Annotated in this window: 49 protein-coding genes, 2 pseudogenes and 1 riboswitch (1 of these 52 running past the window's edge); of the genes and pseudogenes, 21 read left to right on the forward strand and 30 right to left on the reverse strand. The window is 63.0% G+C overall.

The features are described from left to right. The coding region (locus ACYPXD_RS21455; protein WP_459715594.1) for a LacI family DNA-binding transcriptional regulator at window positions 1-949 on the reverse strand (949 nt) is incomplete at its 3' end. A gap of 276 nt (window positions 950-1225) precedes the next feature. On the opposite strand from ACYPXD_RS21455, the gene ACYPXD_RS21460 reads away from it, so the two are divergent. The 6 genes from ACYPXD_RS21460 to ACYPXD_RS21485 all read left to right on the forward strand — a co-directional run bounded on the left by ACYPXD_RS21460 (window position 1226) and on the right by ACYPXD_RS21485 (window position 9000). Then, on the forward strand, window positions 1226-2467 hold the full coding sequence (locus ACYPXD_RS21460) for an ABC transporter substrate-binding protein (protein WP_459715597.1): 1242 nt from the start codon (window positions 1226-1228) through the stop codon (window positions 2465-2467). Between the two features lie 149 nt (window positions 2468-2616). Next, the gene (locus ACYPXD_RS21465) at window positions 2617-3531 is read left to right on the forward strand and encodes a carbohydrate ABC transporter permease (protein WP_459715599.1); all 915 of its coding nucleotides are present in this window, start codon (window positions 2617-2619) and stop codon (window positions 3529-3531) included. Window positions 3532-3540: 9 nt separating this feature from the next. Beyond that, complete coding sequence (locus ACYPXD_RS21470) at window positions 3541-4392, forward strand: carbohydrate ABC transporter permease (protein WP_459715602.1); 852 nt, start codon at window positions 3541-3543, stop codon at window positions 4390-4392. 119 nt (window positions 4393-4511) lie between these two features. Next, on the forward strand, window positions 4512-6482 hold the full coding sequence (locus tag ACYPXD_RS21475) for a beta-galactosidase (RefSeq protein WP_459715605.1): 1971 nt from the start codon (window positions 4512-4514) through the stop codon (window positions 6480-6482). A gap of 153 nt (window positions 6483-6635) precedes the next feature. Then, on the forward strand, window positions 6636-7925 hold the full coding sequence (locus tag ACYPXD_RS21480) for a sugar efflux transporter (protein WP_459715609.1): 1290 nt from the start codon (window positions 6636-6638) through the stop codon (window positions 7923-7925). A 196-nt stretch (window positions 7926-8121) separates the two neighbouring features. Next, window positions 8122-9000 carry an MBL fold metallo-hydrolase gene (locus ACYPXD_RS21485; protein ID WP_459715612.1) on the forward strand — a complete coding sequence of 293 codons (879 nt, stop codon included), beginning with the start codon at window positions 8122-8124 and terminating at the stop codon, window positions 8998-9000. Window positions 9001-9050: 50 nt separating this feature from the next. Here ACYPXD_RS21485 and ACYPXD_RS21490 read toward each other — a convergent pair whose 3' ends face one another. Continuing rightward, on the reverse strand, window positions 9051-9971 hold the full coding sequence (locus ACYPXD_RS21490) for a LysR family transcriptional regulator (protein ID WP_459715614.1): 921 nt from the start codon (window positions 9969-9971) through the stop codon (window positions 9051-9053). A gap of 273 nt (window positions 9972-10244) precedes the next feature. Between ACYPXD_RS21490 and ACYPXD_RS21495 the strand changes: the two are divergent. Both ACYPXD_RS21495 and ACYPXD_RS21500 read left to right on the forward strand, forming a co-directional pair. After that, window positions 10245-10572 (forward strand): annotated as a pseudogene (locus ACYPXD_RS21495) (TIGR03118 family protein); the annotation flags it as partial. 435 nt (window positions 10573-11007) lie between these two features. Continuing rightward, window positions 11008-11577 carry a VOC family protein gene (locus ACYPXD_RS21500; RefSeq protein WP_459715617.1) on the forward strand — a complete coding sequence of 190 codons (570 nt, stop codon included), beginning with the start codon at window positions 11008-11010 and terminating at the stop codon, window positions 11575-11577. Window positions 11578-12026: 449 nt separating this feature from the next. Here the strand turns inward: ACYPXD_RS21500 and ACYPXD_RS21505 are convergent, their stop codons facing one another. From ACYPXD_RS21505 to ACYPXD_RS21535, 7 genes are all read right to left on the reverse strand, one after another. Next, on the reverse strand, window positions 12027-13004 hold the full coding sequence (locus tag ACYPXD_RS21505; protein ID WP_459715620.1) for an anti-sigma factor: 978 nt from the start codon (window positions 13002-13004) through the stop codon (window positions 12027-12029). An 11-nt stretch (window positions 13005-13015) separates the two neighbouring features. Continuing rightward, window positions 13016-13549 carry an RNA polymerase sigma factor gene (locus ACYPXD_RS21510; protein ID WP_075160886.1) on the reverse strand — a complete coding sequence of 178 codons (534 nt, stop codon included), beginning with the start codon at window positions 13547-13549 and terminating at the stop codon, window positions 13016-13018. Window positions 13550-14396: 847 nt separating this feature from the next. Next, entirely contained in the window at window positions 14397-15095 is a 699-nt protein-coding gene (locus ACYPXD_RS21515) for a response regulator transcription factor (RefSeq protein ID WP_459715623.1), read from the reverse strand. 97 nt (window positions 15096-15192) lie between these two features. Next, entirely contained in the window at window positions 15193-16209 is a 1017-nt protein-coding gene (gene ilvC, locus ACYPXD_RS21520; RefSeq protein ID WP_459715625.1) for a ketol-acid reductoisomerase, read from the reverse strand. 38 nt (window positions 16210-16247) lie between these two features. After that, window positions 16248-16730 carry a cupin domain-containing protein gene (locus ACYPXD_RS21525; RefSeq protein WP_459715628.1) on the reverse strand — a complete coding sequence of 161 codons (483 nt, stop codon included), beginning with the start codon at window positions 16728-16730 and terminating at the stop codon, window positions 16248-16250. 270 nt (window positions 16731-17000) lie between these two features. Next, complete coding sequence (locus tag ACYPXD_RS21530) at window positions 17001-17444, reverse strand: universal stress protein (protein WP_459715630.1); 444 nt, start codon at window positions 17442-17444, stop codon at window positions 17001-17003. A gap of 605 nt (window positions 17445-18049) precedes the next feature. Continuing rightward, on the reverse strand, window positions 18050-19525 hold the full coding sequence (locus ACYPXD_RS21535) for an RNA polymerase factor sigma-54 (protein WP_459715633.1): 1476 nt from the start codon (window positions 19523-19525) through the stop codon (window positions 18050-18052). 394 nt (window positions 19526-19919) lie between these two features. Between ACYPXD_RS21535 and ACYPXD_RS21540 the strand changes: the two genes are divergently transcribed. Then, the gene (locus ACYPXD_RS21540) at window positions 19920-20258 is read left to right on the forward strand and encodes a BON domain-containing protein (RefSeq protein ID WP_459715636.1); all 339 of its coding nucleotides are present in this window, start codon (window positions 19920-19922) and stop codon (window positions 20256-20258) included. Between the two features lie 238 nt (window positions 20259-20496). Here ACYPXD_RS21540 and ACYPXD_RS21545 read toward each other — a convergent pair whose 3' ends face one another. Next, window positions 20497-20949, reverse strand: a complete 453-nt coding sequence (locus ACYPXD_RS21545) for a PA2169 family four-helix-bundle protein (protein WP_459715640.1) — start codon at window positions 20947-20949, stop codon at window positions 20497-20499. A gap of 186 nt (window positions 20950-21135) precedes the next feature. Here ACYPXD_RS21545 and ACYPXD_RS21550 point away from each other — a divergent pair, with 186 nt between their 5' ends. Continuing rightward, complete coding sequence (locus ACYPXD_RS21550; RefSeq protein ID WP_459715642.1) at window positions 21136-21423, forward strand: hypothetical protein; 288 nt, start codon at window positions 21136-21138, stop codon at window positions 21421-21423. A 135-nt stretch (window positions 21424-21558) separates the two neighbouring features. Here ACYPXD_RS21550 and ACYPXD_RS21555 read toward each other — a convergent pair whose 3' ends face one another. The 5 genes and pseudogenes from ACYPXD_RS21555 to ACYPXD_RS21575 form a co-directional block, all read right to left on the reverse strand. After that, window positions 21559-21837, reverse strand: coding sequence for a DUF1488 family protein (locus ACYPXD_RS21555; protein ID WP_459715644.1), 279 nt, complete (start codon window positions 21835-21837; stop codon window positions 21559-21561). Window positions 21838-21850: 13 nt separating this feature from the next. Next, window positions 21851-22417 (reverse strand): type 1 glutamine amidotransferase domain-containing protein, encoded by a 567-nt coding sequence (locus ACYPXD_RS21560; protein WP_459715647.1) that lies wholly within the window; start codon window positions 22415-22417, stop codon window positions 21851-21853. 21 nt (window positions 22418-22438) lie between these two features. Beyond that, window positions 22439-22731, reverse strand: a pseudogene (locus ACYPXD_RS21565) (hypothetical protein). A gap of 189 nt (window positions 22732-22920) precedes the next feature. Further along, the gene (locus tag ACYPXD_RS21570; protein ID WP_459715650.1) at window positions 22921-23136 is read right to left on the reverse strand and encodes a hypothetical protein; all 216 of its coding nucleotides are present in this window, start codon (window positions 23134-23136) and stop codon (window positions 22921-22923) included. A gap of 70 nt (window positions 23137-23206) precedes the next feature. Beyond that, window positions 23207-23506 carry a hypothetical protein gene (locus ACYPXD_RS21575; protein WP_459715652.1) on the reverse strand — a complete coding sequence of 100 codons (300 nt, stop codon included), beginning with the start codon at window positions 23504-23506 and terminating at the stop codon, window positions 23207-23209. A 299-nt stretch (window positions 23507-23805) separates the two neighbouring features. Here ACYPXD_RS21575 and ACYPXD_RS21580 point away from each other — a divergent pair, with 299 nt between their 5' ends. From ACYPXD_RS21580 to pdeR, 5 genes are all read left to right on the forward strand, one after another. Then, entirely contained in the window at window positions 23806-24480 is a 675-nt protein-coding gene (locus ACYPXD_RS21580) for an HAD family hydrolase (protein ID WP_459715655.1), read from the forward strand. Window positions 24481-24552: 72 nt separating this feature from the next. Further along, a complete protein-coding gene (locus ACYPXD_RS21585; protein ID WP_459715658.1) occupies window positions 24553-25116 on the forward strand; it encodes a PRC-barrel domain-containing protein in 564 nt (187 codons plus the stop codon). Window positions 25117-25130: 14 nt separating this feature from the next. Further along, window positions 25131-25547 (forward strand): DUF3175 domain-containing protein, encoded by a 417-nt coding sequence (locus tag ACYPXD_RS21590; protein WP_459715661.1) that lies wholly within the window; start codon window positions 25131-25133, stop codon window positions 25545-25547. A gap of 112 nt (window positions 25548-25659) precedes the next feature. Continuing rightward, a complete protein-coding gene (locus ACYPXD_RS21595) occupies window positions 25660-30231 on the forward strand; it encodes a DEAD/DEAH box helicase (RefSeq protein WP_459715664.1) in 4572 nt (1523 codons plus the stop codon). A 343-nt stretch (window positions 30232-30574) separates the two neighbouring features. Continuing rightward, complete coding sequence (pdeR, locus tag ACYPXD_RS21600) at window positions 30575-32587, forward strand: cyclic di-GMP phosphodiesterase (protein ID WP_459715667.1); 2013 nt, start codon at window positions 30575-30577, stop codon at window positions 32585-32587. A 177-nt stretch (window positions 32588-32764) separates the two neighbouring features. Here pdeR and ACYPXD_RS21605 read toward each other — a convergent pair whose 3' ends face one another. Beyond that, entirely contained in the window at window positions 32765-33643 is an 879-nt protein-coding gene (locus ACYPXD_RS21605; protein ID WP_459715672.1) for a crotonase/enoyl-CoA hydratase family protein, read from the reverse strand. Between the two features lie 488 nt (window positions 33644-34131). Then, entirely contained in the window at window positions 34132-35589 is a 1458-nt protein-coding gene (locus ACYPXD_RS21610; RefSeq protein WP_459715675.1) for a M20 family metallopeptidase, read from the reverse strand. Between the two features lie 176 nt (window positions 35590-35765). On the opposite strand from ACYPXD_RS21610, the gene ACYPXD_RS21615 reads away from it, so the two are divergent. Both ACYPXD_RS21615 and ACYPXD_RS21620 read left to right on the forward strand, forming a co-directional pair. Continuing rightward, complete coding sequence (locus tag ACYPXD_RS21615; RefSeq protein WP_459715678.1) at window positions 35766-36083, forward strand: superinfection immunity protein; 318 nt, start codon at window positions 35766-35768, stop codon at window positions 36081-36083. Between the two features lie 129 nt (window positions 36084-36212). After that, window positions 36213-36318: riboswitch (ZMP/ZTP riboswitch) on the forward strand. Between the two features lie 23 nt (window positions 36319-36341). After that, window positions 36342-36974, forward strand: coding sequence for a LysE family translocator (locus ACYPXD_RS21620; protein ID WP_459715680.1), 633 nt, complete (start codon window positions 36342-36344; stop codon window positions 36972-36974). A 97-nt stretch (window positions 36975-37071) separates the two neighbouring features. Here the strand turns inward: ACYPXD_RS21620 and ACYPXD_RS21625 are convergent, their stop codons facing one another. From ACYPXD_RS21625 to ACYPXD_RS21640, 4 genes are all read right to left on the reverse strand, one after another. Then, entirely contained in the window at window positions 37072-37350 is a 279-nt protein-coding gene (locus tag ACYPXD_RS21625) for a YodC family protein (protein WP_459715682.1), read from the reverse strand. Between the two features lie 547 nt (window positions 37351-37897). Then, a complete protein-coding gene (locus tag ACYPXD_RS21630; RefSeq protein ID WP_459715685.1) occupies window positions 37898-39463 on the reverse strand; it encodes an MFS transporter in 1566 nt (521 codons plus the stop codon). A gap of 36 nt (window positions 39464-39499) precedes the next feature. Continuing rightward, window positions 39500-40153, reverse strand: coding sequence for a TetR/AcrR family transcriptional regulator (locus tag ACYPXD_RS21635; RefSeq protein WP_459715688.1), 654 nt, complete (start codon window positions 40151-40153; stop codon window positions 39500-39502). A 148-nt stretch (window positions 40154-40301) separates the two neighbouring features. After that, the gene (locus ACYPXD_RS21640; protein ID WP_459715691.1) at window positions 40302-40727 is read right to left on the reverse strand and encodes an OsmC family protein; all 426 of its coding nucleotides are present in this window, start codon (window positions 40725-40727) and stop codon (window positions 40302-40304) included. A 606-nt stretch (window positions 40728-41333) separates the two neighbouring features. On the opposite strand from ACYPXD_RS21640, the gene ACYPXD_RS21645 reads away from it, so the two are divergent. Continuing rightward, complete coding sequence (locus ACYPXD_RS21645) at window positions 41334-42197, forward strand: enoyl-CoA hydratase/isomerase family protein (protein WP_459715807.1); 864 nt, start codon at window positions 41334-41336, stop codon at window positions 42195-42197. A gap of 88 nt (window positions 42198-42285) precedes the next feature. On the opposite strand, the gene ACYPXD_RS21650 is transcribed toward ACYPXD_RS21645, so the two are convergent. From ACYPXD_RS21650 to gltA, 4 genes are all read right to left on the reverse strand, one after another. Continuing rightward, on the reverse strand, window positions 42286-43272 hold the full coding sequence (locus tag ACYPXD_RS21650; RefSeq protein WP_459715693.1) for a hypothetical protein: 987 nt from the start codon (window positions 43270-43272) through the stop codon (window positions 42286-42288). Window positions 43273-43515: 243 nt separating this feature from the next. Beyond that, a complete protein-coding gene (locus tag ACYPXD_RS21655) occupies window positions 43516-44667 on the reverse strand; it encodes a porin (protein WP_459715696.1) in 1152 nt (383 codons plus the stop codon). A 595-nt stretch (window positions 44668-45262) separates the two neighbouring features. Next, on the reverse strand, window positions 45263-47539 hold the full coding sequence (locus tag ACYPXD_RS21660) for an amylo-alpha-1,6-glucosidase (protein ID WP_459715698.1): 2277 nt from the start codon (window positions 47537-47539) through the stop codon (window positions 45263-45265). A gap of 337 nt (window positions 47540-47876) precedes the next feature. Next, on the reverse strand, window positions 47877-49178 hold the full coding sequence (gene gltA, locus ACYPXD_RS21665; RefSeq protein ID WP_459715700.1) for a citrate synthase: 1302 nt from the start codon (window positions 49176-49178) through the stop codon (window positions 47877-47879). 315 nt (window positions 49179-49493) lie between these two features. Between gltA and ACYPXD_RS21670 the strand changes: the two genes are divergently transcribed. Beyond that, window positions 49494-49913, forward strand: coding sequence for a hypothetical protein (locus ACYPXD_RS21670; protein ID WP_459715702.1), 420 nt, complete (start codon window positions 49494-49496; stop codon window positions 49911-49913). Here ACYPXD_RS21670 and ACYPXD_RS21675 read toward each other — a convergent pair. The 3 genes from ACYPXD_RS21675 to ACYPXD_RS21685 all read right to left on the reverse strand — a co-directional run bounded on the left by ACYPXD_RS21675 (window position 49910) and on the right by ACYPXD_RS21685 (window position 53147). Continuing rightward, window positions 49910-50749 carry an alpha/beta fold hydrolase gene (locus ACYPXD_RS21675; protein ID WP_459715705.1) on the reverse strand — a complete coding sequence of 280 codons (840 nt, stop codon included), beginning with the start codon at window positions 50747-50749 and terminating at the stop codon, window positions 49910-49912. The two genes, ACYPXD_RS21670 and ACYPXD_RS21675, sit on opposite strands and share 4 nt — an antisense overlap. A 248-nt stretch (window positions 50750-50997) precedes the next feature. Then, complete coding sequence (mreB, locus tag ACYPXD_RS21680; RefSeq protein ID WP_459715708.1) at window positions 50998-52068, reverse strand: rod shape-determining protein MreB; 1071 nt, start codon at window positions 52066-52068, stop codon at window positions 50998-51000. 329 nt (window positions 52069-52397) lie between these two features. Further along, window positions 52398-53147 (reverse strand): AraC family transcriptional regulator, encoded by a 750-nt coding sequence (locus ACYPXD_RS21685; protein ID WP_459715711.1) that lies wholly within the window; start codon window positions 53145-53147, stop codon window positions 52398-52400. A gap of 252 nt (window positions 53148-53399) precedes the next feature. On the opposite strand from ACYPXD_RS21685, the gene ACYPXD_RS21690 reads away from it, so the two are divergent. Both ACYPXD_RS21690 and ACYPXD_RS21695 read left to right on the forward strand, forming a co-directional pair. Further along, a complete protein-coding gene (locus tag ACYPXD_RS21690) occupies window positions 53400-54152 on the forward strand; it encodes a PadR family transcriptional regulator (protein WP_459715713.1) in 753 nt (250 codons plus the stop codon). 55 nt (window positions 54153-54207) lie between these two features. Beyond that, on the forward strand, window positions 54208-55023 hold the full coding sequence (locus tag ACYPXD_RS21695) for a siderophore-interacting protein (RefSeq protein WP_459715717.1): 816 nt from the start codon (window positions 54208-54210) through the stop codon (window positions 55021-55023). 36 nt (window positions 55024-55059) lie between these two features. On the opposite strand, the gene mmsB is transcribed toward ACYPXD_RS21695, so the two are convergent. Further along, window positions 55060-55956, reverse strand: a complete 897-nt coding sequence (gene mmsB / locus ACYPXD_RS21700; RefSeq protein WP_459715723.1) for a 3-hydroxyisobutyrate dehydrogenase — start codon at window positions 55954-55956, stop codon at window positions 55060-55062. 55 nt (window positions 55957-56011) lie between these two features. Further along, window positions 56012-57671, reverse strand: partial view of an AMP-binding protein gene (locus tag ACYPXD_RS21705; RefSeq protein WP_459715725.1) — the 3' portion only. 26 nt of this gene lie beyond the right edge of the window; the window shows 1660 of its 1686 coding nt (coding positions 27-1686); its start codon lies beyond the right edge, outside the window; its stop codon occupies window positions 56012-56014.

Raw genomic sequence — 57671 nt, forward strand, 5'->3', positions numbered from 1 at the left:
CGCGCTTCGCCTTGCGGCCTTCGATGCGGTCGATCGTCAGCGCGACCGCAATCGATGCGATAGACGCGGTCGGAAAGCCGACCGTTGTCAGCGCGGGCCGGAATTGATGGGCCAGGTGAATATTGGTCAGGCCGATCACGGACAGATCGTGCGGCACTTGCCGGCCGCTGTCGGCCGCCGCCTGAATCGCGCCGATCGCCATCAGGTCGTTCGTCGCGAACAAGGCAGTGAGTTGCGGATGCGCGGCGAGCAATGTGCGTGCCGCCTCATAGCCGCCTTCGATCGAATCGCGGCATGACGCAGCACGCAATGCGGCCGTATCGACACCGTGCGCGGCCAGCGTATCGACAAAGCCCTTTAACCGCAGCGACTGCGGGCCACCCGATCCTTCGCCGAGCAGCGTGCCGATACGGCGATGCCCAAGCCCCGCGAGATGATCGGCGGCCAGCGCGCCCGCATACGCGTAGTCGACCGTGACGCACGGCAGCGCACGCGATGTCTTTGCACCTTCCCACATGCATAGCGCGAGCGTCGAACCGCGCGCGGCGATGCCCGCGAGTTCGTCCGCGCTGACGTCGGTGTTCATCACGATCACACCGGCGGCAAGCGTGCCGGCGATCTTGTCGAGATACGCGCGCGCGATCGAAGGGTTATCGTCAGTATTGCAAACGAGCAGGAAATAGCCGTGGCGACGCGCCGCGGCTTCTGCTTCGAGCACGAACTCGGGGTAGAACGGGTTCGAGATATTCGACAGCATCAGCGCGAGCGTCGAGGTGCGGCCTTCCGCGAGCGCGCGTGCGGTCAGGTTCGGCCGGTAGCCGAGTTCACGCACCGCCGCCATGACGCGGTCGACGGTGGCGGGCCGCACTTTCTGCGGATTGCGCAGCACGTTCGAAACGGTGGCCGCCGTCACCTGCGCGTGACGCGCGACTTCGGCGAGCGTCACCATCGGCGGCGTGCGCGCATGCGGGTATACGCGCGATCACCGCTCGCGCGCGGCATTTCGAGACGTGCCATGGTGCGTGCTGTGTCCATATATTAAGACGACATTCCAAAGGTTGCGTAGGCGGAACGGCTCGGCTACTTTTAGCGGAACGGAGGAAGACGCGGCACATGGTAAAGCAAATGCAGGCATTGCCGGCAAAAATTTAAGCGCTTAAATTTTGCGTCTCCGCCGCCATAAAACGAGACATACGACCATCCTGAGATGGGACTGGAGACAACGATGAAATTCAAGGCAAGCCGCCTGCTGCTCGCGGGCATTGCATGCTTCGCACTCGGCACCGCCGCGTATGTCGACGCAGCGACGCTGAAGGTCAACGTATCGGCGCGCGGCAATCAGCGCGCGGTCTGGCAAAACGCTTTCGACCAGTTTCAGAAAGCGAACCCCGACGTCGATCTGAAAGTGACCTACGTCGGCGAAGAAGCGTACAAGGTGCAGATTTCCGGCTGGCTCGCGACCGATCCGCCCGACGTGCTGAGCTGGCACAACGGCGAACGGATGGCGTACTTCGCCAAGCGCGGCCTGCTCGACGACCTCAGCGCGGACTGGCAGAAGAACGGCTGGAACCAGACCTATGCATCGGTCAAGCCGCCTTCCACCTATGCGGGCAAGCAGTACGCGGCGCCGCTCGGCTACGACTCGTACGGCTTCTTTTATCGCAAGGACCTGTTCCAGAAGGCCGGCATTACGTCGGAGCCCAAAACATGGAATGAATTCCTCGAGGACTGCAAGAAGCTGAAGGCGGCCGGGATCGCGCCGATCGCCGTACCGGCGAAAGATTCGTGGACGCTTGCCGCATGGTTCGATTATCTGGATCTGCGCATCAACGGTTATCAGTTCCACGAACAGCTGATGGCCGGCGACATTCCCTATACCGATCCGCGCGTGAAGAAGGTCTACACCACGTGGAAAACGCTGATCGACGACCAGTACTTTGTCGATAACGCGCTGTCGTACGACGTCGATTCGGTGAGCCCGCTGCTCGTGAACGGCAAGGCGGCGATGATGCTGATGGGCACGTTCTTCTCGGCAGCCCTGCCCGATGCCACGCGCGAACAGATGAGCTACTTCCGCTTTCCCGCGATCGACTCCGCCGTGCCGATGGCCGAAGACGGTCCGGTGAACATCCTGATGATTCCGGCCAAGGCAGCGAACAAGAAGGACGCGCACCGGTTGCTCGCGTTCATGTCCACGCCCGAAATCAACGGCGAGCTTGCCAAGGGCTGGGGACAGCTGCCGTCGAACAACAAGGCGCCGGAGCCGCAGGACGCGATCTCGAAGATCGGCTTTCAGATTCTTTCGAACACGCCAGGCGGCGTCGCGCAGTTCTACGATCGCGACATGACGAAGGAAATGGCCGACGAAGGCATGAAGGGCATGCAGCAGTTTTTCAACGATCCGAGCCAGATCGACTCGATCCTCGCGCGGCTGGAACAGACCCGCAAGCGCATCTACCATAAGTAGCGCAAGCAGCGGCTCGCACGTCGAGCCCCTGTTGTACGGCCGGGCTGCTGCGCCCGGCCTGAATCCGGTTCTGATGCCGACGCTGGTGCTGATTCTGCTTCAACGGGCGGCGAGCCCAGCCCACGCCGTACCCCGCGCGAGGAAACCGTATGTCCACGACTCTCTCCGATCACACTGCGAGCGCAAACCGCGTTCGCCGCAAAAGCCAGTCGCCGCTGAACCGGCGGCGCAATCGCGCGGCGCTGATGTTTTTGCTGCCCGGCGCGTTGATTTTCGCGATCTACGTGGTTTACCCGGTGCTGAACAGCATCATGCTGAGCTTCTACAACTGGGATGGCATGACGCCGCGCACGTTTATCGGCCTCGCGAACTACGCGGAACTGATCCAGACCGATACGTTTTACGTCGCGCTAAAGAACAATGTGCTGTGGCTCGTGCTATTTCTGCTGGCACCGCCGATCGGTCTTGCGTTCGCGCTGTATCTGAACCAGAACGTGCGCGGCATACGGCTGGTGAAGTCGCTGTTTTTCGCGCCGTTCGTGCTGCCGGGTGTGGTGGTCGGTCTGGTGTTCAGCTGGTTCTACGACCCGACGTTCGGCCTGCTGAAGCTGATTATCGGCCACGGCATACCGGTGCTCGGCGACCCGCGCTATGTGACCTATGGCATCATTTTCGCCGCCCTGTGGCCGCAAATTCCGTTCTGCATGATTCTCTATCTGACCGGGCTGACCGGCATCAATAGCGAAATCGTCGAGGCCGCGCGCATGGAAGGCGCACAGGGTTTCAAGCTGCTGTGGCACATCATCCTGCCGCAACTGCGCCCCGCCACGTTTATGGCGTTCGTGCTGACCGTGATCGGCGCGCTGCGCAGCTTCGATCTGATTTCGGTGATGAGCGGCGGCGGTCCGTTCGACAGTTCGACCGTGCTCGCCTATTACATGTACGACCAGGCGATCAAGTACTACCGCGAAGGCTACTCGGCCGCGATCGCCGTCGTGCTGTTCCTGATCATGCTTGCCTTTATCGTCTGGCAGCTGCGCCGCCTCGTGCGCAGCGAATCGTGAGGACCCGCCATGTATCCGATGCCCGTTTCGCGCTGGCGCCCCGCTAACCGTCTGCTGTACAAGATCTCGCTGCCGTTCGCACTGCTGTTATGGCTGCTGCCGCTGATCGCGGTGCTGACCACGTCGATCCGCTCGAGCGACGAGCTTTCCGCCGGCAATTACTGGGGCTGGCCGCAGCATTTCGCGCTCGTCGAGAACTACCAGATCGCGCTCACGCAGACGCCGATGCTGCATTACTTCATGAACAGCGTGCTGATCACGCTGCCGGCGGTGGTGGTGTCGATTTTTCTCGCGTCGATGGCCGGCCACGCGCTTGCGAACTATCGCTTCCGCGGTAACATGCTGCTGCTCGCGATTTTCGTCGCGGGCAACTTCGTGCCGATCCAGATCCTGATGATTCCGGTGCGGCAACTCACGCTGGACCTCGGGCTCTATAACACCGTCTGGGGGCTGATGCTGTTTCATATCGCATTCCAGACCGGCTTTTGCACGCTGTTTCTGCGCAATTTCATTCGCGAGCTGCCGTATGAGCTGATCGAAGCGGCGCGCGTCGAAGGCGCGAGCGAATGGGCGATCTACGCGCGCATCGTGTTGCCGCTCGTGCGTCCGGCGCTTGCCGCGCTCGGCATTCTGGTTTTCACGTTTATCTGGAACGACTACTTCTGGGCGCTGTGCCTCACGCAAGGCGACGACGCCGCGCCGATCACGGTCGGTGTCGCTGCCTTGCGGGGCCAGTGGACCACTGCGTGGAACCTCGTCTCCGCAGGCTCGGTGCTCGCCGCGCTGCCGTCGGTGCTGATGTTCTTCGCCATGCAGAAACACTTCGTCGCGGGCCTGACGTTCGGTGCGACGAAAGGTTAAGCAAACCGTAAAAGCCCCGCCGCGCTGATTCATCCTTCGCACGCCGATGCGCGTGCGCGGTTCGGCGCGCGCGTGCCTATCGACATTCAACGCTTCATCTATTCGAAAGCGAGACACTCATGCGTTTAGGAGTCTGCTACTACCCCGAACAATGGCCGCGCGAGAAATGGGAGAGCGACGCGCGACGCATGGCCGGACTCGGCATTCGCCGCGTGCGCATCGCCGAATTCGCGTGGAGCCGGATGGAGCCGGAAGCGGGCCGTTACGAATGGGAATGGCTCGATACCGTGATCGACGTGCTCGCGCGGCACGGTCTCGAAGTCGTGCTCGGCACGCCGACCGCGGCGCCGCCGATGTGGCTCGTGCATCGGCACCCTGACATTCTGCCGGTCGCGCAGAACGGCATGACGTACAACTTCGGTTCGCGCCGTCACTACGACATTTCGAGCGACATCTATCGCCAGCATTGCGCGCGCATCGTCGAACAGATGGTGCGGCGCTACGGCAAGCACCCTGCGGTCGTCGCCTGGCAAACCGATAACGAACTCGGCTGCCACGATACGGTGCCGACCTACACCGAGGCCGCGCGCGTGCGCTTCACGCAATGGCTCACGAAGCGCCATGGCGACATCGGCGCGCTCAACGATGCATGGGGCAACGTGTTCTGGAGCATGGAGTACCGCAATTTCGACGAAATCGGCCTGCCGAACCGCACGCCGACCGATGCGAACCCGAGCCACTGGCTCGATTTCCGGCGCTTCATGTCCGCCGAAACCGCGAGTTTTCACGCGCTGCAAGGCGAGCTGATCCGCGAGCATGCGCCGGGACGCGACCTGCTGCATAACTTCATGGGCTGTTTCACCGCCTTCGATCACTACGAGTTCGCGAAGAGCGGCCTCGATGTCGCCGCGTGGGACAGCTACCCGATTCCGCGCACCGAAGTGCTGTGGTTTGACGACGACGTCAAACATCGTTGGGCGAGAAGCGGCCATCCGGACATTCCATCGTTCAATCACGATCTGTATCGCGGCGTCGGCCGCGGCCGCATGTGGGTGATGGAACAACAGGTCGGGCCGGTCAACTGGGCGCCTTATAACCCAATCCCAAAAGCCGGGATGACGCGGCTCTGGACATGGGAGGCGTTCGCGCACGGCGCCGAGCTCGTGTCATATTTCCGCTGGCGGCAGGCACCGTTTGCGCAGGAACAGATGCATTCGGGCATCCACGCACCCGATGACACGCTGACGGCCGGCGGTCATGAGATCGCGCAGGTCGCGCGCGAGATCGCCGCGTTCGAGGCCGAATTCGTTGCGAACGCCAGCAACGCGCGCCAGCAGCGCGCGCCGGTCGCCCTGCTGTTCGATTACGAAGCCGACTGGATCGTGCAGATCCAGCGGCACGGCGCCGATTTCGACTATCAGCGCGTTGTGTTCGAGTGGTACAGCGTATTCCGGTCGATGGGCATCGACGTCGATATGCTCTCCCCTCACGCCGATGTATCGGGCTACGCGCTCGTCGTCGCGCCGTCGCTGCCGATCATGCCGGACAGTCTTGTCGCGCAGATCGCACGCGGCCATGCGCAATGGCTATTCGGTCCGCGCACCGGTTCGCGAACGCGCGACTTCACGATTCCGGCCACGCTGCCGCCGGGCCCGTTGCAGGCCGCGTTGAGCGTGCGCGTGCTGCAAAGCGAATCGCTGCGACCCACGTTGCGCCCGGCCGTGACGATCGACGGCGTCGCAGGGCATGGGTTGCGCTGGCGCGATCACGTCGAACCCGGCGCAGGCGTCACGGTCGCCGCGGCATTCGACGACGGCCTGCCCGCGGTCGTGCAGGCCGGGCGCGTGCGCATGGCCACCGCCTGCTTCGACGACGCATCGCTGCGCGCGCTGCTCGCACGCGCTTCGCGCGATGCTGGGATTGTCGTGACGGCACTGCCCGAAGGCGTACGTTTGCAGCGCTTGGGCAGCCTGCAATTTGTTTTCAATTACGGCGAGGTTGCATGGCGAGCCAACGCGCCGGACAATGCGCGTTTCGTGCTGGGCAATCGCGAGGTCGGACCGGCGGATGTCGCGGCGTGGGTCGTGTGAATCGGAGGCTGTGCTGATTCGACGGCGACGCTGCGAGCGGATCGGCGCGCGATGCAACCTGCATTGAGCGCGTAGCGCGGCGCCGTTGTGCGTGCCGCGTTGCTCGCTCGCATGGTGCGCGGCCCACGCAGCGCAGTGATCCTCTCAGCAGCAATGAACGCCCGACTCGTCGAACTCGCCCGAATTCCGCATTTCCTGCCTCTCGCAGCCGCGACGCTGATGCTCGGTGTCGCGATGTCGTTTACCGCGCCGTATCTGTCGCTGTTCGGCGTCGAACAGGCCCAGATGACGCCGCTCATGCTCGGCGTCTTTATGACACTGATCGCCGCGAGCGGTGTCGCGATCAGCGCATGGGCGGGCAAGTGGTCGGACCGGCGCGGTCACCATCGCCCGCTGCTGCTCGCGGCGCTGTTGCTCTCGGCGCTCGGCTATCTGCTGATCTGTTTCGTGCGCAACTATCATGCGCTGCTCGTCGTCGGCATCGTGTTTCTCGGTGCGGGCGGCTCCGCGCTTTCCCTCGTGTTTTCGTTCGGCCGCGCCGCGCTGCCGGTGCGCGACGAAGCCGAGCGCGCGTTTGCAACGGCGACGCTGCGCACGCTGCTGTCGGTTGCATGGGTATTCGGTCCGTCGCTCGGCGCGCTGGTGCTGGCAGCGGCGAATTTTCACGGGCTCTTTCTGTTCGCGGCCGCAAGCTTTGCCGGCTGCGCGGCGATTATCTGGCGCATGCACGAGGTACCCGGCGCCGAACTGCATCGCGCGCCCGAACATGTTCCCGGCGATCCGGCATCGTCGCTCGAAGTCACCACGCCGGAGCCGGAACAGCCCGTGCAGCCCGATTACACGCACCCGAGCGCGCCGGCGCGCCAGATCTGGCGTTCGGTCATCGCCCTGACGTTGATCGGCCTCGCCGCCAACGCGACGATGATCGTGCTGCCGCTTTACATCGTGCATGGCATGCATGGCGCGCGCATCGACGTATCGATCATGCTCGGCCTCGGCGCGTTCCTCGAGATCCCGATGATGCTCGCGCTCGGCGCGCGCGGCGCGACGCTGAACAAGATGCGCTGGCTGGCCGCCTGCTGCATCGTGCATGTGATCTATTTCATCGCGATGGCGGCGGCCGGCTCGATCGATATGCTGATTCCGATGCAGGGGCTCAATGCGTTTGTCGTCGCGGTCACGTCGTGTCTCGGCATGACGTATATCCAGGATCTGATGCCGAGCAAGCCGGGCGCGGCCACCGCGTTATTCTTCAACGCGTCGCGCGTCGGCTCGATTCTCTCGGGCGTATTGTCCGGCCTGCTCGTGGCCGGCATCGGTTATCGCGGCACCTTCCTTGCATGCGGGTGTCTCGCGGCCGGCGCGTTCGTGCTGTTCGCCGATCCGCCGTGGGCGCGCGCCATGCGCTATGTGCGCGACTGGTGGCGTACTCGCCGCAGTTAGGACGTGAAAATTTCCGATATCCCGTCATCCGCTCCGCTATCCGCGATCACGGCGTATCGAACAAACGCTGTGCAAATTGGCAAGACGTACACGGTCCGAACACCAACAATGAGTCTTTTTCACGGCAACGGCATGCGATGCCTTGCGCACACGATTGCGCGAGCCGCACGCCGAGGCTCGATGTCTCGAGGCAAAATTGGCATTCAGTACCGTTACTCATCAGATCGGTGACGTATCGATCACCCGCGTCACTGAAACCGCGTTTGCGCTGCCGCTTTCATTCCTCTATCCGAACTGGCGCACGATCTGCTGCGCCGAACTGGGGCGGCTGCTGTCGCCGGCCACGCTCGACGTGCAGCAGGAGGAAGCGATGCTGAACGTGCATACGTGGGTGGTCCGCACCGGTGGACACACGCTGCTGATCGATACCGGCATCGGCAACGGCAAGTACCGTCCGTTCAACGCGCGCTTCGACCAGTTGCAGACGTCGTTTATCGAGCGCCTTGCGCATGCGGGCGTGCAGCCCGACGACGTCGACTATGTGCTGCTCACGCATCTGCACGCGGACCATGTCGGCTGGAACACGCATCTCGTCGACGGCCGCTGGGTGCCGACATTCGGCCGCGCAAAGTACGTGTTTCCGCGGGCGGAAAAGGATTTCTTCGCGACGCGCGCGGGCGCCAGCCGCCGGATGGTGTTCGAGGACAGCGTATTGCCCGTGCTCGAGTCGAATCAGGCCGTCATGATTCCCGAGACCGGCGGCGAGTTTCTCGACGGCATCGTGTTTCATCCGACACCAGGGCACAGCATTGCGCATATGGCGATCTCGATCCGCTCGAACGGCTATGAGGCGCTTTTTTGCGGCGATGTGATGCACAACCCGCTGCAGGTGTATCGGCCCGAATGGTGCTCGACGTTTGCGCTCGACGAGAATCGTGCGCGCAGTTCGCGGCGCTGGCTGCTCGATTACGCGGTCAAGCGCGACGCGCTGCTGTTTACCGCGCATTTTCCGGAAACGTCGATCGGCCGCGTGATGCGTAAAGGCGATGGGTACGCGTGGCGATATGGCGCGTGATGCGGTGCCGGTAGTGGTGGCCGTGCTTGTGCCCGTGCTTGTGCCGCTAGTCATGCCGGCGCCGAAGTCTCCGCGCTATCGGCGCAGTCCGCGCCGAGCGCCTCCTCGATAAATGCCGTAAACGCACGCGCTTTCGCACTTGCCATGCGCCCCGTCGGGAACACGGCCCAAAGCTCGACCGGCGGCAGCGTCCATTCAGTCAACACCGCCCGCACCTCGCCGCTGGCGAGTTCCGGCGCAAACATCCACTCCGAAGCCACCGCGACGCCCATATCCGCGAGCACCGCGGCTCGGACGCCTTCCGCGGCGGTCACGCGCATCCTGCCGCCTACCGCCACCGCGGTTTCGGAACTGCCGCGCCTGAACGACCAGGCGGTGCCGCCGCCGCGCGGCTCGTAGACGATCGCCTGATGCGACGCCAGGTCGGCCGGTGCTGCCGGCACGCCGGCCTCGTCGAAATACGCGGGCGTGCCGATCACGAAGCGCGGACTCTGCGCGATCTTGCGCGCGGTCATGCTCGAGTCGTCGAGCGCGCCCATGCGGAACGCGACATCGACGCCCTGTTCCAGCAGATCGATATTGCGGTCGTCGAGCACCACGTCGACGTTCAGTTCCGGATGCCGCGCGAGAAACGTCTTCATCTTCGGCACGATATGAAGCCGCGCGAACGTGACCGCGGCGCACACGCGCAAGCGGCCCGAGAGGCCCGCGCCCGCGCCGCGCGCAACGAGCTCGGCCTCGTCGATCTCTTCGATCGCGCGCTTTGCCCGCTGGTAGTACTGCTGCCCCGCTTCGGTCGGCGTGAGACCGCGCGTCGAGCGCATCACGAGCCGCACGCCCAGCCGCTCCTCCAGTTGCGCAATCGACTTCGACACGGCCGGCTGCCCGACATTGAGGCGGCGCGCGCCGCCCGAAAACGATCCGGCCTCGATCACGCTGACGAAAGTTTCCATCGCCGTCAAACGATCCATGGGTCGCTCCTTCTTTCCCGCTCTTTTTTGGAGCATCGATCATAGCGCACGCGTCCGCGCACGATGCGCCGCGAACGGTCTCGTTACCGCAGGAATAAAGCGCGCAGGCATTTCGTTCCGTGTCCGTAGCAAATCCCCGGTGATCCGAGGAGGACGGCCGTGAAGTCCGTGCTTAAGGCGTTAGGCACCATCGTCGGCGGTGCGTCTTTGTCGATGCGTGTGGCGTGCGGCGGAGGCGGCAGTTCCAGTTCCGTCAACACCACGATGCAAACGTCCGCCGGTCCGCTCAACGCGCCGTGGAGCATCGCGCAGGCGCCGTCGGATTTCGGGCCGTTCAGCAATGCGGTACTGACCGGCAACTTCGGCGACGGGACGATTCATGCGTTCGATCAGTCGAGCGGCGTTCTCATGGGTACGCCAACACCGCAAACGGCACGGCATTCGTTCAACCGGGCTTAGGGGGAGTCGCATCTGGCAACGGCCTCGACAATCAGCCGACCAATACGCTCTTTTTCGCTGCAGGGCTAACGATGAGGCGAACGGCGCTTATGGACGAATCGACGCTCGAACCACCCCTACGTATTCAATGCCAATGATGTAGCGCGAGACCTCCTGGGTGCGCAGTCGCAACGGATGGTTGCGTTCACTACGATTCCGGCTGTTTACGCCCAGTTTTGTTGCCTTGCTGTAATGCTCGCGCGATCAGCCTGCAGTCGATGACATCCGTATGAAGCCCTTCGATTCCGCATTGGAAACTCATGTACTACTTCGTGGTTACATTTCGATATTCCCAATCGGATACGTCGCGTGCGCGTGCGGCGAAGCGCCGTTTCCCATGAGCCGATATTCACGGCAAGCGCGAGCGAATGCCCAGGAATAATCGCCTGCCCCAGTTGTTTTAGCTGAGCAGCATGCGTATTGACGCAGAGCAGAATCGGAGCGTCGCGGGTGGTGCGGCCATTTGCGTGCCGGCACGGCTGCAAGGCGCAAGGGGCGCCACCTCGTGTTTACATCCAGCAGCAAAGGAGTTGAAGCAATGATGAATCAGTCGGTGTTTGAGAAGGCCGTGCGGCCGTTGAAGAAGCTTCCAATGCGGTTGCATCACCATGCCTTTACAACGGACGACCACCAGCAAACGCGCCACTTCTACGAAAAGGTTCTGGGCCTGCCGCTGGTCGCCTATGAAGTCGAATGCGAGCAGATCGGCGAAACATGCGTCGACCTCGGCTACGCGTTTTACGAACTCGGCGACGGCAGCACGCTCGCGTTCTTCACGTTCGACGATCCTGAAAAGCAGTCCGCGTGGAAGGAAAAGGAGCAATCGCTCTTCGTGCATATTTCACTGCTCGTCGAAGCCGCCACGCAAGACGAAATCGAACAGCGTCTCACGAAGGCCGGCTACGAGCCCCTGATGCTCCAGCATGGCTTCTGCACGTCGCTGTACATCAAGGACCCGAATGGGCTGATGCTCGAGTTCAGCGTCGACCATGAAGATACATTCGGCGTCGTCGAGGAAATGACGACTTCGGTGCGTGAATGGATGCAAGGCGGCCGTAGGCCGGGCAGAAGCCCGCACTTCAACATCATCGCGGGCAATGTCGCCTGATGTCCGACCGATCGAAGCCAGCTTGCCGCGCAAACGTTAAACAGGAATCTGATGTGCGCTGCCTTGTGGCCTTGGACCAGCCACCGGCCGCGTTCGATGCGCTGTTCGATGCGCTGTTGGATGCGCTTTTCCGAAGTGCGCCTTTCTGACGCGACTTTCGCCGCGCGCGAAAACACCTGCGAGAATAGCGAATCTTCGCGAACGCTAATCCGTTAAACTTTACTGGGTAAGTTGAAGGCCGCTGAAGTTGTAGGCCGCTAGTTTGTAGGCCGCTTCAGCAACGCAGATCTCGCTCTCGGAGCGTTCATAGGCCGTCGTAACGTGAACGTGCGAGTACATGGCGGGTAGATGAATCAGCGCGCACGAATTCATTAGCGCGAGCCCACCATACGGTCGCGCCATCACGTCGGCGCGACACCATCGCGGCGCATGCGGCACGGCGTGCCGTATCAGGTCATGCTGGCAAGCAGCGAGTCAAAGGATGCCTTGCCGAATAACTGGCTGCTGCGACTATCGGCCAGCATCTTGCCCAAGTCGGGCAATGCAACACCATCGCGTTTGCCGATCAGCGCGTAGCCGAGTTGCCCGCGCCTCCACGTCACCACGCTCATATCGTCGATACGTTGTTCGGCGATCGCCCGATCGGGCTTCGCTTCTTTCGTCACGCACAGCGCCACCGGCGAACCGGACGCCGGCAGATAAACGATCTGCACAAGCGGCCTGCCGTGAAAGCGCAAGCGCTGCACACGCTTGAACGTGAGACCGGATGCGCTCAGGTCGGGCACATGCACGTCGAGCCCATCTTCCTGGCGGATCTCGTCGACGATATGCGCGGACTGCACCATGTCGGGCTGCACCTCGGCAAGGGTTTCGTGCGCATAGAGTTGCTGATAGCCCGCGGCGGCCACCACCCACGGCGATGCGGCGCTGCCCGATAGCGATGCGAGCGGCGTGCCGTCGAACATGCCCGAGCCCGTGCGCGAATCCGCGGCAAGCCGGAACACCGCGCCCCAGCAGAACGCACCCGCAACGAACGCGACCGCAAGCCAGGCAGGCGCCACGCGAAACGTCGGGCGACGCGACAATTGCCAGGCCGGCGGTACGCCAGCTGGAGGCGGCTCCGCGGGATTCGCGGGCGCGCGTATTTCATCAGCCTTCGCAGTGGGTGCGTCGTCGTACGGTTCGTCGTATTGCGCATGGACATCACCGCGCGCAATGCGACTCACCAGTTCCACCAGACGCTCGGGCACCTCAGGCAACTTCTGATGCGCGAACGCGTGCTGATAAGGTAGCCGAGACGCGCGTAGCAACGCCACACGTTCCGCGAGTTCAGCCGACGACCCGATCCCCTCTTCAACCTGTTGCTTCTGATCGGCCGGCAGCACGCCGTCGACGTACGACAACAACAGGATGTCGTCAATCTTCATTCCCCGTCTCCTTACCCTTTGATGCTGTCTTTCACTTTTTGGTCTTGTCGCGTGCCGAACTGACTCCCAACGGCCTGCCGCGCGCGCGACAGACGGCTCATGATGGTGCCTACCGGTACTCCGAGTACCTGGGCCGCCTCCTGATAACTAAGCCCTTCGACAACTACCAACAGCATAACGGTGCGTTGCGCATCCGGCAATCGCTCGACTGCTCGAACGATCTGCCGGTTGAGCGCGTCGGCTTCAGGATCCGGCGCGGAAGGGTCGGCGACAGTTTCCAGGTAGCTGTCGTCCCATTCCGCACTCGTACGGCTGCGCACGCTGCGCGCGCGCAATTCGTTGATCCACGTGGTGTGTACGATCGAATACATCCAGCTCAACGGAGAGGTATCCGGCTTTAACTGATGCGCCCGCTCGAGCGCGCGCAAGCATGCACGTTGCACCAGATCTTCCGCATCGTGCTGATCTCGAGAGATGCGTAGCGCGAACGCCCACAACCTCGGCAGCAATTCTGGAAGGATGCTGGGAAAATCTGCGACGCTCATCGGCGTAATTCCTCGCGTGACGTTTCTGTTCTGTCGATGATTCTGCGTTATTCCGCAGACACCGGCGGCAGACGAAGTTTAGCGTCGATCGCAAACGTTTGCTGGCGCATCCTTTATCAACCCGGCTAACGCAATTAGAAAAAGAAACGAAGGCAGTCATCGTTGATCACCACTCGAATTGCAGGCCAATTGCCAGGTAGTCAAGTCGGAAACCATTACTCTCCTTTTGGACGCAAGTAGCACAAGCCACCCGCGCGACGGCGCCGTCCCGATACGACGGCAGACCATCGCAAGCACCACCCCGGCGGGGTCGCGCGATACGTGCGGTTTGCCTAATATCATTCGTTTTTGCACCGTCAGAATCCTGGTTTCATGTGCTCGCGCAGATCTCATTTCGATATCCTTGCGATGCATTTTTTTGCCCATTACACAGCGCCCTGCCGTCTGTCGGCCCAGCCACCGCTTTGCTTCGACGCACCCGAGAGGAAACGCGGCATACCGGCGCATTCCCTTTCATACGTGACCTTAACCAAAGCACATCGTTACGGCAACCGAACAGCATTCGTTTAGGAAGAACCATCTTTTCTCCCTAACGAATCGCTCTGCAACGCAATTATGCAAAGCGCGACATATGTCAGGTTCTTGCAAAACACCCTTAAAAAATACCTTCCGGATCTCTGGTCTTTTGTGAACCAATAATATGTTGGTTCGTTCAAGGCGACTAAAGACCGCCGATTGGCGGTTCTTACATTTTCAACGTGACGCTAAAACTCAATTGCCTGAAAACGGCCATGCGCGAACTCAAACGCCGGATTCATGTGCCAGATTCACACTCGATTGAAACCGGTTATACCGACAGCACATATCCCGCGCCGCGCACGGTCTTCAGAAACGATTCTTTATCAGGCATGTCAATCTTCTTGCGCAGCTTGCTCATGTGAACTTCGATGAGGTTTGTACCCGGATCGAAGTGATAGCTCCAGACTGCTTCGAACAGCATCATCCGCGTCACCGTTTGTCCCACGCGGCGCATCATGAATTCGAGCACGCGGCATTCGGTCGGCAGCAACGGGATGTCGACGCCATCGCGCGTCAACCTGCGCGCAGCAAGATCGAGCGCGAGCGGGCCGGCGCGCAGCAGCGTATCCGCGCGCGCGGTGCTGCCGGTGCCAGGCTCCTGGCTGCGGCGAATCAGACCTTCGAGGCGCGCCATCAGCTCGCCCGAGTTGTACGGACGCGTCAGATAGTCATCGCCACGTGCGCGCAAGCTGCGGATGCGTTCGTCGACGTCGTCGGGAACATTCAACATCAGCACCGGTGTTTGCACGCCGACGGTGCGCATGGCAGCCAGAATGCTCATGCCGTCGATACCGGGCAGCATGCGTTCCAGCGTAATCGCGTCGTAACCGCCGCCGATCGCGCGTGCGAGCGCTTCGCGCCCGTCGCCGACCCAGTCGACGGAAAATCCGTAGTTCTTCAGTTCCGCGACGATTTCCACGCCCGTTTTCGGGTCGTCATCGATCGTCAGTACTCGAGATCTCGTCATCGTTTTACCATCCCGAATCTGCTTATCTGTTGAGCCGATCATCCGTCACCCTCGCTGGCTGCGCCGCTGCCCCGCACGTTGCCTGTTTGTTCCATGCCTAGTTTTTCGACTGGTCGACGAGCTTGTTCCTGGCGATCCACGGCATCATTGCGCGCAGCTTCGCACCGACCTGCTCGATCGGGTGATCGGCCGTCAGACGGCGGCGCGATTGCAGCGTCGGCGCACCGGCGCGGTTTTCGATGATGAAGCTCTTCGCGTACTCGCCCGTCTGAATGTCGTTCAGCACGCTTTTCATCACCTTTTTCGTCTCTTCCGTGATGATGCGCGGGCCCGTCACGTACTCGCCGTACTCGGCGTTGTTCGAGATCGAGTAGTTCATGTTCGCGATGCCGCCTTCGTAGATCAGGTCGACGATCAGCTTCAGTTCATGCAGGCACTCGAAATAGGCCATTTCCGGCGCGTAGCCCGCTTCGACGAGCGTCTCGAAACCGGCCTTGATCAGATCGATCGTGCCGCCGCACAGCACGGCCTGTTCGCCGAACAGGTCGGTTTCGGTTTCTTCGCGGAAGTTCGTTTCGATGATGCCGGCACGGCCGCCGCCGATGGCCGCCGCGTATGAGAGCGCGACTTCACGCGCCGCACCCGACTTATCCTGAGCAATCGCGACCAGCATCGGCACGCCGCCGCCTTGCGAGTACGTGCTGCGCACGGTGTGACCCGGCGCTTTCGGCGCGATCATGATCACGTCGAGGTCCGCGCGCGGAATCACCTGGCCGTAGTGCACGTTGAAACCGTGCGCGAACGAAAGTGCCGCGCCCTGCTTCGCATTGGCGTGCACTTCGCTCTTGTACACCTCGGCGATCTGCTCGTCGGGCAGCAGCATCATGACGACGTCGGCGCCCTTTACCGCCTCGGCCACTTCCTTCACAGCGAGACCTGCGTTTTCAGCCTTGCTCCACGAAGCGCCGCCTTTACGAAGACCAACCGTCACTTTCACGCCGCTTTCCTTCAGGTTCAAAGCGTGCGCATGGCCCTGCGAGCCATAGCCAATGATCGTGACCTGCTTGCCTTTGATGAGTGAGAGGTCGGCGTCTTTATCGTAGAAAACTTTCATTTGTCTTCCTGCTGGATATCGCAGGCCTCGCTGATCCATCAGCGCTCGCCTGACGTTTCTTTGTTTGTCCGCGGAAGCCTGTAAGCTCCGGCCGGATCGGGGAACAGCCTGTCGAGGTCGTCGAGCAACACCACGCTTTCCTCTTCATGCGGGTCCGTGCGTGCAACCACCGCGACACAGGCCTCTTCTTCGCTCGGGTTGTAAGGCAGATGCGGCATGTTCGCCGGCGTGTAGAAGAATTCGCCCGCACCGACAAACAGATGCTGCTCGAGCTCCTCGCCGAACCAGACGCCGCACTTGCCGCTCAGAATGTAGATGGCGGTCTCGTGCCCTACATGCTTGTGCGCTTTCGCGCGCGCAAGCGGAGGAATCGTCGCGATCTGCATGTGAATGCCCTTCGCGCCGACGGTGTCCGCCGAAATACCGGCCGCGTGCTGCAGCTGCTGCTTCGCATTCGCGTGCTGGCCCGGCCGCACAACACGGCAGGTCGGCGGTGATTCGGTAACCGGTATATCAGCCATTGACGTTCTCCAGCGGCCGCCTCATCACGGGTTGCGCTCCTTACAAATGCCTGAAACCGCCGCTTTTCGCGCTAAAGCTGCCCAGCGCGCCTCGGCTACGTGGCAGGTATCGGCAACCTGCAACCGTCATAACACCTGACGCGCGGCGTTATTCCATTGTCAGAATCCGCATGTCTGCCGGGGCAGGCGCACCGACGGTGCGCGGTCGGCCTTGGCGCCCCCGCGCTGCGGCGGAGGGCCGCGCGAGGCATCGGCTCGATAGGCGGGGGCTCAGTTACACGGAATTGTCACGACCAGCCGGCCGTTGCATCGCGCCATCAGATCGTCATGCGCGAGGCCCCGGTTCCACCAGCGCGAAAGACCGCTGCGCGGACGGTGGCCGACCACCAGAATGTCCGAATTCAGCAGCCCGGCATGCGTCGAGATACTGTCGACGACGTCGCCGCAGGCCATATGGCCACGCACAGGCACGCCGTTACCTTCCATATGATCGAGCGCCTCACGCAGCGTGATCATTGCCGCATCCTGCACGCACGCGCAGGCAAGATCTGACAGGTACCAGCCGGTCGCGGCTATGGTCGAAGTCGTATCGACGACCGCGAGCACGTCGGTGTGTGCCTCCAGCGCTAGCGCAAGCTCGGCTGCGTGGCGCAGCGCCGTTTTCGCTTCGCGGGTGCCGTCGTAGTAGAGCAGGATCTTTGAAGGTTTGGACATGGAAAACTCGCTGCAAAGGTGAGAGAGCCCGGTAAGGCTTCGTACGCTGTCTGACCTTTCGTCCCTTGGTCACCTCGTAAAACACCCGGCCGGGCAGGCGTATTCCACCCCGAACGCGCCGCGCCCGCGCATCCGCGGTGTGCATGCATGGCCGGCGAGTTTCGATGAACGTCATACGCGACGGCCGCGCGCCATCCGCGCACCATCTTTAGGGGTGCCGTTCAAACGCCTGTCGGCCGCTTTCACTTCCATGCGCTTTTTTCGCGAGTTCGAGCATACGAATCTCCGCAACCCCCGTTCGCCATGCGCGAGGCCTTATTTCGCGGCCGGCAAGCAAAGCTGTTTCAGACGCGTAACCAGCGATGCGCATCGCGTTCGGTTTGGAAACACCGCCATGCACAAAGCCAATGCGCCGTGGCGTTCGCCGGCATTGCATGAATGCCGGCGATCGTTATCGGCGCAATCATTTGCAGGAGCCATGACGCGTGGTCATTCGCCGCCGTCATCCATCACGGCCGTCGGGCGTGCGCACAAAAAAACACAGCGCCTGAAAAGGCGCTGTGCATGCGATGCCGATCACGTTTATGAGGCGCGGCAGACCCCGCTCATACCTGCCTGCGCATCTCCGCGGGCGGCACTTTCATGAGCCGCCGATACTTCGCGACCGTGCGCCGTGCAACGAGCACGCCCTGATCCGCCAGCATCTTCGCAAGCGTCACGTCCGAGAGCGGATCGCGCACGTTCTCCGCGGCGATCATTTCCTTGAGCAGCGCACGCACGGCTGCTGCCGAACAGGTGCCGCCGCTTTCGGTGCCGAGCTCGCGCGGGAAGAAGTGCTTGAACTCGAAGATGCCGCGCGGCGTGGCCATGTACTTGTTGCCCGTCGCGCGCGAGATCGTCGATTCGTGCAGGCCCAGCTCGTCGGCGACATCGCGCAGCACGAGCGGCTTCAAGGCGATCTCGCCGTACTGGAAGAACGCCTTCTGATGCGTGACGATGCATTCGGCCACGCGCTGGATCGTATCGAAGCGCTGCTGCGCGTTGCGGATCAGCCAGCGCGCTTCCTGCAACTGCTGCGCCAGCGGCGAACGGCTCGCACCTGCCGACTGCGCGAACAGTTCGGCGTACATGCGATGGATGCGCGCCCGCGGCAAGACGGCCGGGTTGATCGTCACGACCCACTTGTTGCGCACCTGGCGCACGAGCACGTCCGGCACGACGTAGTTCTCGTCGCTGCGGCCATACGAGTTGCCGGGTTTCGGGTCGAGCTTGCGCACAAGTGCGCAAGCAATGCGCAGCGCCTCGGCGTCGCAGCCGACCTGCTTTTGCAGTTCCGCATGCTCGCGCCGCGCGAGACGGTCGAGATGCTGCTCGACGATCTTGCGGGCGACGTCGCGGCCAGGCGTATCGGACGGCAACGCATCGATCTGCAGTACCAGACATTCGGATAGCGAACGGGCTGCGAGACCGGGACGATCGAGCGTCTGCACGAGCCGCAGCGCCACGTTGAGCTCATCTTCGGCGAGCGGCGGGTCGAACTCGACGACGTCGGTCAGATCGGCGAGGTCCTGGCGCAAGTAACCGTCGTCGTCGAGCGCCTCGATCACGACGCGTGCCGCCTCGCGGTCGCGTTCGTCGAGCCGGTACAGGCGCAGCGCATCATGCAACTGCTCGTGGAGCGTCGGCTGCACGCGCGCCCATTCCGCCGGGTCGCTGCCTTCCCCGTCGCCGTTGTAGCGCGACGACCCGCGGCTGTACGAGTCGCCGGAATAATCGCCGCCGACATCGTCCGCTACGATACTTTCGCCGTGCGTTTCCGCGGTCGAGCCGTCGAGCGCCGGGTCGCGCTCCGCGGCCGGCAGTGTTTCGGCGGCCGCCTGGCCATCCGCCGCGGCGACGTCGGTCATACCGCCATCCTCGGGGGCCGACGGATCGTATTCCAGAAACGGATTCGTATCGAGCGCAGTGCGCAGTTCCTGCTGGAATTCCAGCGACGACAGCTGCAATAGCCGCACGGACTGTTGCAGACGCGGAGTAAGCGCGAATGACTGCCTCGCTCGTAGTTCAATTGAAGGCGGCATTGTAGGCATGGTCCTGTTGGTGATCGAAAGCGGTTCTTCCCCGGTTAGAGCAACTGCCGTACCAGCTTCGCCAATCGCCTGTTTTTTCTCACATTTATGCTTTTGCACGGCGCTTGCTGGGGATCCGCGCCGCGTGCTTTTTACAAGTGTCCGGCAAAGGCGGGCGCCCTACGCCATGCGCCGCGCCAGGCGCCGGCGGCGCGCACCGGCACGCCCGGCCCCGCAGCCGGAACGCCCGATCCAGCGGTATCCGGGCGATGCGCGCCGGTCATCCCGAACGCAACATGCGATGCCGGGCACGCGGCTTGCGGTTGGGAAGGTGCGGCTATCTGCGCCCAGCGCGGCGCAACCGCGTTCCGATGATTCAAGCGAAATTCACGCAAAAGGAGAACCCATGAAAACGATCCAGCTCCTCAAGACCGCAGGCAGCATCGCGTGCGTCGCGTTCGCCCTGAACGCCACCGCACAGACGAGTGCATCGGCACCGCCCGCGTCGTCCGAGACCCTGGGACAACATTTCGACGACGGCACGGTCACGACGAAGGTCAAGGCGGAATTGCTCAGTGCGAAAAACGTCAAGTCGACGCATATCCATGTGAAGACTCGCAAGGGCATCGTGTGGCTGACGGGCTCGGTGCCATCGGCCGACGACAAGTCGGCTGCGCAGGATGTCGTGCAGAACGTCGACGGCGTGCGCGGTGTGAAGAATCACCTGAAGATCGCGTCCGAATAACGATGAATGACCGATTCGCGGCTGAAATGCCCTTGGGGGATCGGCTGATGTAGCGGCTTAGGATTGACGCAACAGAGCGGTCGCAACACTGACCGCCGCAGTTGAAAGACAAAGAGCGCCGGCGCTGGGAAAGCGTCGGCGCTCTTTTTTGATAGGCCGGATGCGAGCGGCCCTTGCCGCGCGCGCCCGCTTCTCCGCCTTGATTACCTGCCTTGATTACCTGCCTTGGTTGCCTGACTTAGGACTTTGTGGCCGCATACTGGTCGCGCAGATCCCGGATGCGATCATGATTCTGCAACACGCCCTGGAATTGCCGTTCGACGACGGCCCGCACATCGGCCGGCAGATCCTTTTCGAGTGCTTCCTGATAGCGCTTCTTCGCGACGTCCTCGCCCTTTTCACAGTCGGCCAGTATCGCGTGGTCGCTGCGGCTGCCGACCGCCGACTTCAAATCGACCCACCCGCGGTGCAGAGCGCCCGACATCGAGCCGCCGCTCTCGGGCTTGCCGCCCAGTTGCATCACCACATCCTGCAGTTCGCGCGCGGCGCGCGTGCAGGCATCGGCGCGCGAGCGCAGCAATTCCTTCAGTTGCGCATCGTGTGCGTCTTCCGCGGCCTTCAGAAAGCCTTGCTCGCCATCCTTCGATGTTTCAATCAGGTCGTTGATCGCCGAAATCACGTTCGTAGCCATTCGACACCTCCATGGTTTCAGGTTGAGCGCGCACACACATTGGTCCATCCGTTTTCAAGTGGTCGCGACGCGCCGGTTTGCGCATTGAAAGCGTCGCACCCGGCGTGCCCGGTACTGGCGGGTACGCCGTTTGCTGCCACTTCGCGGCAAACCAGAAAAGTCGGCAGCAACGACAAGGAGAAAACGATGGTGAAGATCAGAAGGGCCGAATGTCTCGTGCTAATGGTGATCGTCGCGTCGGCGGCCGCCGCCGTGCAGGTGCGCGAGCGTCTCGCCGGACCGGCGGTTCAAAGGCACGCGGGATTCGACGAACCATTGGCCTGCGGCGCTGCGCACGACGGCTTATCGTCCGTGCGGCCCGTGCGCTGCGAGACGGCGCAAGGGGTACAAGGCAAGCCGGAGATCGACCCGCCACGCGCCATGTCGCGCCGTGACACCGGCCGCCATGCACGGCCGCAAGCCCTTTGGGTTTAAGCAGACCCTGGGTTCAAGCATCAGGTTCGAACGAGTCTTCGATTTAAGCGCGCGGCGGCCGCTTGTAACGGGCCGCCGTCTTTTTTCGCTTAAGCCTTGCGCTGCCTAAGCGCTACATCCCTTCGTGCCTAAGCGCTACATCCCTTCGACACGAAAGAGGCCGCTATGCAGCTCGACGCTCGCGCCGTCGTTGCGCTCGAGCGCGTCGGCGCAAACCGAGCGGATTCGAGCGCGGCCGCGCTCGAACGCGCGCAGCAGTTCGTCCTCCTGCGGCGAACTCGCGCCGAAGTGATCTTCCAGCGCTTCGGCGGTGACTGCGCACTCCACCGGCTCGCCGTCGACGTTGGCGATAAACCGCAGCATCAGGTTCGAGCCATCGAAGTCCGGCGGGTCGTTGGAAAACGTGATGTTCATGAGTGAACGGCGCTCACGCCGCCGCGCGCGCAAGTTGCGCGATCAACGTTCTGTTGAACGCGGGCAAATCGTCGGGTTTGCGGCTCGTGATGAAGTTGCCGTCTTCGACGACTTCCTTGTCGACCCACGTGCCGCCCGCATTACGGATGTCATCCTGCAGGCTCGGCCAGCTCGTCACGGTGCGCCCTTTGATAATGCCCGCCGACACCGGCAGCCACGTGCCGTGGCAGATCACCGCGATCGGCTTGTGCGCCTTGTCCACGGCTTTCACGAACGCCTGCGCCGCCGGCAACAGGCGAATCGCATCGCCGTTCACCACGCCGCCCGGCAAAACGACCGCATCGTAATCGTTGGGCGCCGCCTTCTCGAACGTGAGGTCGACGTCGATCGCCTCGCCTTTATCGACGTGCTTGAACCCCTGAATCTTGCCAGCTTTGGCGGAAATCACGTGAACCGTCGCGCCGGCTTCGGCAAGCGCGCGCCGCGGCTCGACCAGTTCCGCCTGCTCGAATCCGTCGACGGCAAGCACCGCGACCTTGCGACCCTTGAGGGCATCTGACGTATTGGGTGTATTGACCATACATTTCTCTCCTTTAAACAGTCACTCTTCATATGCGGCCATCACGAGCCACACATCGCGTTCGCCATCGCGTATCTCGGCGGCGATCGCATAGGGATCGCGCGGCTGGCAGGTCTGCGCGAGTACGTGTTGCGCCACCTCGCCGTTGTCGAAGACGCGACCTTCCGCCAGCGGCCGCACTTCGCGTTTGCCTTCGAACATGAACTGATTGCGCCGATACACGAGCGGTTGCGTCTCCACGTCTCGAAACACTGCTGAACGTGCTGAAAGTCGCCCCCGCAAATATTGGCCTGGTAATGCGTTTTCGATTGCATGATCCTCTCCACCATGCTTGAGCGTGCCGCTTGCCTGTACCGCCTGTCGCGCAAGCGGCGGCCGGCGTCGGTGGATCGCCGCGCGGCCAGGTGCGCGTTCGTTTGCGCACCCGGCCTTGCCGCGGATCGTCACGCCTTCGCAGTTGTGATGCACCTGCTGCCATCCGGTTCCTCGCGTCATCCGGCGCTTTACTGGCTGGCTCCTGAAGCTGCATCTGTCGAGGCTGCCCCGCTTGCGCCCAACGGTCCGCTGGCTGCCGCGGCCGGGCCGCCCATGGCGCCGCTGCTGCCCGCGGCGACGCCGGTGTCCGTGCTGCTGTTGTCGGCCTTCTTGCATGCGACCGTGCCGCACGCGAGCATCAGGACCGACGCTGCAATCCCTACGCTGCGCCATACACTGTTCATCGATCTGTCCTCCGGTCGACATGACGGGCCGGCGCTCGCGCCGGCCCTCATTTCGGCTTTCCGGCCTCGCTTACTGGCCCTTCGTGTCGCTGCTTGCATTCGCGCCGGGCATGTTGGTCGAATCGTTCATCGGCTTTTTCTTGCCCTTCGTCGAGTGTTGCATCTGCGAATGGCTCATCCCGCTCGAACTCGTCGCGTTCTGGCCGGCCTTGTTCGCGCCTGTGTCATTGCCGGTGGCCATCCCGGCCCCGCCGCCGCCCGTCGACCCTCCGCCACCCGCGTTTCCGCCGCCACCACCCGCACCTTGTGCAAATGCCGCGCCGGAGAGCGCGAGAAGCGCCGACACCAGCAGTGTTTTCGTGAATTTCATTGCGATTTCTCCCTTGGATTGTTCTGCGGCCGAGGCCGCGACGTGATGCGTCACCTGCACCATCGATTCAGCAAGCCCTGTGCCGCCGCGCAAAAGCGGCGGCGCCCGCGACATCCGCGCAACGTCATCACGTATGCGGTCGGGTACGCATTGGCCGTGCGGACCGCTACACTCTGGATGTGCCTGAAATTTACATGCGCAACGTAAGTCTTTCGCGCAGCCGCTAATGGCCGGGCACGCCACGCGCAACGGCGCTGCGCGCCTGAACAACACGGTCTATCCACTTGAAGGATTTCGCCATGCGCATTACTACGTCGTTTCTGTTCGACCTCGATGGGACGCTCGTCGACAGCGTCTATCAACACGTGCTTGCGTGGAAGGAAGCGCTCGATAGCGAAGGCATCGAGTTGTCGGTATGGCGGATTCACCGCAAGATCGGCATGAGCGGTGGCCTCTTCACGCATCAGCTGTTGCGCGAAACAGGCGGCGCAATCAGCAACGAGCGAGTCGAGCGGTTGCGTTCGAAGCACGCCGAAGCGTACCGGCGGCTCCATGCGCAGGTGTGCCCGCTGCCCGGCTCGCGCGAATTGCTCGCCGCGCTCGACGCAAGCGGCACGAAATGGGCGATTGCGACGAGCGGACGCATGGAAACCGCCGCCGTCAATCTGCAGGCGCTCGGCGTCGATGCGGCGAAATCCGTCGTCGTCACCCGCGACGACGTCAAATATGCAAAGCCGGACCCGGACCTCTTTCTCGCCGCCGCGCACCGGCTCGCGGTGCCGATCGAACAGACGGTCGTGGTCGGCGACAGCATCTGGGACATGCTCGCCGCACGCCGTTGCCGCGCGCTCGGCGTCGGGCTGCTGTCGGGCGGCTATGGGCAGGAGGAACTCGAGCGCGCGGGCGCGCTGCGCGTGTACGAGGATCCGGCCGATCTGCTGCTGCATCTCGACGAAATCGCCGCGCGGCCATAGTTCATCGCCTCGTTCTGCTGAGGAACGCCAGTTGCTCGCCCACTCCGTGTCTCAACCCTTCGGAGAACCGCGATGAGCACAGGTGCAAACATCGTCGGCAGCGGCCGCGCCATGGCAAACGGGCCGGGACCTGAAGTGATGGCCGCAGCGACACTTGATGGCAACCGTGTGATGAGCTCGGATGGCCACGACGTCGGCAAGCTCAAGGACATCATGCTCGACATCCGCTCGGGACGCATTGCGTATGCGGTGCTGTCGACCGGCGGCTTTCTCGGCATCGGCGACAAGCTGCTGGCGATGCCCTGGAGCGCGCTCACGCTCGACCCGGACCGCAAATGCTTCGTGCTGTCGCTCAACGCCGCGCGCGTGAAAAATGCGCCGGGCTTCGACAAGGATCATTGGCCGTCGATGGCGGACGCGACGTGGGCGACGTCGATTCACCAGTACTACGGACGCGAGCCGTATTGGGGAAGCAGCGACGGGGGCAACGGACGCCGCGGTGAAGGTCGCGGTGAAGGTCGCGGTGAGGGCCGCGGTGAGGGCAATAGTTATCGCTCGTCTTCGTCCGACTATGGTGTCGGCGATGTCCCAGCCGGTTCGTCGGATGCGCCCGAGGCGGGCGGCGTCAAGCTTTGAGCGAGCGCACAGCCATGGCCACGACCCCATCCCGCTCCCGTTCATCGTCGGGCAAATCCGCTGCAAAGCATCCGTCGACGCGCAGCAAAGGCGGCCGACCCGCGCGTCAGCGCCACGCGCACGCGTCGCAGCAGGCGAAGGCCGCCGAAGGCAACACGTCACGCCGCTGGTCGCATCAGGTGATGGAGCATAGCGATGCGATGGACCTCGAACCCGACATCTTCAAGACCGGCAGCGCGCAGGACATCGCCGAATCGCTCAAGCGTTCGTCGACGCATAGCAAACGGCGCAAAGGCACACCGTTCCAGTCGGCGATGTCGATGCTCAACTTCTATATCAACCGCGCCGGACGCAATCTGCCTAAAGGGCGGCGCGATACGCTGCAACAGGCGAAGCGCAAGCTGCGCGAGGCGTTCGGCCGCGAACCCTGAACCGATGCGCTAGCGATGCGCGTCGCGGGCAGCGCGCCCATGGCGCGCGCGCCGAAAACCTGCGAGACTTTCTTCCTGAAGACGCAATCGGGCGGGCCGCCGCCCTCTGGATATGGCTCGTCGCGCCCCCAACTACGGTCGCATGACTTCCGGCTCTTCTCCTGCCGACGCGCTCGCCGGGTTCCACCCGGCCGTGGCCGGCTGGTTTTCGAAAACCTTCCCCGCCCCCACCGACGCCCAGGCCGCCGCGTGGCCGCTAATCCGCAGCGGCCGGCCGACACTCGTGGCCGCGCCGACCGGCTCCGGTAAAACGCTGACGGCCTTTCTGTCCGCGCTCGACGAACTCGTGCGCGAAGGGCTCGCCAACGGCGGCACGCTGCCCGACGAAACGCTCGTGGTCTATGTGTCGCCATTAAAAGCGCTGTCGAACGATATCCGCATCAATCTGCAGGCGCCGCTGGCCGGCATCGCGCAAGAGCTTGCCGAGCGCGGCCTGCCGCCGCTCGAGATCCGCACAGCCGTGCGCACCGGCGACACCACGCAGCAGGAACGCGCCGCGCTGCGCAAACGCGCGCCGCACATTCTCGTCACGACGCCTGAATCGCTCTACGTACTGCTCGGCTCCGAGTCGGGCCGCGCGATGCTCTCGACCGTGCGCACCGTGATCGTCGACGAAATCCACGCGATGGCGGGCAGCAAGCGCGGCAGCCATCTCGCGCTTACGCTCGAGCGGCTCGACGCGTTGTGCGGACGTCGTTTGCCACGCATCGGTCTGTCCGCGACGCAAAAGCCGATTCGCGCGGTCGCGCGCTTTCTGGTCGGCGGCGCGAGCGTGGACAGCGAGGTGCCTGCGGACTGCGAGATCGTCGATGTCGGTCATGTGCGCGAACGCGATCTTGCGCTCGAGATTCCGCCGGTACCGCTCGAAGCCGTGATGTCGAACGATGCGTGGGAGCTCGTCTACAACCGGCTGGCCGAACTGGTCGCGCAGCATCGCACGACGCTCGTGTTCGTCAATACGCGGCGCATGGCCGAACGCGCGGCGCGGCATCTGACCGAGCGGCTCGGCAAGGAGGCGGTCGCGGCGCACCATGGCAGCCTTGCGAAGGAACATCGCTTCGACGCCGAGCAGCGCCTTAAACGCGGCGAATTGCGCGTGCTGATCGCGACCGCTTCGCTCGAACTCGGCATCGATATCGGCGACGTCGAGCTCGTTTGCCAGCTCGGTTCGCCGCGCGCGATCGCGCCGTTTTTGCAGCGCGTGGGGCGCTCGGGTCATCAGGTCGGCGGCATGCCCAAGGGACGTCTGTTTCCGGTGTCGCGCGACGACCTCATCGAATGCGCGGCGCTGCTCGATTGCGTGCGGCGCGGCGAGCTCGACGCATTGCAGATTCCCCGCGCGCCGCTCGACGTGCTCGCGCAGCAGATCGTCGCCGAAGTGTGCAGCCGCGAATGGAGCGAAGACGCGCTCTTCGAACGGTTTCGCGAGGCGGCGCCGTATGCGTCGCTCGAGCGCGAGCAGTTCGACGCAGTGCTCAAGATGCTGGCCGAAGGCTTTACCACGCGCCACGGCACGCGCGCTGCGTATATCCATCGCGATGCGGTGAACGGCACGCTGCGCGGCCGGCGCGGCGGCAAGCTCTATGCGGTGACGTCCGGCGGCACGATTCCGGAAAACGCCGACTATTCGGTGATACTCGAGCCGCAAGGCGTGCAGGTCGGCACCGTCAATGAAGACTTCGCGGTCGAGAGTCTCGCAGGCGACGTCTTTCAGCTCGGCAATGCGTCGTATCGCATCTTGCGTGTCGAAAGCGGCCGGGTGCGCGTCGAAGATGCGCACGGTCAGCCACCGAGTATTCCGTTCTGGCTCGGTGAAGCGCCGGGGCGCAGCGACGAGCTGTCATTCGGCGTGGCGCGCTTGCGGCGTGAGATCGAACAGATGGTTGCGAGCGATGCTGACGAAGCGCTGCGTATCACCGCCCTGGCCGCCCCGGCCAACCACGCAGCATCGGTGGAAAGCGCGGTTGCCGAGCGTCCGCGCGTGGATCGCGGCATCGGACGTGCAATCGAACGCGCGATCGATCGCCTCGTCGACGAAATCGGCATTTCAGAGCCCGCGGCGCGCCAGATCGTCGAGTATCTCGCCCGCGCGCGCCAGGCCCTGGGCGCATTGCCGACGCAAGACACGCTTGTCATGGAGCGCTTTTTCGACGAATCGGGCGGCACGCAGCTCGTCATTCATTCGCCGTTCGGCAGCCGCCTGAACCGCGCATGGGGCCTTGCGCTCAGAAAGCGCTTTTGCCGCACGTTCAATTTCGAACTGCAGGCCGCTGCGACCGAAGACGCAATCATCCTCTCGCTGACGGGAAGCCACAGTTTCGCGCTCGCCGAAGTGTGGCGCTATCTGAACTCGACGAGCGCCGAGCATCTGCTGATTCAGGCGCTGCTCGACGCGCCGCTGTTCAATGTGCGCTGGCGCTGGAACGCGACGACCTCGCTCGCGCTGCCGCGCTACACGGGCGGCCGCAAGACCGCGCCGCAATTGCAGCGTATGCGCAGCGAAGATCTGCTCGCGGCCGTGTTTCCGGATCAGGTTGCGTGCGCGGAAAACATCGTAGGCGAGCGTGAGTTGCCGCGCCATCCGCTCGTCGATCAAACCGTCGACGACTGTCTGCACGAGGCGATGGATACCGAAGGCTGGCTGCAACTGCTACGCCGCATTGAGCGCAAGCAGGTCACGCTGATCGCACGCGATCTGCCTGCGCCATCCGCGCTCGCCGCGGAGATTCTGACCGCCAGGCCCTACGCGTATCTCGACGATGCGCCGATCGAGGAACGCCGCACGCAAGCGGTGCTCAATCGTCGCTGGACCGATCCCGCGTCCACCGACGATCTCGGTGCGCTCGACGCCGAGGCGATCGCGAGCGTGCGCGAAGAAGCGTGGCCGCAAGTGCGTAGCGCGGACGAAATGCACGAGGCGCTGAACACGCTCGCGTGCATCACCGAAGCCGAGGCGCAGCAATACGAGGGGTGGGCTGCATGGCTCGCGGCGCTTGCGCAATCGGGCCACGCGACGCGGCTTGCCATCGCGCGGCACGACGCGCTGTGGGTGCCCGTCGAACGCTTTGCGTGCGTGCGCGCGCTCTATCCCGATGCGCCGCTCGCGCCTAAGCTGCGTGTACCGAAAGCCTACGCCGACGCGTGGAACGAGGACGATGCGCTCGTCGAAGTCGTGCGTGCGCGACTCTCGGGCTTCGGTCCGCTGCCGGTGCCGGCGCTCGCGCGTGCACTGGCGCTGCCCGCATCGGCCATCGCGCAGGCGCTCGCGCGCCTCGAAGCGGAAGGCTATGTGATGCGCGGCCGCTTTACGCCCGGCAGCGCCGACGAAGAATGGTGCGAGCGGCATCTGCTCGCGCGCATTCATCGCTATACGGTGCGCAAGCTCAGGCGCGAGATCGAACCGGTCGAGCGCCACGATTTCATGCGTTTCCTGTTCACATGGCAGCGCGTTACGCCGGACACGCGCGGTACGGGTCGCGACGCGCTCGCTGCCGTGCTCGATCAGATGGAAGGCTTCGAAGCCGCGGCCGCGGCATGGGAAGAAGACATTCTGCCCGCGCGGCTCAACGACTACTCGCCGATGCTGCTCGACGAATTGTGCCGCGCGGGCAAGATCGTATGGACGCGGTTGACCGAGCGTTCGCGCGCAGCGAGCGCGCCCGTGCGCAGCACGCCTGTCGTGTTGTTGCCGCGACGCCACCTCAACGCGTGGAATGCGTTGTTCGATCCGCAGAAGCAGCCTGAACTGTCGTCGCGCGCGCAGCTCGTGTACGACGCGTTGACGAATCACGGCGCGATGTTCTTCGACGAACTCGTGGCCGATGTGCATCTGCTTCCGGTGGAACTCGAAAACACGCTCGGCGAACTGGTCGCGGCGGGGCTCGTGCATTCCGATAGTTTTGCGGGCTTGCGCGCGCTGCTCAAGCCCGCTTCGGCCAAACGCAATGCGTTCCATCATGGCCGGCGCCGTGCGGCAACGCCGCTGATCGGCGGGATGGACGATGCGGGCCGCTGGGCGCTCGTGCAGCGGCGCAAGCCATCGCCTTCCGATGCGGTGCAAACCGTTGCGAGCGCAACGACGCCGGGTTCGTCGAGGCCCGCCATCGTGGCCGCTTCTTCCGCGCGCCGCGCGCCCTTCTCGCCCGAGGTGATCGAGCACATCGCGCTGACGCTGCTGCGCCGCTATGGCGTCGTGTTCTGGCGGCTGCTCGAACGCGAGGCGCAATGGCTGCCGCCGTGGCGCGACCTGCTGCGTGTTTATCAGCGGCTCGAAGCACGCGGCCAGGTGCGCGGCGGACGCTTCGTGAACGGGCTGTCGGGCGAGCAATTCGCTCTGCCGGAAGCGATTCCAGTGCTGCGTGAGGCACGCCGGCGCAGACAGGACGCACGCGATCAGCACGACGCAAGCGGCAACGCCTTCGTGTGCGTCGCCGCAACCGATCCGCTCAATCTCGTCGGTACACTGCTGCCCGGCGACAAGGTACCGGCCGTCGCCGGCAACCGCGTGCTGTTTCGCGATGGCGTGCCGGTCGCCACACTGGTCGTCGGAGCGTTCAACTACATCGAAGAAACGGATGCGGCCGCGCGCGAACAGATGCGCGCGTGCCTCGCGCGGCGCCGCTAACCGGCGCGCGCATCGACGTACTGGCCGTATATTTCAGGTATCCAGCACGCATATTCACGTGCATGCCTTCCCGTCGTCGTCATGGCTTCAACATCAATGCGCTGCGCCGTCATGAAGCGATCGACGACGGTACAAGCGCAATAGCGTTGGCTATTGCTATTAAGAATATTCTGCGCTAAACCGTTAACCTGTTCGGAGCCCGAAATCCGGACTTCCTTCGCTACAATGGGGACAGCTTCCGCAAGCCGACCGTCTTGCCATCCGCCCGCTCGAGCCGTTTTTTGCCGGTTACATTGCACCGGCGGCGAGGATAGGTGGCATTTTTGCCCGGATACCCTCATTCATGAACGACGACCAATACGATCAGGTACACCAGGCGCTGTATGCACGGTTCGGTACGCATAGTCCATGCTGGCGTTTGTCGAGCGACAGCAATGCGCTCGAGCTGTCGCCGGTTACCGGCGACGGCCCCGCCACCGCCGCCGTCGCGCTCACCACGCAGCAGGCCGCGCAAATTCGCCGGCTGACCGGCGTCACGTCGCACCTGACGCTCGAAGTGCGCCTCTATGGCGAACCGCTGCGCCTGCATCTGGTTGGGAAAAAGCTCAATAGCAGCACATGGGCCGGGACCGCATCGGAGTACGCAGATACCGAATCCGTCGCGCGCGATCTGGTGCACGGGCTTTCGTTTGCCGAGCAGGTCGTGTCCGAGGTGAATTCGGTGGTCGTGATCGTCGACCGCAATGGCCGTATCCAGCGCTTCAATCGCCTTGCCGAAGAGCTGACCGGCATGAAGGAAGAAGACGTGATCGGGCGCAGCGTATGGGCGCTTTTCATGTCATCGGAAGCGGGCGCGGCGTCGAGCCAGAATATTTCCGGCTTCTTCAATCGCGGCGTGTCCTACGAAGTCGAACGGCTCGTGCGCACCGTGCACGGCGAGCGGCTCTTCCTGTTTCGCAACAAGTTCGTGCAAAGCGGCAGCGGCATGGACGAGCAGTTCCTGATCTGCTCGGGCACCGACATCACCGAGGAGCGCCGCGCGCAGGAACGTCTATCGGAGCTCGCGAACACCGATTCGCTGACGGGCCTGCCGAACCGCAACGCAATCCAGGACAAGATCCGCACCGCGATTGCGAGCGCGGCGGCCGATACGTCGGTCGGCATCCTGTTTCTCGATCTCGACAACTTCAAGAAGGTCAACGACCACTACGGGCATGTATTCGGCGACCGGCTGATCCAGGACGTCTCGGCCACCGTGCGCGATTGCCTCGACGAAGGCGATACGCTGGCGCGTCTGGGCGGCGACGAATTTATCGTGCTGTCCTCGCCGGCAACAGCCGCGTCGCTCGAAGCGACCGCGCAGCGCATTCTCGAACGCTTGCGCACGCCGTTCAGCCTCGGGCTCGTCGAGGTCTATACGGGCTGCTCGATCGGCATCGCGCTCTTTCCCGAACATGGCGACAGTCTCGAATCGCTTATCCGTGCCGCCGATACCGCGATGTATGTCGCGAAAGATGGCGGCAAGCGCACGTATCGCGTGTTCTCGCCGGAAATGAACCGCAAGGTCGCCGAGTATATGTGGCTCGATACGAATTTGCGGCGCGGTCTCGATGAAGGACAACTGACGCTGCACTATCAGCCGAAGCTGTCGCTCGCAACGGGTGCCGTGTGCGGCGTCGAGGCGCTCGTGCGCTGGAACTCGCCGGAGCGCGGGCAGATCATGCCGAACGAATTCATTCGTTATGCGGAGGAGTCCGGATTGATCGGCCCGCTCGGCCGCTGGGTCATGCAGACCGCGGCCGCGCAGGCCGCGCAATGGAAAGCGCGCGGCCTGACGTTGCGCGTGGCGATCAACGTGTCGGCGCGCCAGCTCGTCGATACCGCGGTGGTGCGGCATTTCAGCGAGGCGCTCCAATGCGCGAACCTCGATCCGTGCCTCGTCGATCTCGAGCTGACCGAGAGCTGCCTGATAGAAGACGAAGCCGCGGCGATCGGCCTGATCACGCAGTTCCGCGAACTGGGCGCACAGGTGCACCTCGACGATTTCGGCACCGGCTATTCGTCGCTGTCGCAACTTGGCCGCATTCCGCTCGACGTGATCAAGCTCGATCGCAGCTTCGTGCGTTCGATCAATACGGACAAGAAAGCGCAGGCGCTCGTGCGTTCGATGGTGGCGGTCGCTCAGGCGCTGCAACTGCAGGTGGTCGCGGAAGGTATCGAGACCGAAGCCGAAGAGCTCTTTATGAAAGGCCTCGGCGTGGAATACGTACAGGGCTACCTGTACAGTCAGCCGATGCCGGCTGCCGAGTTCGAACAATGGCTGGTCGACCGGCAGAAGGTCCGGCTGATCGCCTGAACGGCGCAATCCGCGCGATCCGCAAGACCCTCTGCCCGCCCACGCGCGATACTGGACCGGGCTCTTTCGTGACGCCTCCTGCCTGTTGCGCCCGGATTGCTACCGGGGGGTTGCTACCGGGTTATCCCCGGCTGCGCTCAGCGTCGCTTGAGTTTCAATCGAGCCTCGCTGCGCACATCAGGCGACGCTCGCGTTGTGATGGCGCAGATTGCCCGTGCGGCGATTTTGCAGCATCACGAGCCGCTCCATGAACGCGAGATCCTTCTCTTCGATCGTGAACGCGGCCTCGACCCAGTCTTCGGTAATTTCCATCAGCTCGGAACGCGAAAGCTGCAGCACGCGCTGCCGTGCGCGCACCATCGCGCGGATGCCGTTCAGCTTCGGACGCAGCGTATCGACAAAGGTGCGCGTCGCGATATAGGCGTCGCCCGGTTCGAACAGCTGATCGACGAGCCCTTTTGCCGCGTGCCATTCGGCCGTGTGCGATTCGCCGCCGCCGATCAGCTCCTCGGCGAGACGCATGCCGGCACGCCGCGCCACGAGCGAATACCCGCCCATGCCCGGAAACAGATTGAACGCGATTTCAGGGAAGCCCATTCTCGCGTCGTTCTGCGCAAGCACGAAATGATGCGCGAGCGCCGCCTCGAATCCGCCGCCGAGCGCCGTGCCCTCGATCATCGCGATCGAGATCGCGCCTGTGTCGAAGCCGCGCGCCGCCGCATGCACGCAATCGACGCAGGCGCGCGCATACGCCATCAGCGCCTGGCGTTTGCCGGCGCGAATCGCCTCGGCAAAGAAACTCAGGTCTCCACCGACGTTGAACATGGTTGGGATCACCGAACCTGTCACCCAGAAATCGATCGGCAGCCCTGACTCCTGCGCGGCACGCGCGAGGCTCAGAATGTCGTGCACAAGCTCCAGGTTGAAGCACGGACGTGGTTGCGCACGCAACATCATCCACATGATGTTGCGTTCTTCTTCATAAAAAGCCGAGATTTGTGAAAGATTGCCCGCTTCGACGAACGGACGACATGCGTGATGGCTATTCAGGTTCATTTCCAGTGGTCCTTTTAGGTTATAAAACGTCGGAAGAGCTATACGAGCCTAAAACAGACCACAATCCCGCGAGAGCGGCTGGCTAACATTTCGGCACAATTAACGGAGTGCGCGCGCCAGACCTGCCAGCGCGCCTTTGCGGTAACTCGTACCGACGTTTCGTGGCGCAAACGATTGCGAGTGAACACGTATAGCGAAATGCCCGATCAGGACCGCCGCGGCATGGATGGACATCATGCCATTAGAACCTTTGCTTCAATCTTTCTGTGGAAATTTCATTCCATTTATGTAATGCAGAGCGGATATATTCCGGCTGCATTTTTATTCGAATTATCGGAAAAGGGGTAAATAGCGCCGGGGCGCCGGGCGCAAGTGGCTGGGGAGGCGGTTGACGGCCGCAGCGACGTGCGGCCGGGGGACATTTCGGTGTCCGTGGTGACGACGCACCTGCATCGTGCACGAGGCAGGTGCTCAGGATGCCGGAGCGTTTATGGCGCGGCCGCAATCACCTCGGCGACGCAGGCCGTGAGTTTCTTACCGTACGGTACGTGCAGGAATTCGTTGGGGCCGTGCGCGTTCGACTTCGGCCCGAGCACGCCGCACACCATGAATTGCGACTGCGGAAAGCCGGCTTTCAATACGTTCATCAACGGAATCGTGCCGCCCTGGCCGATATAGGCGCAGTCGGCGCCGAAGTGCTGGCGGGACGCGTCGTTCAAGGCGGCGCCGAGCCATGTTGCGACGTCTGGCGCGTTCCAGCCCGTCGCTGCCCCGCTGTCGGGCTTGAATGTGACCTTCGCGTTGTACGGCGGGTCGAGTTCGAGCAGCGCTTTCAGTTCGTCGACAGCCCTGGCGGCATCGACGAGCGGCGGCAGCCGCAGCGACAGCTTGAACGCGGTGCGGGGGCGCAGCACGTTGCCCGCGTCGGCAAGCGACGGCAAGCCCGCTGCGCCGGTCACCGCAAGCGATGGGCGCCACGTCGAATTGAGCAGCGCATCTTTCGGGTCGGTCGTGGTCGGCAGCACTTGCCGGCCATCCTGCCCGCACGCCCAAGGCATTTTCTTCCACACATCGTCGCCGAGAATCGTCGCGGTCGCTTCGGCTTCGCGCAGACGCTCAGGCGGTATCGGACAATGAAAGCCCTTCGGCAGCAGATTGCCGGTCGAGGCGTCTTCGAGCCGCTCGAACAGTTGCCGCATGACGCGAAAGCTCGATGGCGCAATGCCGCCATAGGAGCCCGAATGAATGCCCTCGTCGAGCACCTGCACCTCGAGGTCGCCCGAAACGAGGCCGCGCAGCGAGGTGGTGAGCCATAACTGGTCGTAGTTGCCCGCACCCGAATCGAGACAGACGACAAGGCCGACTTTTCCCAGCCTGTCGCGCAGCGCGTCGACATACGGCAACAGGTCGTAGCTGCCCGACTCCTCGCAGGTTTCGATGAGCCCGACGCAGCGCGGCCGTTCGACGCCTTGCGCATCGAGCGCCGCAAGCGCGGTGACACTCGCGTAGATCGCGTAGCCGTCGTCGGCGCCGCCGCGGCCGTAGAGCTTGCCGTCTTCGAGCTTCGGCGTCCAGGGTCCAAGGTCGTTGCGCCATCCGGCGAATTCCGGCTGCTTGTCGAGATGCCCGTACAGCACGATCGTCTCGGTGCTGCCCGAGCGTGTCGCGGGCGACTCGAAGAAGATCACCGGCGTGCGGCCCGGCAGACGCACCACTTCGAGCTTCAGGCCGCGCACCGGCTGCGTTTGCGCCCATTTCGCCGCTTCGGTGACGACGCGCTCGATGTAGCCGTGCTTCTGCCACTCGGCGTCGAACGCCGGGCTTTTAGCAGGAACGGCGATGTAGTCGGTCAGCGCCGGAACGATCTCGTCGTTCCATTTGCGTTCGACGAAATCGCGCAGGGTGTTGGGGTCCAGTTTTGAGTGCGTGGTGGCGTCGGAAATCATCGCAACATGTCCGGTCGGTGAAAAAGCACATGATAGTCCCGCCCGGTCATGGACGCTGCTGCGCAGCGTTTTGTCGCGGCGCGGCGCATGCCGCGCCGTGCGACCGTGCACTGCGCGCGTGACGTATTCGCGCGACAATGGTGCATCCGCCACACCTCTCCCGCCGCCGCAATCTCATGGAAAATCTCGCCGTACAAGGCGTCGCGGCTATCGTCGCGCTGGCAGTCTATTTCCTGCCATCGATCATCGCCGACCGGCGCAAACGCTACGATCTGCTGACTATCGCGCTCTTCAACGCGGTGGTCGGGTGGACCGTGTTCGGCTGGCTGCTTGCGCTTTACTGGGCGCTGCAGCCGAATCCGCCGAAAAACGTGGCCGGCGAAATCGTCAAGTCGCGCAAGGTCGTGAGCATGCGCACCTTTTCGACCATGCTCGCCGAACGGGTGCGCCTGCGTTCGTCGCGCAACAACGCGCGCGAGCGTTCGTCAAAGTGAAGAACGCCGATCGTGGAGGGTGGCCGCGGCCGTTGCATGGCATGGCGGACAAGGCCGGACGCGCCGCTCAATAGCCATACTGTTGAGATCGTCTGAGCATCCGCAACAGCTGTTGTCGTGGGATAATCGCGCGGTTCGCGCAACTGGCGCCACGAGATGGATCACCATCGGGGAACGCGAACCGCACTCCGCCGCTGGCCGGAGCCGCGAACCGCCGCGCGCCTGGGCATTGCCTCGATCTTGTCACGGAGACATGCAATGCCCGAACACACCGCTCTTCTCGCATTCGGCCTCGTCGCACTGGGTATGGCGCTGACGCCCGGCCCGAACATGATCTACCTTGTGTCGCGCTCGATCTGCCAGGGCCGCACGGCGGGGCTGATTTCGCTCGGCGGCGTCGCGCTCGGCTTTGTCGTCTATATGTTGTGTGCGGCCTTCGGCATTACCGCGCTGCTGCTTGCGGTGCCGTTCGCCTACGACGCATTACGCTTCGGCGGCGCGCTCTATCTGTTATGGCTCGCATGGCAAGCGGTGAAACCCGGCGGACGCTCGCCATTTCAGGTGCGCACACTGCCCGCGGACAGTCCGCGCAAGCTGTTTGCCATGGGCTTTGCGACCAATCTGTTGAACCCGAAAATCGCGGTGCTTTATCTGTCGCTGCTGCCGCAGTTCATCGATCCGCAACACGGCAGCGTGCTCGGCCAGTCGCTCGCGCTGGGTTTCGTGCAGATAGCGCTCAGCATGTGCGTGAACGCAGCGGTCGCAATGACCGCGGGTTCGATTGCGGGGTTTCTGGCGCGCCGGCCCACGTGGCTCGTGATCCAGCGCTGGATGATGGGAACGGTGCTGACCGGTCTGGCCGTAAGAATGGCGGTGGAAGCGCGGCGCTAGGCTTCTGGAAAGGCGCGTTCAGGGAAACGCGCCTCGTGAGCCTCACTCAGGAAGCACATGAGGGAAGCACATGAGGGAAGCACACGATGGAAGCCCATCAGGGAAGCACGACCCGAATGAATTTGTGCAGTTGCACCGAGCCCGCCGGAATCGAGCGCGGCTCACGGCGCACGTTCTCGAGATCGAAAATGTCCTGACGCAATTCGCCGTGCTCGTCGAACCACTGGCATACGAGCCGGTCGGCGGCGGAACCGGCCACGGGCCCTGCGTAAGTCACGGTCATACGCGGGCCGCCGGCCTTGAGCGTGACGACATCGCCGACGTTCAATTGGCCGGTACGCATCGTATCGAATGGTTTGAGAGTAGCAGTCAGCATGATGTCCCCGTTATAAGCGTAAGCGTCGAGCCGTCTGATCAAACACTGCCGTAAACGCACTGCCGTCGATTCAATTGAAAGAAGTGCCGCAAGATTATCAATCTGATTTTCCGCAAGCAAGCTTTTTCTAAAAGAAACCGTTCTGCGCACAAGTTAAGCAGATTTATAAAATATTTTAGAACGAGTGTTCAAAATATGGGATGCGCTATGGCTGTAAGCTCGTCGGGCTTGGACTGTAAGATCAGATCCGCTCGGGGTAAGGGACTGACGGCCTCAGTGGAGGGCGCTGTAATCTACACCCAGCCATCGAATGTCACGCCCGCGCAATAATAGTCGTTAACGCGGAGTACCCTGCGGAGTACGCTGCGGAGTGCACCGCGGAGTGCAGCGACTTAATGGCCGATAATCCGCCCATCAATAAATTGATCGATCATTGCTGAACATCAATAAATCGCGATCAGCGTTAAAAGGGCAAAAGGTCCGACTATTCACAGGTAAAGGTCAGGCCTAGATAAAATGCCTGACGAATATTCGTGGGGGTTTTTGCTCAATTTACGCGCAATTGTTCAGCTTGCGATTTTTCCCGCGCGAGCCGCGACGCGCGCTGGCGCTGATGGCGCACCACCATCACGCTCAACACCACACAAGCGGCGAGCAGCATCGTATTGATGCTGAGGCTGCCTTCGAACGCATGCGCGTACGCCTGCGGCGTGTCGCGATCCTGCACGATGCCGAAGAACACGCCGCTGATCGCCGCGATACCGAACGCGGCGCCGATCTGCAGCGTCGTGTTCACCACGCCCGATGCGAGTCCCGCCTTTTCGGGCACCACCTCGGACAGCACGACGCGCATCACCGACGGAAACACGAGCCCATGCCCGATCCCCGCGCAGACGAGGCCCACATAGAACACAAGCCCCGGCTCCGTATGCCGCAGCGCGGCCCAGCCCGTCACGGTGAAGCCGACCGCGAGCAGCGCGAAGCCCAATGTCAGCACGTGCGTGCCGATTCGCGCAACGACCGCGGGCGAGGTCAGCGGCCCGAACACGAAACCGATCGCAAACGGCATGATGGCGAGGCCCGCCTCGAGCGGCGTCCAGTGCAATCCTGTTTGCAGGTAGATGCCGTACGTCAGGAAGAACGCGCTGTTGCAGTAGAACAGGAACGCGACGACGAGCCCAATTGAAAACGCAGGATTGCGGAACAGTTGCAGGTCGACGAGCGGGAAGCCGCCGCGGCGCACGATGCGCTGCTCGATGCGGATAAAGAGCACGAAAACGGGCACGGAAAGCGCGAACATGACGAACGTCCACCACGGCCAGCCGGCCTCGCGGCCGTGTGTGAGCGGATAGATCAGCAGGAGCAGAAGCAGCGACAACAACACGACGCCGACCGTATCGACCTTGGTGCGGGTCGGCTGCCGGTTCTCCGGGATGCACTTCCACGCGCCGGCGAACGCGAGCAGCCCGATCGGCACGTTGATCAGAAACACGGCACGCCAGTCGAGGCCGAATGGCCGATAGGTGATCAGCGCGCCACCGCCCAATTGTCCGACTATCGATGACAGCCCATAAACGAAGCCGTAGAAGCCGATGATTCTGGTCTGCTGGTGCAGCGGCACGACCGCGCGGATCGTCGCAAGCACTTGCGGCACCATCAGCGCTGCCGCCACGCCTTGCAGAATGCGCGCGCCGACGAGCATCGTGCCGTCGGTCGCGATGCCGCATAGCGCCGATGCGATGACAAAGCCGGCCATGCCGGTCATGAAGATCCGCTTGCGGCCGAACAGGTCGCCGAGGCGCCCGCCTGTGATCAGCAGCACCGCGAATGCCGACGCGTAAGCGGAAATGATCAGCTGCAGTTGCGCATCACTCGCGTCGATGCCGGCGTGAATCGACGGCAGTGCCAGATTAACGATGAAATAGTCGAGTGGCGCAAGAAACGCACCGACCAGCAGCACGACGAGCGCCATGCCCGTGTGTGCGGCAGGCGGCGACACATCGGAACCTTGCTGCGCGGTCGGCGGCGGGGAAACCGTGTGACCGCCTGCGCCGCCTTTCCCGCCGTTGTGCGCGTCATCGGATGGCGGGCGTGGAACATCTTTCGAATTCATGACTGACCGTTCAAAAAATCGACAAAAATTTTACAACTAGACCGTCAGCGCGCGCATCGCCATATCGACGACCGCCGCCAATTCATCTTCGTTGCGCTTGACCTTGCCAACGACGCGCAAACCCTGCGTCACGCATAGCAGGTAGTCGGCGACCGCTTTTTCGTCGAGCGCCGGGTTGAACACGCCGGCCGCCTGGCCGCGAATCACCGCCGCTGCGAACAGCGTCGCGACGCGCCGCTGGATCGCGGCGACTTTTGCGTATAACGCTTCATCATGCGGTTGCATTTCAAGCGTGGCGTTCGTAATGAAGCAACTGCGCTGCCCGGCGAGCGCAGCCGCGACGCGCGTGTGATGCAGCAGCGCATTGCGCAGCGCCTCTTCGGGCGATACGTCCGCGTTCAGGCGCTCGACGAGCGCTGCGATCGATCCCTCGGCGTAATGGTCGAGCGCAGCCAGCATCAGGCCCTGCTTGTCGCCGAACACGCCGTACAGGCTGCCGCGCAGTACACCTGTCGCCTTGACGAGGTCGTCGATCGACGTGGCGTGATAGCCGTGGCCCCAGAACACGCGGGCCGCCTTCGCAAGCACGGCATCGGTGTCGAACTGGCGTGGACGCCCGCGCGCCCCCTCGGCGCCCGGGCGGTGCCCGAACTTGTGCATACGCTTTTTGGGAACGATGGATTGCGACATGGGGCGGATTTTATGACTGGATAGTCAATAAATCAACCGCTGAAACGCGCCTGACATTTGCCGCCGCGGCACAGGTCCGTGCGCCGCGGCATTCCGCCAGCCAGAAGCCGGTCTGGAGACGGGTCAAGCGGATCTGGAACGATCGCGCTCAGGTCTCGAGCTTCGCGTCCATGGTGATCGTCGCGTTGAGCACCTTCGAGATGGGGCAACCGGCCTTCGCATCGGCGGCCGCCTTGTCGAATTTGGCCTTGTCGCCACCGGGGATTTTGACGACGACATCAAGGTGCGACGCGGTTAGCGAGAAGCCGCCGCCGTCCTTGTCGAGCGTAACCGTCGCAGTGGTCGCGATACGCTCCGGCTTGATGCCGGCTTTGCCCAGTTCCGCGGACAGCGCCATCGAGAAGCAGCCGGCGTGCGCGGCCGCGATCAGTTCTTCGGGGTTCGTGCCGACACCGCTTTCGAACCGTGTCGAGAACGAATACTGCGTATCCTTCAGCACGCCGCTGTCGGTCGAGATGCTGCCCTTCCCATCCTGCAGACCACCCTGCCAGACTGCTGATGCTTTGCGCTTCATCACGCTCTCCTGTTGGTTGCCTTGTCCGTGGTGCATGCCTTCGCATCCGCCGTGCCGCGACGCTTGTCCGCAACGATCCCGCCCGGATTCTTCTGCGGAAAACAACGTCGCATTGCAATGGCTACCCTCCGATCAAGGCGCGGGCGTAGACCGGACTTCATCATAGGCTCAAGCTCGCGACGCCGCGATGACGCTGTACCGAAACCGAGGCGCAGCCGCAATGCGCGCACTTTGCAATCGCGACAACCCGATTGCGGGTCGAACCATCTTTTTCAGCGCTGAGAAAGACTCCGGCTGGAAAGACTCTCGTGGTCTCCGCATGTGCGCCGTTCGCCGTGCCTTGCTGCTCAAGCCCGTGCCTTGCTGCTCAAGCATTAGCACGCTGCAACGGCGCGTGCTTTAGCCCGATGCTAGTATCCGAACCAGTTCGCCACCCGGCCTTTCCGACTTCCTGAAGTTCGCGCTATGCCGGCGCATCCGTCTCCGACCGAGATGAACGGGCGACTCTCCCGCGCGGCAAATGGACCCCGTTCGGCGGCTCCGGCAAACCGCGTCGACTTCCCGATTCGCACCGCACCCCATGCAACGCATTTTCGAGGAGGCACCATGATCGACAAGGTTGAACCCAGCGCTTCGCAGCCGGCGCAGGAGCAAGTGCGCGTCAATCGCGTCACACCGGCGTACTGGCAGATCACGTTACACAATCCGCCGTTCAACATCTTCGGCCCCGATTCCATTCCGCAGTTGCAGGCCGTGGTCCACGCGATTGAAACGACGCCGGAACTCAAGGTTGTCGTGTTTCAGAGCGATGTACCCGGCTACTTTCTGACTCACTACGATTTCATTCCTCCGTTATCGGACTCGACCCGTCTGCCCAACGGCCCGACCAGCCTGCATCCGATACCCGACATGCTGGTGCGAATCAGCAAGTCCCGCGTCATATCGATCGCGAAACTGCGCGGGCGCGTGACCGGCGTCGGCGGCGAGCTCGCGCTCGCAAGCGATATGCGCTTCGCCGCCCTCGAGAACCTTGAGATCTCGCAATGGGAAGCGGGCGCGGGATTTGTACCCGGCGGCGGCCCGATGGCACGATTGCCCCGCCTGATCGGCCGCGGCCGCGCGATGGAAGTCCTGCTCGGCGCCGACAATATCGACGGCGAGACGGCGGATAAATACGGCTACGTCAACCGCTCGCTGCCGGACGCTCAGCTCGACGACTTCGTGGACAGGTTCGCGCGTCGTATCGCGAGCTTCGACGGAGAATCGCTTGCGGACATCAAGCAGGCGGTGAACTACGCCAGCCTGCCGCCCGATGCAGAGTTTGCCGCTGGCTGGAACCTGTTTATCTGGTCTGTGCAGCGGCCCGAAGCACAATATCGCATTGGCGAGTTGATGAAGCGCGGTTTGCAGAAAGACCCCGATATCGAGCGCAATCTCAATCGCTACACTGAGGAAGTGGGCAAGCGCTAGGCCACGGATGCGGGCAAACACCATGGGCATATGCTAGCGCGGGACAAAGCCAGCGCTAGCAAAACGCCAACTGCGCGCGAACAACGCGCTACGCCACGGCCAGATCGGCACCCGAAGCAGTAGCATGTGCATCCTCACCGGCGTGAGCCTGATCCTGCGCGTGTTGTTGAAGCGGCGCGCGATGTTCCAGCACCTTCAGGATCATCGACTCGTTGTTCAATCGCCCGCCGTCGACACTTTGTACCTGGCGCAAATCCACCAGCAGCACATCGCCCTTGCCGAACCGCTCACCCGCATCGATCTTTTTCAGGAACTCCTTGTCCTCGATCGACGCGTGGAAGGTTGCGATGCCGTCATGCACACGCCATTTGTTGCCATCCTTGAACGCGAGCGATTCGATCTGCAACATCTTGTGCGACGTGGTATCGGAAACGACTTCCGCCGCTGTTTCCAACGTGGCGGCGCTCAACACGCCGAGTTCATCGTCGTGAAACTCCAGCGTGACCTTGTTGTCGATCACAATGCTGAAGTCCGTGATGCCTTCGCGCTCGAGCGGCGACACGACCTTCTCCAGACTCGTACGCACGATGCTGTTGTGATAAAGCTTCATGACGCGCGAGTCGATTTCGATGGATTCGGACTCTGAGAAATGGACCGTCGTTAAACCGCCGTTCCGCTGCACCTGTACCGGGCGCCGCCCCTTGAGCCGTCGCAGCAGGCCGATCAGGCCGCCACCACCGACGAATCCCACCAGCGTCATGATCGCGTAGCCGTTGCAGACGGCGTTTGCGCCGTGACCCGACAACATGTCCCGAATGTGCGCCAGCAGATGCTGGGTGGCAACGAGATCGATGCCGAACGACCCGGCTTTGAAGCTCGCGTTGACATGCACACGAATGCTGGATGCGTCTCCGTTGACTTCCTTGTTGACGGCAGCGAGCAGATCCGCGATAGCGATAAGGGCAGGTGCGAGGTCGCGAACGTCCATACGGTGCTCAACGAGGGCAGGACCGTCAAAGACGACGTGAAACGGCTGGTGATGGCTTTTTTTCATCTCGAAGTGCGCGGCGCTCATTTACCGCGAGCAGTTGAACACGATGCCGCATCTTGCACTGGAAACTATGAGGCTGACAAATGCAATGCACTCCTTAGTCCTGGTTAGGCGAAGGCCTATTTACGCCTGAATTTCAAGGCCGATTGACTGCCAACGCAACGCAGACGTCCCGCTCTAATCTTGGACATCACAAGAAAAAACCCCGACCGACAAACGTCGGACGGGGTCTTCTCTACGTTGCCTCTGTACGCAGAACCGCGCGTCTTAGAAGCGGTGACGCATACCAATCGTCGCCACGACCTGGTTGCCCGTCGACGACGCGCCACCCGAGTTGTTGATGAACGCGACGAAGTTGCTGCCCGACACGTGCTGGTACATGCCTTCCGCGTACACGTCCGTGCGCTTGGAGAGCGAGTACACCGCTTGCAGGTTCACCTGATTCCACTTCGGATCCGCGCCGAACTTGGTGCTGTCCGTCACGTGGCCGTCCGTGTACGTGTACGCGACGCCGAGGCTGATTGCCGGCGTCAGCGCGTACTTGCCGTTCACTTCATAGTTGTCGAAGGTCACGTGGCCGTTCGCCGAACCGAACGACTGCGTGCCCTGGAACTGGCTGTGCGTGTACACGAAGCCGACCAGCGCCGGTCCGATCGCGTAGTTGATGCCCGCGCCGATCGTGCGCTGCACGTCGGCGCCGAGCACGAAGCCGCCCGTGCCGTTCGACTGCGATTCGGCGAGGTCGACTGCGCCCGACGTGTTCACTGTGCTGTTCGAGCCGTTGATCTGCAGGTAGCCGGCCGCGACGTTGAAGCCCGCGTACGAGTAGCTCGCGCCCGCGCTATATGCGCGGTTCACGGCGAACTCGTCGCTGTTCGAGAACGCGTACAACGTGCCGAACTTGAAGCCGCCGTAGTTCGCGCTGTTGTACTTGATCGAGTTGTTCATCCGAACCGAATGGTTCAGGTTGTCGTTGTCGAACGGGTGCGCGAAGCCGGTATCGCCGAACGTACCTGCCGTGCCCGACAGCGGCGCGACAAAGTCGACCAGCGAGTCGTACTGGCGGCCCAGCGTGACGGTGCCGTACTGGTTGCTCGACAGACCGACGAACGCTTGCCGGCCGAACAGGCGGCTGTGCTGTGCAAGCGTGCCGTTCGTGATGCTGAAACCGTTTTCGAGCACGAAGATCGCGTGCAGACCGCCACCCAGATCTTCGGAGCCGCGCAAACCGAAGCGGCTGCCGTTGATTTCGCCGCTGGTGGCCTGGAACAGCGAGCCGCTGGAGCCGCCTTTGACGACGTTATTCGTATATTGCAGACCGGCATCGATGATGCCGTAGAGAGTGACGGAACTTTGCGCATGCGCGGTCGACGCCGCGAATGCGGCAATGACCGCCGCGGGGATGGCGATTTTCTTCACTGAGTAGCTCCTTCGTGTGGAAACCGGATTAACGGCGAACGAAAGTATAGGGAGCTACCCGCAATAAACATCTCGCCATATATCGCAATACTGTTCGTCTATTGAGGCTGTAAATATTTCACAAAACGGTAATACGCAAGTCCGGTAAAGCTTTGGGCGGCCTCAAGCAGGTTTGGGTTGTGGCTTTCATCGCGGCGTCGTGGCGCGATCACAACGCGACCTGATGTTTCCGATGTGAGAAGAGGCTTTTTGCTTGCGCAAAAAAAGCAACGCCGGATCAAACGAAAACGCCGGAAGACCAATGTGCATGCGGGCTGACGCGTATCGACCCGGGTTGCCTGCGGAGCCTTTCAGACACGATTACGCGATTCATGCGGTCCGGTCGCATATATATCGGACATGAATTGCGGTTGCCGGCGGCTTACCAAATTCACCAACCGCACTTTCAGTTTCATTTTTTAAAGCATTCAAGCCCGGAAAAAGAATACGGTAGCCATATTTCTCAATAATTATCGTTTAGTTCGAGAAATATGGCATCCGGTGTAATCGTTCTTCCCGAACAATGTTTGCGTAAATTGAACAACACTATTTCGCTTTACAGCAACGCCACCACCCGCACGTCGCTCTGCTCCGACGACGCGACGACCTTGCCGTCCATGCGCCGGAATGTAATCGATACCGACGCGTCGCCGACGCGCAGATCACCGACCTCGAGCCAGTCGATGCCATCCGGCAGCATCGGCTGCTCGATCAGCACTTCGCGGCGCGCCGCGTCGATCGTCACGCCGAGGCACGCCTCGAGCATCATGAACGGCGAACCGGCCGCCCACGCCTGCGGCAGACATGCCACCGGATATGCGGTCGGCGGCTCGCCACGGCGCCGCTGGAAGCCGCAGAACAGCTCCGGCAGACGCATATCGAACTTGACCGCCGCCTGAAACAGCGCCTGCAGCAGGTTCACCGCGGCCGCCTTGCCGCCGTAGCGCACCAGCCCGCGCGCGCAGAGCGCGTTGTCGTGCGGCCAGACCGAGCCGTTGTGATACGCCATCGGGTTGAAGCGCGGCTGACCTGCCGCGAGCGTGCGCACGCCCCAGCCGGTATGAAACAGCGACGAGCCGAGCGTGTGCGCGACCGCTTCGCCGCGCTCGCGCTTCGGCAGCCCGAATGCGAGCAGATGCCCGGCATTCGACGCGAGCACGCGGCACAGCTCGCCGTGACCGTCGAGCGCAATGCCGTAGAAGTTCAGGTCCTCCATCCAGTACAGTTGTTCGACGCGATCGCGAATCGACGTCGCGCGCTGTGTGTAACGCACCGCGTCGCTCGTCAGGCCGCGCAGCGCCGCGAACTGCGCCATCGTGTCGAAGGCGGCGCTTGCATACGCCTGCACTTCGACGAGCGCAATCGGGCCGTCCGGAAAGCGGCCGTCCGCATGGAACACGGAATCGTGACTGTCTTTCCAGCCCTGATTCGCAAGCCCGCCATCGGACGCACGCTGATAGTCGAGCAGACCAAACCGGTTCTTGTCGCACACGCCCGCGACCCACTTCGCGGCGCGCTCGAGGGCCGGCCACAACTCGTCGACGAGCGCCGTGTCACCGGTGCGCGTCACATACGCGCCCGCCAGCACGATAAAAAGCGGCGTCGTATCGACGCCCCCGTAATACAGCGCGAACGGCACCTCGCCCGTGGCCGCCATCTCGCCGCGCCGCAGTTCGTGCATGATCTTGCCGACCGCGGCGTCACGGAACGCGGAATCTTCGAGCGCCTGATGCTTCGCGAGAAAACGCAGTACGCCGCGCGCGAGCCCCGGTTGCAGCCACAACGACTGCAGCGAAGTGATCACCGCGTCGCGGCCGAATGGCGTGGAGAACCACGGGATGCCCGCATATGGATACGGACCCGTTTCGAGATCGGTGGTGAGCAGACTCAAATCCGCATGCGAACGGTCGATCCACGCATTGAACAGCGGATTGCTCGAGCGCACGCGCGCCGACGCACGGCGCCGCTCGCGCATCATCAGGTGCGCGTCGACGAGCGCGGCGCGAACCGCGGCACGGCCGACGCGCGGCCGCACGGTATCGATCTGCGACGTATGCGCCTCGCTGAACGTATGCATCGGTTGCGGCACCTGCTCGTTGCCGCGCCCCTTCCCTTCGACTTCGACCGCGACCGATAGATAGATCGACAGGCACGCCTGGGCGGGCAGGCGCACCGTATAGTCGGCGCGGCCGGCGAGCAGCTTGTCCGGTGTCGGCGAAAAAGCGATGCGCACGCGGCGCGAGACGTCGTCGAGGCCGATATAGTTGAGCAGCACCTCGCCGTTCTCGACGCGCGCCGGTTCGATCGTGCCTTGCTTCGGGCGCTTGAGCCCGCGCACTTCGAACATGTCGCGAAAGTCGCTCGCAAACGAAATGGAGAGCGGCACGACCGCATCGTTCGTACCGTAGTTCGTCAACTCGATCGCCTCGTTGAGCACCGTGCCGCACAGCACGCGCACGCGTTCGACGTGAATCACGCCTTCCGGCGTGCTGTCGCCGCCCAATGGCGGCAGCGGACGATTCGTCAGGTGCGCGGTAAACGCCGTGTTGTCGCTGCTCACGCTGCCCGACAGCAGCGACGGCGCGCGACCGCCGAACGTGAGGCGCAATTGCGACAGCACCCGCGTGTCGTTGACGAACAAACCGTCGTCGATGCCGGTGATGTCGCCCAATGGATCGTTGACGATGAATGTCCCGCCCGACTTCAAGACGGACTGGCTGGAGCTCGCGATGTTCAGGTTTTCCGGCGCGATGAATGCGCCGTCCGCTTCCTGTTCCTCGTAGTCCTCGCGTTCCGTATGGGTCAGTCCACCGAGTGCTTCCGGATTCTGCATCAGCTCTCTCCCTGTGCTCGTCTGTGCTGGTCGATCATCGTTCCGATTTTAGAGGGTCTACGCGAAATGGGCACGTTTGCGTTGCGCGCATGCACGCGCAATTTCACGGTTGCACCCAAAAAGCACACGAGAAAGCCGAAAGGAAACGAAAATCGCGGGGCATGACGTCGATACGACACAGAGGCAGGATGGCGCTGGCGAAAAGGCGCGGGGGCTTTGGCACGCGACATGCGGTTTGGCATGCCGACGATCGGCGGATGCGCTCGCAGTGCGAGCGCATCCCGGTTACGGCCGGGGTTACTTCCGAGGTCCCATCCCGGCTCGGCTCAGCGAGCCATCAACGCTCGGCGAGCGGCTTCGCCACGCGCTGCGTGTGACCGACAAACAGCTGACGCGGACGGCCGATCTTCTGCTCGGGATCCGCGATCATCTCGTTCCACTGCGCAATCCACCCCACCGTGCGCGCCATCGCGAAGATGCAGGTGAACATCGACGTCGGAATGCCGAGTGCGCGCTGCACGATGCCCGAGTAGAAGTCGACGTTCGGGTACAACTTGCGCGACACGAAGTAGTCGTCTTCGAGCGCGATCTTTTCGAGCGCCATGGCGAGCTTGAAGAGCGGGTCGTCGTGCAGGCCCAGTTCTTCGAGCACTTCATGGCACGTCTCGCGCATCAGCTTCGCACGCGGGTCGTAGTTCTTGTACACGCGGTGACCGAAGCCCATCAGCTTCACATGCGAATTCTTGTCCTTCACCTGCTTGATGAATTCGGGGATGTTATCGACCGAGCCGATCTGCTCGAGCATGTTCAGCGCGGCTTCGTTTGCACCGCCGTGCGCCGGACCCCACAGGCACGCGATACCGGCCGCGATACACGCAAACGGGTTCGCGCCCGACGAACCCGCGAGACGCACCGTCGAGGTCGATGCGTTCTGCTCGTGGTCGGCATGCAGGATCAGGATGCGGTCGAGCGCGCGCACGAGCACGTCGTTGACCTTGAATTCCTCAGCCGGCGTCGAAAACATCATGCGCATGAAGTTCGCGCTATACGACAGGTCGTTCTGCGGATAGACAAACGGCTGGCCGATGCTGTACTTGTACGCCATCGCGACCAGCGTCGGCAGTTTCGCGATCATGCGGATCGCCGATACTTCGCGATGGTCGGCGTTCGTGATGTCGAGCGAGTCGTGATAGAACGCGGACAGCGCGCCGACTGCGGCCACCAGAATCGCCATCGGATGCGCGTCCCGGCGGAAACCGCGGAAAAAAATGTGCATCTGCTCATGCACCATCGTGTGGCTGACCACCGATTTCACGAACGCTTCTTTCTGCTGCGGATTCGGCAGGTCTCCTTTCAACAGCAGGTAGCACGTCTCGAGAAAGTCCGCGTTCTGCGCGAGATCGTCGATCGGGAAACCGCGATACAGCAGTTCGCCCTTGTCGCCGTCGATATACGTGATCGAGGAATTGCACGATGCCGTCGACATGAAGCCCGGGTCGTACGTGAACTTGCCGGTCTGGCCGTACAGTTTGCGAATGTCGACCACATCGGGGCCCATCGACCCTTTATAGATCGGCAATTCGATTTTCTCGTTGCTGTCGGAAAACGTTAGCGTTGCGTGTGCGCCTGAGCTATTCATTCGGGGTCCTCGTATCAAACCATTTGCGTATAGTCGACATGCATTCTAAGGCGCGGCTTCGTCAACGTTGCATCGATATACGCAACAATGATTACCACCGACAGAAACACTCGTCGACACGAAGCGCGATACAAAGGCCTTTGCGAAGCCGACAAAGTGAAAGAAAGCGCTACGAATGCAACAATCTTTTGTTTAGTGGAACGGTACACCATGCGAATGGGTCTGCGATACTGCAGTCACGCATTCGGTCGTCTGCGCGGCGTGTCATTGAGGTATGCGCAGAGTTCCGACACTCACTGAACAGGGATGTCAAAAATGACGCTGAATATGGAAACGCTTTTCCCGGATACCGGCGAACAGGAAGAGGCCGTCGTTACCGCGCTCAATCATCAGGACATCGTGCTAGCCATGTCGGCGGCACTGGCTACCGAAAAGATCGCGGTGCTGCACATGCTCTACCCGCGCACCGACGCTCGCACGCACAGCAGCCTCGACAAGCTCGTCGACCAGTTGCATGCGCACGGGCTGCACGAAGTCGCGCGACTGATCTCGCAGGAGGCCCACTACCTCGTATTCCGGAATCCGGGCAAAGCGTGGAAGGCATTTCACGAAATCCGCAACGACTCGCTCGCCATCGGCGTGCATCTTTACTACTGCGGCCTTGTCGGCGAGGCTGCGGAACGCGCGCTGGACGAAGACGCGCACCGCAAGCACACGCATAAACGCAAGCACTAACACCGCCCGCCGCCCGGCGCATGCCTCGATGCAGACGGCCATGCCCGGGCGTCAGCCCCTACACTGCGCACGAATTCGTCGACGTATCGATTGAAGGCGGCCGGATGCGCGAGATTCATCCCATGCGATGCGCCGTTCACGGTTTTCTGGCGAGCATCCGGCAGCCATGATTGAAGCGCGGTGACGGTTCGCCTGAACATCTGCGGACTTTTCTCGCCGTCGATCAGCAGCACCGGACAACGCACCTGCGATGCCTCGCCGGGCACGTAGGCTGGCAGCGGATCGCGGAACTGGCGCGCAAGCGTGTGCGCGTTGTCCATCGCCATCGTGCGGAACGCGGCCGTGCTTTTCGCCCAGAAGCCGGGCCGGCTCACCGAATCGACGAACAGCTGCAAGCCCGCCTCCAGCTTCCCTTCTTCGATCAGCCGCGCGGCACGCGCGCGCAACGCATTGACCGTTTCAGGCAAGCTCGCGACCGGCCGGCCGGCAATCTGCAGCGGACCGCCCGGGTCCGCGAGCGTCAGCGTGCGCAGATGCTGCCGGTGCCGGCGCGCGAAATGAAACGACACGCAGCCGCCGCGCGAATGGCCGATCACATGTGCCGGGCCCGCGGCAAGACGATCGATGAATTCCGCGAGTTCGTCCGCATGGCGGCTCCAGCTGAACGGGAAGCGCGGCAGCGTATGCCCGTTGGGCCAGTAATGCGTGAGGCTGATCGCGACGCAGCGGTAGCGATTCGACAGCCCATCGACTTGAGGCTGCCAGTAGCGGTAATCGCACAGCGACCCGTGCACGAAGAGCAGTAGCTCGCCTTCGCCGCGTTCGACGTACGGCATACGCAAACCGTTGCTCAATTCGATAAAGAAAGGGGATGAAGCGTGCGGGGGCGCGGGGGCATTCACAGGCGGTGGGGATGGGTGAGCGGCGACGACGAAGGCGCGGACATCAGGCGATGTCCGGCATTGTCACATAGCTTTCGGGGCGCGTTGTTTTGCAGGCGCTTTTGCGCACGCTGCGCAGGCGACCGTACACGCGCGCGCACATCATGCGAACGCACTGCCGTGCTGTCACGCGGACGCCTCGCTCACTCGTACACGTAGGCGTCGACCAGTCCCGCTTCGGCTGCCGCGCCCGCGCCGCGCACCGCGCAGGTCAGCGGCTCGTCGGCGACCCGCACGGTCAGTCCGAGTTCGCCCGCGAGATAGCCGGTCAGATGGCCGAGCAGCGCGCCGCCGCCCGTCAGGACGATGCCGGCGTACGCGATGTCGGTGACGAGCTCGGGCGGCGCGTTCTCGAGCGCCCCTTTCACCGCGACGAGCACCTGGCGCAGCGGCACTGCGATCGCGTCGGCGACGTCCTGCGTGCTGATCTCGATCGTGCGCGGCAGGCCGTCGTCGACGCTGCGGCCTGTCGCGAACATCTTCTCCTGCGGCACATCGCGCAGCGCCGAGCCGATCGTCTTTTTCACGTGTTCCGCGGTCTGCTCGCCGAGCACGACGCCGTACATCGTGCGCACATAATTGACGATGGCCTGGTCGAACTGGTCGCCGCCGACGCGGATCGATCCGCTGTACGCGATGCCGCCGAGCGCAATCACGCCGATTTCAGTCGTGCCGCCGCCGATATCGACCACCATCGAGCCGGTCGCCTCCGACACCGGCAGGCCCGCGCCGACCGCCGATGCGAGCGATTCCTCGATCAGGTTGACCTTCCATGCGCCCGCGGCCACTGCCGCCTCGCGGATTGCGCGCCGCTCGACCTGGGTTGCGCCGGCCGGCACGCAGATCGTGAAGTCCGCGCGGCGTGCGAAGAACGGCCGCGGCTTCGCCATATCGACGAATTGCCGGATCATGTGTTCGGCAGCCGGGAAATTGGCGATCACGCCGTGCCGCATCGGCCGCACCGGTTCGAGGTTACCCGGCGCCCGCCCGAGCATCTGTTTCGCCTCGGCGCCGACCGCCGCGACGCGTCTGCGCCCTTCGGCCGACATCTGCTTCTGGAAGCAGACGACCGACGGCTGATTGACGACGATGCCGCCGTCATCGGTATAGATCAGGGTATTGGCCGTGCCGAGGTCGACGGCGACGGAGTAGCGGAACAGGCGTCCGAAAAGCGAAGAGCGGTTCAGCGAAGCTTGTGGCATCGATCGCGCCATATATCGGCTCTGTAGGTGTGTGGTTGGCCGCCTCGAAGGCAACGTCAGCGCAACGTCGGGGCAACTCCATGGCGGCACGAAACTCTCGAACGCTCGGGCGGGCACCCCGCCGACCCGTGCGTCGGGCATGTTTTTCAGGCTTATGTCCGGTATTAACGGCGCGCTGTGGACAATCTTTAGCCCAACGTAGCGAATTCGTGTGTGCGGCGCGGAAGCCTACAGAAAGCCTTCATTTGCGAGAACATTCGATGCGGGGCCGCGGTGCCCGACATCGACGCGTCAGGTGCGCATTGGCGCAGACCGCTTGCAATATATCGGTCCGTGCAGCTTCAGCGGAAATATCGCGCAGGTGTTTCGCCGAGCGAATCCTTGAACACCGCGATAAACGACGACACGTCGTTGTACCCGACGTCGAGCGCCACGCGCGTCACGCTCGCGCCGGCGCCGAGCCGCTCGAGCGCAATCAGCAAACGCAACTGCTGCCGCCATTGCCCGAACGTCAGCCCCGTTTCCTTGACGAAGAGCCGTGCGGCCGTACGCGCGGTCACGCCGGCGCCGGCCGCAAGTTCGTCGAGCACGCCCGATTGAGCGGGATGCGCGCTCAGCGCGTCGGCGATGCGCAGAATCCGGCGGTCGCGCGGGTATTGCAACGAAAGCGGCGCGGCCGCGAGCAAGGGCAGGCGGTCGACGATCACATTGATCAGGCGCGCCTGCGGGCCGTCCGGCGAGTAGTCTTCGCCGAATTCCGTGGCGGCGAGCAGCAATTCGTCGACAAGCGGATCGACCGTCACGACGCCGTTCTGCGCCGGAACGGGTACGGCCTCGATGTCCGCGTAGAGCGTACGGGTCACGACCGGATTCAGCGAGGTCGCGCGATGCACAGCGCCCGGCAGCAGCCACACGGCGTGATGCGGCGGCACCACCCACAAACCGGTGTCGGTGCGCACGGTCAGCACCCCTTCGCTGACGTGCACGAATTGCGTGCGGCGCTCCGCGTTCCACGGCTTGTCCAACGCGTCATGCCGCTCGGCGACCACGAAGACGGGGCGCTGCGCGACATTCGCTTCGATGGCGTCCATTGTCCGTTTTGCCCTGTCAGATATCGAAACCGAGCGAGATTAGCACGTCGATGATAAATCTGCCCGCGCGGAAGTCCAGCTGTCCCGTCAAAATCAGATTTGACAAAGTATCTTTAGATATATATCTTGAGATATATCTTTAGATATACATCACTGGCAAATCTTCCGCCGGCCGGACTGCCAGTTAAGCTCGCCAGCCAGAAAGGCTCGCCACAACCGCCGGCTCGTCAACCACGGTTCAAGGAGCTCGCCATGCGCGATCACCGCCATTTTCATTTTTCGTCCGACGGCGTTTATGCGAGCCGCCCCGGCTTTACCGACTCGTTCTCGCTGCACCGCCTGTGGCACATGTGGCACGCAATCGGCCGCCATCACCATGGCCGCGGCGGCCGCTTTTCAGGCGGCGGCCCCGGCTTCGGCGGCTTCGGCGACGAAACGGACGGCTTCCCGCGTGGCCGCAAGTTCAGCTCCGACGATCTGCAACTGCTGCTGCTCGCGCTGATCGGCGAGCGGCCCAGCCACGGTTATGAGCTGATCAAGGCGCTCGAGGCGCGCTCGAACGGCTTTTACTCACCGAGTCCGGGCATGGTGTACCCGGCGCTCACCTACCTCGAAGAACTCGGCTATGTCACCGTGCAGATGGAAGGCAACCGCAAGCGCTACGAGCTGGCCGATCCGGGCCGCAGCTATCTGGCCGCAAACCGCGAACGCGCCGATCTGATGCTCGCGAAGCTCAGCCATATCGCACGCAAGATGGACATGGTGCGGCGCGCGTTTTCAGGCGACGCGGGCGATAACGCAGGCGCCGACGCCGGCGGCGACGATTTCGGTGGCGCTCATGGCACGGCCTGGCTGCCCGAATTCATCGAGGCGCGCCGTGCACTGAAGCATGCGCTGCTCCTGCGCGACAACGCATCGCCCGACGAACAGCGCCGCATCGCAGCCATCCTTGCGCGCGCGACGGCCGAGATCGAAGGCAAAACCGGTGGCGGCGAAAAGTCGTGAACAGGACCTGACTTACGCCAGCCACCGCCGCCCACAACCCCAAAGGAATTCCCTTATGCACGATCGTTCCGATCTTGCGGTGACGCGTGTGCGTCACCCACTGAAATTCCGTCTGCTGCAAGTGAAGCACGTGCGGCAGCTCACGCCACATCTGACCCGTGTCACACTGACCGGCGACGACCTGCACGACTTCGAGTCGGCCTCGTTCGACGACCATGTCAAAGTCTTCTTCCCTGCCCCCGGCGCCGAAAAGCCGTCGCTGCCGCAAGCGGGCCCGGACGGCCCGGTATTCTCCAGCGACGAGCCGCGCCCCATTGCACGCGACTTCACGCCGCGCCGCTACGACCGCGCCACACACGAGCTCGACCTCGAGTTCGCCTTGCACGAAGCCGGGCCGGCCGCCGAATGGGCCGCACAGGCGCAGACAGGACAGTATCTCGGCGTCGGCGGTCCGCGCGGCTCACGGGTCATTCCAGCCGGCTTCGACTGGCATCTGCTGATCGGCGACGACACCGCGCTGCCTGCCATCGCGCGCCGTCTCGAAGAGTTGCCCGCGGGCACGCGCGTCGCAGCGGTCATCGAAGTCAGCGATCCGTCCGCCCGTTTCGAATTCGCGACCGCAACGAATCTGTATAGCGTGTGGTGCTATCGCAGCGAATCGAAGGCTCGCGGCGAAGCGCTGTTGCAGGCCGTACGCGAAACCTGGATGCCCGACGGCGAGGGCTACGTCTGGGCCGCCGGTGAAGCGGCGACGATGCGCGCGGTCCGCTATCACCTCGTCAACGAACGCGGCATCGACAAATCGCGAATTCGCGCGGCCAGCTACTGGAAACAGGGCGCCATTGCGGTACACGAAGCGCTCGACGATTGACGCGCACGCGTCGTCGCCTGTTGTTCCGTGCTTCGCTCATGCTGCTTCGTCGTCGCGCCGATACAGCCTGATCACCGAAGAGAAGTCGAGCTTGCCCGCACCGTTCGTGCTCATCGCCTGATACAGCTGCTGCGCGAGCGCGCCCAGAAAGACAGGCTGCCGCGCCAGCTTCGCGGCGTCGGTCGCCAGACCCAGATCTTTGAGCATGAGGTCGGTGCCAAAGCCGCCCGTATAACCACGCGACGACGGCGCCGTCTCGATCACGCCCGGAAACGGGTTATACGTGTCGGAACTCCAGCAGCGTCCCGTCGACGTATTCATGATGGCCGCCAGCACCTTCGGGTCGATGCCGAGCGCTTCTCCCAGCGCCATCCCTTCCGCCACGCCCGCCATCGTGATACCGAGCACGAGGTTGTTGCAAATCTTCGCGACCTGCCCGGTGCCGGTGTCCCCGCAATGGACGATATTGCGGCCCATCGCGGACAACACGGGTTTCACGCGTTCATAAGCTTGCGCGCTGCCGCCGACCATGAAGGTCAGCGTGCCCGCCGCCGCGCCGCCCGTGCCGCCCGACACCGGCGCATCGACAAACACATTGCCCTGCTGCTGCGCGAGCGCGGCGAAGCGCTTCACGCTCGCCGGATCGATCGTGCTCGAATCGACAATCGGCACGCCTTGCGCGATGCCGGCGAGAACGCCATCGTCGCCGGTCAGCACGCGCTTCACGTGCGCGGCGGCCGGCAGCATCGCGATCACACACTCCGCTTCGGCCGACGCCGCTTGCGGCGATGCAGCCGCTTGCGCGCCCGCCTCCACAAGTGTCTGAACGGCCAGCGCGCTGACGTCGAACACTCGCAGCACATGACCCGCGTTCAGCAGATTGCGCGCCATCGGCGCACCCATGTTGCCAAGTCCTACGAAGCCGATTTTCATCGTGTTCTCTCCGATGTTTTTCTGCATACGAGGCGTCTGCCAGCACAAGTCAGCGTCAATCGGGAAAGTCCTCTTCCCAATACTCGCCGGGCAGGCGCGCCGGCTCCGCGGTGCGATCGAATTCGCGGCAGCGCAGTTCGACGCGGCGGATCTTGCCGGAGATCGTCTTCGGCAGTTCGCTGAACTGCAGACGGCGAATCCGCTTGTACGGCGCAAGCTTTTCGCGCGCGAAGCGGAACACATCGCGTGCGACTTCGGGACTTGCCGCGAAGCCCTGGCGCACGGTAACGAATGCCTTCGGCACCGACGCGCGCAGCGCATCGGGACTCGGCACCACCGCCGCCTCGGCAATGGCCTCGTGTTCGATCAGCACGCTTTCGATCTCGAACGGACTCAACCGGTAGTCGGACGACTTGAACACGTCGTCGGAGCGGCCAACGTAGACGAGGTAGCCGTCGTCGCGCACGAGCGCAACATCGGACGTGTGGTAGTAGCCGTTGCGCATCGCGTTCGCGCTTGCCGCTTCGTTGTTCGCGTAGCCGGTCATCAGGCCGAGTGGACGTTGCGCGAGCGGCAGCGCAATCTCGCCTTCGGCCGTGGGCTGGTCATCCGCATCGACGAGTTCGACGCGATAACCGGGCAGCGGCCGCCCCATCGAACCGGGTACAACCGGCTGCCCCGGCGAGTTGCCGACCAGGCACGTCGTCTCGGTCTGGCCGTAGCCGTCGCGTATCGTGATGTTCCACGCGTGACGCACGCGCTCGATGATCTCGGGGTTCAGCGGCTCGCCCGCCCCGACAATCTCGCGCAACTTCACCGGATACGAGGCGAGCGGCTCCTGCACAAGCATGCGCCACACGGTGGGCGGCGCGCATAGCGTCGTCACGTTGCAACACACCAGCACGTCCAACGTATCTTTCGGCACGAAACGCGCGAAGTTGTAGACGAACACGCACGCCTGCGCGTTCCACGGCGCGAAGAAACAGCTCCACGCGTGCTTCGCCCAGCCGGGCGAGCTGATGTTCCAGTGGATATCTCCCGGCTGCAGCCCGATCCAGTACATCGTCGACAGGTGGCCGACCGGGTAGCTCGCATGCGTGTGCTCGACGAGTTTCGGCTTCGACGTCGTGCCGGACGTGAAATACAGCAGCATCGGATCGTTTGCGCGCGTGCGGCCTTCGGGCCTGAACGATGGCGAAGCCTGATAGGCGGCCGCAATGTCGGTCCACCCGTCGCGCGGGGCGCCTACCGAGATACGCGTGAGCGGCGCCTCGAGTGCATCGAATTTCGCCAGCTCCGCGCGATCGACGATCGCGACCTTCGCGCCGCCCAGTTGCACGCGCTCGCGCACGTCATCGGCCGATAGCTGCGTGGTGGCCGGCAGCACGATCGCGCCGAGCTTCATCGCGGCGAGCATCGTGTCCCACAGTTCGACGCGATTCGGCAACATCAGCAGCAGACGGTCGCCGCGGCCGATGCCCAGGCCGCGCAGGAAGTTCGCCACGCGATTCGAGCGCTCGGCCATCTGCGCATATGAAAGCGTGAGGCCGCGGCCCTCGGTGTCGTCGACAATCCGCAGAGCCGGGCTGTCGTTGCCGCGCGCGACGACGTCGAAATAGTCGAGCGCCCAGTTGAAGTCGTCGAGAACCGGCCACTGGAATTCGCGGTACGCGCGCTCGTAGTCGGTGCGATGGCGCAACAACAGATCGCGCGCT

Source organism: Paraburkholderia sp. 2C (genome assembly GCF_054589215.1).

Bases quoted from the DNA above. Each gene is read 5' to 3' on its own strand.
- ACYPXD_RS21460 (WP_459715597.1), top strand. From the start codon at position 1,226: ATGAAATTCAAGGCAAGCCGCCTGCTGCTCGCGGGCATTGCATGCTTC.
- ACYPXD_RS21465 (WP_459715599.1), top strand. From the start codon at position 2,617: ATGTCCACGACTCTCTCCGATCACACTGCGAGCGCAAACCGCGTTCGC.
- ACYPXD_RS21470 (WP_459715602.1), top strand. From the start codon at position 3,541: ATGTATCCGATGCCCGTTTCGCGCTGGCGCCCCGCTAACCGTCTGCTG.
- ACYPXD_RS21475 (WP_459715605.1), top strand. From the start codon at position 4,512: ATGCGTTTAGGAGTCTGCTACTACCCCGAACAATGGCCGCGCGAGAAA.
- ACYPXD_RS21480 (WP_459715609.1), top strand. From the start codon at position 6,636: ATGAACGCCCGACTCGTCGAACTCGCCCGAATTCCGCATTTCCTGCCT.
- ACYPXD_RS21490 (WP_459715614.1), bottom strand. From the start codon at position 9,971: ATGGATCGTTTGACGGCGATGGAAACTTTCGTCAGCGTGATCGAGGCC.
- ACYPXD_RS21500 (WP_459715617.1), top strand. From the start codon at position 11,008: ATGATGAATCAGTCGGTGTTTGAGAAGGCCGTGCGGCCGTTGAAGAAG.
- ACYPXD_RS21505 (WP_459715620.1), bottom strand. From the start codon at position 13,004: ATGAAGATTGACGACATCCTGTTGTTGTCGTACGTCGACGGCGTGCTG.
- ACYPXD_RS21510 (WP_075160886.1), bottom strand. From the start codon at position 13,549: ATGAGCGTCGCAGATTTTCCCAGCATCCTTCCAGAATTGCTGCCGAGG.
- ACYPXD_RS21515 (WP_459715623.1), bottom strand. From the start codon at position 15,095: ATGACGAGATCTCGAGTACTGACGATCGATGACGACCCGAAAACGGGC.
- ilvC (WP_459715625.1), bottom strand. From the start codon at position 16,209: ATGAAAGTTTTCTACGATAAAGACGCCGACCTCTCACTCATCAAAGGC.
- ACYPXD_RS21525 (WP_459715628.1), bottom strand. From the start codon at position 16,730: ATGGCTGATATACCGGTTACCGAATCACCGCCGACCTGCCGTGTTGTG.
- ACYPXD_RS21530 (WP_459715630.1), bottom strand. From the start codon at position 17,444: ATGTCCAAACCTTCAAAGATCCTGCTCTACTACGACGGCACCCGCGAA.
- ACYPXD_RS21535 (WP_459715633.1), bottom strand. From the start codon at position 19,525: ATGCCGCCTTCAATTGAACTACGAGCGAGGCAGTCATTCGCGCTTACT.
- ACYPXD_RS21540 (WP_459715636.1), top strand. From the start codon at position 19,920: ATGAAAACGATCCAGCTCCTCAAGACCGCAGGCAGCATCGCGTGCGTC.
- ACYPXD_RS21545 (WP_459715640.1), bottom strand. From the start codon at position 20,949: ATGGCTACGAACGTGATTTCGGCGATCAACGACCTGATTGAAACATCG.
- ACYPXD_RS21550 (WP_459715642.1), top strand. From the start codon at position 21,136: ATGGTGAAGATCAGAAGGGCCGAATGTCTCGTGCTAATGGTGATCGTC.
- ACYPXD_RS21555 (WP_459715644.1), bottom strand. From the start codon at position 21,837: ATGAACATCACGTTTTCCAACGACCCGCCGGACTTCGATGGCTCGAAC.
- ACYPXD_RS21560 (WP_459715647.1), bottom strand. From the start codon at position 22,417: ATGGTCAATACACCCAATACGTCAGATGCCCTCAAGGGTCGCAAGGTC.
- ACYPXD_RS21570 (WP_459715650.1), bottom strand. From the start codon at position 23,136: ATGAACAGTGTATGGCGCAGCGTAGGGATTGCAGCGTCGGTCCTGATG.
- ACYPXD_RS21575 (WP_459715652.1), bottom strand. From the start codon at position 23,506: ATGAAATTCACGAAAACACTGCTGGTGTCGGCGCTTCTCGCGCTCTCC.
- ACYPXD_RS21580 (WP_459715655.1), top strand. From the start codon at position 23,806: ATGCGCATTACTACGTCGTTTCTGTTCGACCTCGATGGGACGCTCGTC.
- ACYPXD_RS21585 (WP_459715658.1), top strand. From the start codon at position 24,553: ATGAGCACAGGTGCAAACATCGTCGGCAGCGGCCGCGCCATGGCAAAC.
- ACYPXD_RS21590 (WP_459715661.1), top strand. From the start codon at position 25,131: ATGGCCACGACCCCATCCCGCTCCCGTTCATCGTCGGGCAAATCCGCT.
- ACYPXD_RS21595 (WP_459715664.1), top strand. From the start codon at position 25,660: ATGGCTCGTCGCGCCCCCAACTACGGTCGCATGACTTCCGGCTCTTCT.
- pdeR (WP_459715667.1), top strand. From the start codon at position 30,575: ATGAACGACGACCAATACGATCAGGTACACCAGGCGCTGTATGCACGG.
- ACYPXD_RS21605 (WP_459715672.1), bottom strand. From the start codon at position 33,643: ATGAACCTGAATAGCCATCACGCATGTCGTCCGTTCGTCGAAGCGGGC.
- ACYPXD_RS21610 (WP_459715675.1), bottom strand. From the start codon at position 35,589: ATGATTTCCGACGCCACCACGCACTCAAAACTGGACCCCAACACCCTG.
- ACYPXD_RS21615 (WP_459715678.1), top strand. From the start codon at position 35,766: ATGGAAAATCTCGCCGTACAAGGCGTCGCGGCTATCGTCGCGCTGGCA.
- ACYPXD_RS21620 (WP_459715680.1), top strand. From the start codon at position 36,342: ATGCCCGAACACACCGCTCTTCTCGCATTCGGCCTCGTCGCACTGGGT.
- ACYPXD_RS21625 (WP_459715682.1), bottom strand. From the start codon at position 37,350: ATGCTGACTGCTACTCTCAAACCATTCGATACGATGCGTACCGGCCAA.
- ACYPXD_RS21630 (WP_459715685.1), bottom strand. From the start codon at position 39,463: ATGAATTCGAAAGATGTTCCACGCCCGCCATCCGATGACGCGCACAAC.
- ACYPXD_RS21635 (WP_459715688.1), bottom strand. From the start codon at position 40,153: ATGTCGCAATCCATCGTTCCCAAAAAGCGTATGCACAAGTTCGGGCAC.
- ACYPXD_RS21640 (WP_459715691.1), bottom strand. From the start codon at position 40,727: ATGAAGCGCAAAGCATCAGCAGTCTGGCAGGGTGGTCTGCAGGATGGG.
- ACYPXD_RS21645 (WP_459715807.1), top strand. From the start codon at position 41,334: ATGATCGACAAGGTTGAACCCAGCGCTTCGCAGCCGGCGCAGGAGCAA.
- ACYPXD_RS21650 (WP_459715693.1), bottom strand. From the start codon at position 43,272: ATGAGCGCCGCGCACTTCGAGATGAAAAAAAGCCATCACCAGCCGTTT.
- ACYPXD_RS21660 (WP_459715698.1), bottom strand. From the start codon at position 47,539: ATGCAGAATCCGGAAGCACTCGGTGGACTGACCCATACGGAACGCGAG.
- gltA (WP_459715700.1), bottom strand. From the start codon at position 49,178: ATGAATAGCTCAGGCGCACACGCAACGCTAACGTTTTCCGACAGCAAC.
- ACYPXD_RS21670 (WP_459715702.1), top strand. From the start codon at position 49,494: ATGACGCTGAATATGGAAACGCTTTTCCCGGATACCGGCGAACAGGAA.
- ACYPXD_RS21675 (WP_459715705.1), bottom strand. From the start codon at position 50,749: ATGCCGTACGTCGAACGCGGCGAAGGCGAGCTACTGCTCTTCGTGCAC.
- mreB (WP_459715708.1), bottom strand. From the start codon at position 52,068: ATGGCGCGATCGATGCCACAAGCTTCGCTGAACCGCTCTTCGCTTTTC.
- ACYPXD_RS21685 (WP_459715711.1), bottom strand. From the start codon at position 53,147: ATGGACGCCATCGAAGCGAATGTCGCGCAGCGCCCCGTCTTCGTGGTC.
- ACYPXD_RS21690 (WP_459715713.1), top strand. From the start codon at position 53,400: ATGCGCGATCACCGCCATTTTCATTTTTCGTCCGACGGCGTTTATGCG.
- ACYPXD_RS21695 (WP_459715717.1), top strand. From the start codon at position 54,208: ATGCACGATCGTTCCGATCTTGCGGTGACGCGTGTGCGTCACCCACTG.
- mmsB (WP_459715723.1), bottom strand. From the start codon at position 55,956: ATGAAAATCGGCTTCGTAGGACTTGGCAACATGGGTGCGCCGATGGCG.